The sequence below is a fragment of the Streptomyces sp. NPDC042371 genome (assembly GCF_056437465.1).
The window spans coordinates 227987-285657 of sequence record NZ_JBWKAP010000001.1 but is presented as its reverse complement, the minus strand read 5'-3'; the positions used below and the strand labels follow the sequence as shown (position 1 = coordinate 285657).

General features: G+C 72.1%; 48 protein-coding genes and 1 riboswitch (2 of these 49 running past the window's edge). Of the genes, 19 read left to right on the top strand and 29 right to left on the bottom strand.

The features are described from left to right. Positions 1 to 2863, top strand: partial view of a bifunctional [glutamine synthetase] adenylyltransferase/[glutamine synthetase]-adenylyl-L-tyrosine phosphorylase gene (locus AC068B_RS01270; protein WP_478668193.1) — the 3' portion only. 131 nt of this gene lie to the left of the window's left edge; only the last 2863 of its 2994 coding nucleotides appear in the window; its start codon lies beyond the left edge, outside the window; it ends in the stop codon at positions 2861 to 2863. A gap of 118 nt (positions 2864 to 2981) precedes the next feature. Next, positions 2982 to 4172, top strand: a complete 1191-nt coding sequence (locus AC068B_RS01265) for an eCIS core domain-containing protein (protein WP_478668192.1) — start codon at positions 2982 to 2984, stop codon at positions 4170 to 4172. Here the strand turns inward: AC068B_RS01265 and AC068B_RS01260 are convergent. The 3 genes from AC068B_RS01260 to AC068B_RS01250 all read right to left on the bottom strand — a co-directional run bounded on the left by AC068B_RS01260 (position 4165) and on the right by AC068B_RS01250 (position 7838). Then, on the bottom strand, positions 4165 to 5031 hold the full coding sequence (locus AC068B_RS01260; protein WP_478668191.1) for a phosphatase PAP2 family protein: 867 nt from the start codon (positions 5029 to 5031) through the stop codon (positions 4165 to 4167). The genes AC068B_RS01265 and AC068B_RS01260 overlap by 8 nt on opposite strands. A 106-nt stretch (positions 5032 to 5137) precedes the next feature. After that, the gene (locus AC068B_RS01255; RefSeq protein WP_478668190.1) at positions 5138 to 6163 is read right to left on the bottom strand and encodes a LacI family DNA-binding transcriptional regulator; all 1026 of its coding nucleotides are present in this window, start codon (positions 6161 to 6163) and stop codon (positions 5138 to 5140) included. A 25-nt stretch (positions 6164 to 6188) separates the two neighbouring features. After that, complete coding sequence (locus AC068B_RS01250) at positions 6189 to 7838, bottom strand: glycoside hydrolase family 13 protein (protein ID WP_478668188.1); 1650 nt, start codon at positions 7836 to 7838, stop codon at positions 6189 to 6191. Positions 7839 to 8110: 272 nt separating this feature from the next. On the opposite strand from AC068B_RS01250, the gene AC068B_RS01245 reads away from it, so the two are divergent. Beyond that, positions 8111 to 9769 carry a SpoIIE family protein phosphatase gene (locus AC068B_RS01245; RefSeq protein WP_478668187.1) on the top strand — a complete coding sequence of 553 codons (1659 nt, stop codon included), beginning with the start codon at positions 8111 to 8113 and terminating at the stop codon, positions 9767 to 9769. On the opposite strand, the gene AC068B_RS01240 is transcribed toward AC068B_RS01245, so the two are convergent. From AC068B_RS01240 to AC068B_RS01210, 7 genes are all read right to left on the bottom strand, one after another. Next, positions 9766 to 10281 (bottom strand): GNAT family N-acetyltransferase, encoded by a 516-nt coding sequence (locus AC068B_RS01240; RefSeq protein ID WP_478668185.1) that lies wholly within the window; start codon positions 10279 to 10281, stop codon positions 9766 to 9768. The genes AC068B_RS01245 and AC068B_RS01240 overlap by 4 nt on opposite strands. Next, a complete protein-coding gene (locus AC068B_RS01235) occupies positions 10278 to 10967 on the bottom strand; it encodes a TetR/AcrR family transcriptional regulator (protein ID WP_468559883.1) in 690 nt (229 codons plus the stop codon). The genes AC068B_RS01240 and AC068B_RS01235 overlap by 4 nt, the downstream gene beginning before the upstream one ends. Before the next feature lie 67 nt (positions 10968 to 11034). After that, positions 11035 to 12105 carry a PDR/VanB family oxidoreductase gene (locus tag AC068B_RS01230; protein WP_478668183.1) on the bottom strand — a complete coding sequence of 357 codons (1071 nt, stop codon included), beginning with the start codon at positions 12103 to 12105 and terminating at the stop codon, positions 11035 to 11037. Between the two features lies 1 nt (position 12106). Next, on the bottom strand, positions 12107 to 13021 hold the full coding sequence (locus AC068B_RS01225; protein WP_356266512.1) for a metal-dependent hydrolase: 915 nt from the start codon (positions 13019 to 13021) through the stop codon (positions 12107 to 12109). Positions 13022 to 13079: 58 nt separating this feature from the next. Continuing rightward, positions 13080 to 15005: a hypothetical protein gene (locus AC068B_RS01220; RefSeq protein WP_478668182.1), complete on the bottom strand. Its 1926-nt coding sequence runs from the start codon at positions 15003 to 15005 to the stop codon at positions 13080 to 13082. Positions 15006 to 15052: 47 nt separating this feature from the next. Beyond that, positions 15053 to 15556 (bottom strand): tetratricopeptide repeat protein, encoded by a 504-nt coding sequence (locus AC068B_RS01215; RefSeq protein ID WP_478668181.1) that lies wholly within the window; start codon positions 15554 to 15556, stop codon positions 15053 to 15055. A gap of 60 nt (positions 15557 to 15616) precedes the next feature. After that, the gene (locus AC068B_RS01210; protein WP_478668179.1) at positions 15617 to 18754 is read right to left on the bottom strand and encodes an alpha-N-acetylglucosaminidase; all 3138 of its coding nucleotides are present in this window, start codon (positions 18752 to 18754) and stop codon (positions 15617 to 15619) included. A 151-nt stretch (positions 18755 to 18905) separates the two neighbouring features. Between AC068B_RS01210 and AC068B_RS01205 the strand changes: the two genes are divergently transcribed. Then, on the top strand, positions 18906 to 19292 hold the full coding sequence (locus tag AC068B_RS01205) for a hypothetical protein (RefSeq protein ID WP_478668178.1): 387 nt from the start codon (positions 18906 to 18908) through the stop codon (positions 19290 to 19292). 20 nt (positions 19293 to 19312) lie between these two features. Here the strand turns inward: AC068B_RS01205 and AC068B_RS01200 are convergent, their stop codons facing one another. The 3 genes from AC068B_RS01200 to AC068B_RS01190 all read right to left on the bottom strand — a co-directional run bounded on the left by AC068B_RS01200 (position 19313) and on the right by AC068B_RS01190 (position 22697). Then, positions 19313 to 20698: a DUF1996 domain-containing protein gene (locus tag AC068B_RS01200; RefSeq protein WP_478668176.1), complete on the bottom strand. Its 1386-nt coding sequence runs from the start codon at positions 20696 to 20698 to the stop codon at positions 19313 to 19315. A 74-nt stretch (positions 20699 to 20772) separates the two neighbouring features. Further along, the gene (locus AC068B_RS01195) at positions 20773 to 21435 is read right to left on the bottom strand and encodes a LuxR C-terminal-related transcriptional regulator (protein ID WP_478668175.1); all 663 of its coding nucleotides are present in this window, start codon (positions 21433 to 21435) and stop codon (positions 20773 to 20775) included. Continuing rightward, positions 21420 to 22697 carry a sensor histidine kinase gene (locus AC068B_RS01190; RefSeq protein WP_478668173.1) on the bottom strand — a complete coding sequence of 426 codons (1278 nt, stop codon included), beginning with the start codon at positions 22695 to 22697 and terminating at the stop codon, positions 21420 to 21422. The genes AC068B_RS01195 and AC068B_RS01190 overlap by 16 nt, the downstream gene beginning before the upstream one ends. 231 nt (positions 22698 to 22928) lie before the next feature. Between AC068B_RS01190 and AC068B_RS01185 the strand changes: the two genes are divergently transcribed. Then, positions 22929 to 25142 carry an MMPL family transporter gene (locus AC068B_RS01185; protein WP_478668172.1) on the top strand — a complete coding sequence of 738 codons (2214 nt, stop codon included), beginning with the start codon at positions 22929 to 22931 and terminating at the stop codon, positions 25140 to 25142. A 95-nt stretch (positions 25143 to 25237) separates the two neighbouring features. On the opposite strand, the gene AC068B_RS01180 is transcribed toward AC068B_RS01185, so the two are convergent. From AC068B_RS01180 to AC068B_RS01160, 5 genes are all read right to left on the bottom strand, one after another. Continuing rightward, complete coding sequence (locus AC068B_RS01180) at positions 25238 to 26224, bottom strand: NAD-dependent epimerase/dehydratase family protein (protein WP_478668170.1); 987 nt, start codon at positions 26222 to 26224, stop codon at positions 25238 to 25240. A gap of 73 nt (positions 26225 to 26297) precedes the next feature. Further along, positions 26298 to 26882 (bottom strand): winged helix-turn-helix domain-containing protein, encoded by a 585-nt coding sequence (locus tag AC068B_RS01175; RefSeq protein WP_478668169.1) that lies wholly within the window; start codon positions 26880 to 26882, stop codon positions 26298 to 26300. A 283-nt stretch (positions 26883 to 27165) separates the two neighbouring features. Next, positions 27166 to 28194, bottom strand: a complete 1029-nt coding sequence (glnII, locus tag AC068B_RS01170) for a glutamine synthetase (protein WP_478668168.1) — start codon at positions 28192 to 28194, stop codon at positions 27166 to 27168. A 147-nt stretch (positions 28195 to 28341) separates the two neighbouring features. Continuing rightward, positions 28342 to 28812 carry a hypothetical protein gene (locus AC068B_RS01165; protein WP_478668166.1) on the bottom strand — a complete coding sequence of 157 codons (471 nt, stop codon included), beginning with the start codon at positions 28810 to 28812 and terminating at the stop codon, positions 28342 to 28344. Positions 28813 to 28935: 123 nt separating this feature from the next. Beyond that, complete coding sequence (locus AC068B_RS01160) at positions 28936 to 29304, bottom strand: arsenate reductase family protein (protein ID WP_478668165.1); 369 nt, start codon at positions 29302 to 29304, stop codon at positions 28936 to 28938. A gap of 167 nt (positions 29305 to 29471) precedes the next feature. Here AC068B_RS01160 and AC068B_RS01155 point away from each other — a divergent pair, with 167 nt between their 5' ends. The 3 genes from AC068B_RS01155 (at position 29472) to AC068B_RS01145 (ending at position 32436) form a co-directional block, all read left to right on the top strand. Continuing rightward, positions 29472 to 29780 (top strand): hypothetical protein, encoded by a 309-nt coding sequence (locus tag AC068B_RS01155; RefSeq protein WP_478668164.1) that lies wholly within the window; start codon positions 29472 to 29474, stop codon positions 29778 to 29780. 140 nt (positions 29781 to 29920) lie between these two features. Further along, entirely contained in the window at positions 29921 to 30916 is a 996-nt protein-coding gene (locus tag AC068B_RS01150; protein ID WP_478668162.1) for an alpha/beta hydrolase family protein, read from the top strand. 158 nt (positions 30917 to 31074) lie between these two features. Further along, positions 31075 to 32436 (top strand): DUF2252 domain-containing protein, encoded by a 1362-nt coding sequence (locus AC068B_RS01145; RefSeq protein ID WP_478668161.1) that lies wholly within the window; start codon positions 31075 to 31077, stop codon positions 32434 to 32436. A 5-nt stretch (positions 32437 to 32441) separates the two neighbouring features. Here AC068B_RS01145 and AC068B_RS01140 read toward each other — a convergent pair whose 3' ends face one another. Beyond that, positions 32442 to 33227: an alpha/beta hydrolase gene (locus AC068B_RS01140; RefSeq protein ID WP_478668159.1), complete on the bottom strand. Its 786-nt coding sequence runs from the start codon at positions 33225 to 33227 to the stop codon at positions 32442 to 32444. A 56-nt stretch (positions 33228 to 33283) separates the two neighbouring features. On the opposite strand from AC068B_RS01140, the gene AC068B_RS01135 reads away from it, so the two are divergent. Next, positions 33284 to 34255 carry an asparaginase gene (locus AC068B_RS01135; RefSeq protein ID WP_478669198.1) on the top strand — a complete coding sequence of 324 codons (972 nt, stop codon included), beginning with the start codon at positions 33284 to 33286 and terminating at the stop codon, positions 34253 to 34255. Positions 34256 to 34258: 3 nt separating this feature from the next. Here AC068B_RS01135 and AC068B_RS01130 read toward each other — a convergent pair whose 3' ends face one another. Then, positions 34259 to 35389 carry an HAD family hydrolase gene (locus AC068B_RS01130; RefSeq protein ID WP_478668158.1) on the bottom strand — a complete coding sequence of 377 codons (1131 nt, stop codon included), beginning with the start codon at positions 35387 to 35389 and terminating at the stop codon, positions 34259 to 34261. Positions 35390 to 35573: 184 nt separating this feature from the next. Here AC068B_RS01130 and AC068B_RS01125 point away from each other — a divergent pair, with 184 nt between their 5' ends. The 7 genes from AC068B_RS01125 (at position 35574) to AC068B_RS01095 (ending at position 41934) form a co-directional block, all read left to right on the top strand. Beyond that, entirely contained in the window at positions 35574 to 36434 is an 861-nt protein-coding gene (locus AC068B_RS01125) for an AraC family transcriptional regulator (protein ID WP_478668157.1), read from the top strand. A 4-nt stretch (positions 36435 to 36438) separates the two neighbouring features. After that, a complete protein-coding gene (locus AC068B_RS01120; RefSeq protein ID WP_478668155.1) occupies positions 36439 to 36927 on the top strand; it encodes a VOC family protein in 489 nt (162 codons plus the stop codon). A 7-nt stretch (positions 36928 to 36934) separates the two neighbouring features. Then, positions 36935 to 37120, top strand: a riboswitch (cobalamin riboswitch). Positions 37121 to 37185: 65 nt separating this feature from the next. Beyond that, on the top strand, positions 37186 to 38235 hold the full coding sequence (locus AC068B_RS01115) for an ABC transporter substrate-binding protein (protein WP_478668154.1): 1050 nt from the start codon (positions 37186 to 37188) through the stop codon (positions 38233 to 38235). Beyond that, positions 38232 to 39311, top strand: a complete 1080-nt coding sequence (locus AC068B_RS01110; protein ID WP_478668152.1) for a FecCD family ABC transporter permease — start codon at positions 38232 to 38234, stop codon at positions 39309 to 39311. Before AC068B_RS01115 ends, AC068B_RS01110 begins: the two co-directional genes overlap by 4 nt. After that, entirely contained in the window at positions 39308 to 40123 is an 816-nt protein-coding gene (locus tag AC068B_RS01105) for an ABC transporter ATP-binding protein (RefSeq protein WP_478668151.1), read from the top strand. The genes AC068B_RS01110 and AC068B_RS01105 overlap by 4 nt, the downstream gene beginning before the upstream one ends. A gap of 138 nt (positions 40124 to 40261) precedes the next feature. Then, on the top strand, positions 40262 to 41062 hold the full coding sequence (locus tag AC068B_RS01100) for a metallophosphoesterase (RefSeq protein ID WP_478668150.1): 801 nt from the start codon (positions 40262 to 40264) through the stop codon (positions 41060 to 41062). Positions 41063 to 41169: 107 nt separating this feature from the next. After that, positions 41170 to 41934, top strand: a complete 765-nt coding sequence (locus tag AC068B_RS01095; protein WP_478669197.1) for a hypothetical protein — start codon at positions 41170 to 41172, stop codon at positions 41932 to 41934. A gap of 36 nt (positions 41935 to 41970) precedes the next feature. Here AC068B_RS01095 and AC068B_RS01090 read toward each other — a convergent pair whose 3' ends face one another. The 6 genes from AC068B_RS01090 to AC068B_RS01065 form a co-directional block, all read right to left on the bottom strand. Beyond that, positions 41971 to 43026: a hypothetical protein gene (locus tag AC068B_RS01090; RefSeq protein ID WP_478668149.1), complete on the bottom strand. Its 1056-nt coding sequence runs from the start codon at positions 43024 to 43026 to the stop codon at positions 41971 to 41973. Next, positions 43023 to 44306, bottom strand: a complete 1284-nt coding sequence (locus AC068B_RS01085) for a CHAT domain-containing protein (RefSeq protein ID WP_478668147.1) — start codon at positions 44304 to 44306, stop codon at positions 43023 to 43025. The genes AC068B_RS01090 and AC068B_RS01085 overlap by 4 nt, the downstream gene beginning before the upstream one ends. A gap of 4 nt (positions 44307 to 44310) precedes the next feature. Then, positions 44311 to 50088, bottom strand: coding sequence for an FxSxx-COOH system tetratricopeptide repeat protein (gene fxsT / locus AC068B_RS01080; protein ID WP_478668145.1), 5778 nt, complete (start codon positions 50086 to 50088; stop codon positions 44311 to 44313). Positions 50089 to 50259: 171 nt separating this feature from the next. Continuing rightward, positions 50260 to 50769 carry a hypothetical protein gene (locus AC068B_RS01075; protein WP_478668144.1) on the bottom strand — a complete coding sequence of 170 codons (510 nt, stop codon included), beginning with the start codon at positions 50767 to 50769 and terminating at the stop codon, positions 50260 to 50262. 113 nt (positions 50770 to 50882) lie between these two features. Continuing rightward, positions 50883 to 51266 (bottom strand): PaaI family thioesterase, encoded by a 384-nt coding sequence (locus tag AC068B_RS01070; RefSeq protein WP_478669195.1) that lies wholly within the window; start codon positions 51264 to 51266, stop codon positions 50883 to 50885. A 160-nt stretch (positions 51267 to 51426) separates the two neighbouring features. After that, positions 51427 to 52029, bottom strand: a complete 603-nt coding sequence (locus AC068B_RS01065; protein WP_478668143.1) for a TetR/AcrR family transcriptional regulator — start codon at positions 52027 to 52029, stop codon at positions 51427 to 51429. 112 nt (positions 52030 to 52141) lie between these two features. On the opposite strand from AC068B_RS01065, the gene AC068B_RS01060 reads away from it, so the two are divergent. Continuing rightward, entirely contained in the window at positions 52142 to 53311 is a 1170-nt protein-coding gene (locus AC068B_RS01060; RefSeq protein ID WP_478668141.1) for an alpha/beta hydrolase family protein, read from the top strand. A 47-nt stretch (positions 53312 to 53358) separates the two neighbouring features. Beyond that, a complete protein-coding gene (locus AC068B_RS01055; protein WP_356266565.1) occupies positions 53359 to 53766 on the top strand; it encodes a TOBE domain-containing protein in 408 nt (135 codons plus the stop codon). A 205-nt stretch (positions 53767 to 53971) separates the two neighbouring features. Here AC068B_RS01055 and glnA read toward each other — a convergent pair whose 3' ends face one another. Next, complete coding sequence (glnA, locus tag AC068B_RS01050; RefSeq protein WP_356266637.1) at positions 53972 to 55381, bottom strand: type I glutamate--ammonia ligase; 1410 nt, start codon at positions 55379 to 55381, stop codon at positions 53972 to 53974. Between the two features lie 214 nt (positions 55382 to 55595). On the opposite strand from glnA, the gene AC068B_RS01045 reads away from it, so the two are divergent. After that, the gene (locus AC068B_RS01045; RefSeq protein WP_468559964.1) at positions 55596 to 56063 is read left to right on the top strand and encodes an RDD family protein; all 468 of its coding nucleotides are present in this window, start codon (positions 55596 to 55598) and stop codon (positions 56061 to 56063) included. Positions 56064 to 56245: 182 nt separating this feature from the next. Here AC068B_RS01045 and AC068B_RS01040 read toward each other — a convergent pair whose 3' ends face one another. Both AC068B_RS01040 and AC068B_RS01035 read right to left on the bottom strand, forming a co-directional pair. Further along, entirely contained in the window at positions 56246 to 56797 is a 552-nt protein-coding gene (locus AC068B_RS01040; RefSeq protein WP_478668139.1) for a GNAT family N-acetyltransferase, read from the bottom strand. Continuing rightward, positions 56794 to 57671, bottom strand: partial view of a hypothetical protein gene (locus AC068B_RS01035; protein ID WP_478668138.1) — the 3' portion only. The gene runs 391 nt beyond the window's last position; only the last 878 of its 1269 coding nucleotides appear in the window; its start codon lies beyond the right edge, outside the window; it ends in the stop codon at positions 56794 to 56796. The genes AC068B_RS01040 and AC068B_RS01035 overlap by 4 nt, the downstream gene beginning before the upstream one ends.

Genomic DNA, 57671 nt, shown 5'->3' with positions numbered 1-57671 from the left:
CCTGGACGCGCTCGGCGCCACCGCCGACCCCGACCTCGCGCTGCTGGGCCTCGTCCGGCTCGTGGAGGGGCAGGACGACGACCTCGGCCGACGGGAGCTGCTCGACACCCTCGTCACCGCGAAGCCCCTGCGCGACCGCCTCCTCGGCGTGCTCGGCGCCTCCGAGGCCCTCGCCGACCACCTGGCCAGGCACCCGCTGGACTGGCGGGCCCTCGTCACCTACGAATCGGCCGACCTGCACCCCGGCGTGGAGGAGTTCGAGCGGGGCCTCGCCGACGCCACCGACCCGGTGTCGCTGCGCGTCGCCTACCGCCGCTGCCTGCTCTCCATCGCGGCACGCGACGTGTGCGGCACGACCGACGTCGCCGAGGCGGCGGCCGAGCTCGCGGACCTCGCCACGGCGACGCTGCGGGCGGCCCTCGCCATGGCCCGCGCCGCGGCGCCCGGCGACGCCGCGCAGTGCAGGCTCGCGGTGATCGCCATGGGCAAGTGCGGCGGCCACGAGCTCAACTACGTGTCCGACGTCGACGTCATCTTCGTCGGCGAGGCCGTCGACGGCGCCGACGAGGACAAGGCGATGCGGGCCGCGACCCGGCTCGCCTCGCACATGATGCGGATCTGCTCCGAGACGAACGTCGAGGGCACCATCTGGCCCGTCGACGCGAACCTCCGCCCCGAGGGCCGCAACGGCCCCCTGGTCCGCACGCTCTCCAGCCACCTCGCGTACTACCAGCGCTGGGCCAAGACCTGGGAGTTCCAGGCGCTGCTCAAGGCCCGCCCGGTCGCGGGCGACCTCGCGCTCGGCGAGGAGTACGTCACCACGCTCGCGCCCCTCGTCTGGCAGGCCGCAGAGCGCGAGAACTTCGTGCCCGACGTGCAGAAGATGCGCCGCAGGGTCGTCGAGAACATCCCGGTGGGCGAGGTCGACCGGGAGCTGAAGCTCGGCCCCGGCGGGCTGCGCGACGTCGAGTTCGCCGTCCAGATGCTGCAGTTGGTGCACGGCCGCGGCGACCGGTCGATCCGCAGCGGGTCGACGCTCGTCGCGCTCCAGGCGCTGGGCGCGGGCGGCTACGTGGGACGCGTGGACGCCGCCCAGCTCGACGACGCGTACCGCTTCCTGCGCGCCCTCGAACACCGCATCCAGCTCTACAAGCTGCGCCGCACCCACCTCGTGCCCGAGGGCGACGCGGACCTGCGGCGCATCGGCCGCTCCCTGGGCATGCGCACCGAGCCGATCACCGACCTGGGCCGTGCCTGGAAGCGGCACACCTCCGTCGTGCGCCGCCTGCACGAGAAGCTCTTCTACCGCCCCCTGCTCGACGCCGTCGCCCAGCTCGCCCCCGGCGAGACCCGGCTGAGCACCGAGGCGGCCCGCGAACGCCTGGTCGCGCTCGGCTACGCGGACCCCAGCGCCGCGCTCAGGCACCTGGAGGCGCTGGCGTCCGGCGTCACCCGCAAGGCGGCCATCCAGCGCACCCTGCTGCCGGTCCTGCTCGGCTGGTTCGCGGACTCCGCCGACCCGGACGCGGGCCTCCTCGGCTTCCGCAAGGTGTCCGACGCGCTCGGCAAGACCCCGTGGTACCTGCGGCTGCTGCGGGACGAGGGCGCGGCGGCGGAGAACCTCGCCCGCGTCCTTTCCGCCGGACGCCTCGCCCCCGACCTGCTGCTGCGCGCCCCCGAGGCCGTCGCCCTGCTCGGCGACCAGCGGGGCCTCGAACCGCGCGGCCGCGGCCACCTGGAGCAGGAGATCCTGGCGGCGGTGCGCCGCGCGGACGGCGCCGAACAGGCCGTGGCGGTGGCGCGCGGGGTGCGGCGCCGTGAAATGTTCCGCACCGCGGCGGGTGACCTCGTCCGCTCGTACGGTACGGAGGACAGCCCCGCGGAGGAAGACCCCGGCACGCTCGTGGACCGGGTGGGCGACGCGGTGTCCGACCTGACGGCCGCCACGATCGCGGGCACGCTGCGTGCGGTCGTCCGCGAGGGCTGGGGCGACACGCTCCCCACCCGCTTCGCCGTCATCGGCATGGGCCGCTTCGGCGGCCACGAGCTGAGCTACGGCTCGGACGCGGACGTCCTCTTCGTGCACGAGCCGCGCGAGGGCGCCGACGAGCAGGAGGCGGCGAAGGCGGCGGCCAAGGTCGTCGCCGAGATGCGCCGGCTGCTCCAACTGCCGTCGGCCGACCCGCCGTTGCTCATCGACGCCGACCTGCGCCCGGAGGGCAGGAGCGGCCCGCTGGTGCGCACCCTGCGCTCGTACGAGGCGTACTACCGCCGCTGGTCCCTGGTCTGGGAGTCCCAGGCGCTGCTGCGGGCCGAGCCCGTCGCGGGGGACGAGGAGCTGGGGCGCGCCTTCATCGGCCTCGTCGACCCCCTGCGCTATCCGGCGGAGGGCCTCGGCGAGGACGCGGTCCGCGAGATCCGCCGCCTCAAGGCCCGCATGGAGGCGGAGCGGATGCCGCGCGGCGCCGACCCGACGCTGAACGCGAAGCTGGGCCGCGGCGGCCTCTCCGACGTCGAGTGGACCGTCCAGCTCCTCCAGCTGGAGCACGGCTGGGCCGAGCCGGGGCTGCGCACGACCCGCACCCGGGAGGCCCTGGCCGCGGCCTGCGCGGCGGAGCTGATCCCGACGCAGGACGCGGCGACCCTCGACGAGGCGTGGGTCCTCGCGGCCCGGGTCCGCAACGCGGTCATGCTGGTGCGCGGCCGGGCGGGCGACACGTTCCCCTCCGACGGCCGGGAACTGGCGGCCGTCGCCCGCTACCTGGGATACGACCCGGGCCACGTGGGCGACATGCTGGACGACTACCGGCGCATCACGCGCAGAGCGCGGGCCGTGATGGAGGAGCGCTTCTACGGGGCGTGAGGCCGGAGCGCCGCGCGCACTGCCCCAACAGACACCGGACGCTGCCCTTGCGCACCTGGTCCGGCGGCCGCTCCATGGCGTATTCAGGAAGCGTACGATCCGTCTGCCTGGAGGCCCCATGCGTGCCCGTGAAACCGCCCGACCCGCCGACGGTGAGCGAGCAGGCCGCGCACCGGCCCGTCCCGCCGCGTCGCCGTCGAGCGCGGGCGGCGGCATGACCGCTCAGGAGATCACTGCGCTGCAGCGCACCGCGGGCAACGCGGCCGTCGTCCAGGCGGTGCAGCGGTCCGCCGTCCACGACGTGCTCCGCGGCGGCGGGCGGCCGCTCGACACGGGCACCCGCACCGACATGGAGGCCCGCCTCGGCGCGGACTTCTCCGACGTCCGCGTCCACGACGACAGCGCGGCGAAGGCCTCCGCGGCCGAGGTCGGCGCCCGCGCCTACACCTCGGGCAGCCACGTCGTCATCGGCGACGGCGGCGCGGACCGCCACACGCTCGCCCACGAGCTGACACACGTCATCCAGCAGCGGCAGGGCCCGGTCGCGGGCACCGACCACGGCAACGGGCTCAAGGTGTCGGACCCGTCCGACCGGTTCGAGCGCGAGGCCGAGGCGAACGCCCACCGGGTCCTTTCGGGTCCGGCGCCCGAGGCCCACACGGAGGCGGCCCCGGACGGGCGCGCGGCCACCGAAGGCACCGAGGTGCAGCGCGCCCCGAGCACCCAGACGGCCCCGCGCGTGGACTGGAATCAGCTCCTGAACACCATCGTCGGCCAGGACCGTTCGCTCGCCGGGTTCCAGTTCGGGTCCGAGTGCCGGAACAACGGCGGCAACAACCTCATCTCCCGGCCCGTGGAGGTGACCGTCAGCGCCGGCGGCACCACCGCCAAGCTGGCCGTCCACCTCAATGTGATGCTCACCAGCGGCGGCGAGGTGCGGGACCGCAAGAGCGGCGATTCCACCGCGGCGATCAGGGGCTCCCTCTTCCACCTGACGGCACGCCCGATGGCGGGCCAGAACCTGATCCACGAAGCGGGCGCGTCCAGCCTCACGGCGATGGAATCCATCCACGTGGGCCGCAACAACGCCGGAGGCTGGGACAACCGCTCCGACAACACCCTGGCCCTCGCCAGCGCCGTGAACGTGCCGCGCGAGGCGCTCCTCGACGCGCTGAACGCGAAGTACCCGCACAGCGGTATCGAAGACCTGATCGAACGCTTCAAGAAGGACGTCGGCCGCGCCGTGATCCACGGCCTCGCCCCGGACGTCGTCCACGTGAACTGGGACGGCGACGAGTCCTTCAAGTAGGGCCGGGACCGCCCCGCACCGCCACCTCGCGCGGCAGCGCATAGGGCATCGAGCCGTACCAGAGACGGGCCACCGCGAAGCCGAAGGCCAGGCAGATCATGCCGCCGACCGCGTCGAGCCAGAAGTGGTTGGCGGTGGCCACGATGACCACGAGCGTCGCGACGGGGTAGAGCAGGCCGAGCACCTTGGCCCACGGCACCGAAGCCAGGGCGAAGATCGTCAGGCCGCACCACAGGGACCAGCCGATGTGCATCGACGGCATCGCCGCGTACTGGTTCGACATGTTCTTCAGGTCGCCGGAGGCCATCGAGCCCCACGTCTGGTGCACGACCACCGTGTCGATGAAGTGGGTGCCGTTCATCAGGCGCGGCGGGGCCAGCGGGTAGAAGTAGTAGCCGAGCAGGGCCACCGCCGTCGTCGCGAAGAGGACGAGGCGCGTGGCCGCGTACCGCCCGGGATGCTTGCGGAAGAGCCACACCAGGACACCGAGCGTGACGATGAAATGCAGGGTGGCGTAGTAGTAGTTCATGCCGACGATGAGCCATGTCACCGAGTCGACGGCGTGGTTGACGCTCTTCTCGAAGGCGACCCCCAGATCGCCCTCGACGCGCCAGATCCAGTCCGCGTTGCTCAGCGCCTGCGCCTTCTGTTCCGGCACGGCGTTGCGGATCAGTGAGTACGTCCAGTAGCTGACCGCGATCAGCAGGATCTCGAACCACAGACGGGGGCGGCGGGGGGTTCTGAGCCGACGGAAATGACGCAGCACATTCTGCCCATTGCGGCCGTTCTTCTCGTCCGCGATGGGTGATGCAGCGGGCCTTTCCTGGCCCTCAAGTGTCGTCACGGTGGTCTCACCCATAGGGACAGAGTCTGCCAGATCCCCACCCTTCGACCGATCATCCCTTGGTCGCGTTCGGACCGCATTCTCTACGACGCAGGAAGGAGACAGCGTCCCTGAGGTGACCCTAGGGGCGCCTGGGGCCCGATGCCGTTGAACCCCGAACCACCAGTTCGGGCATGAAGACGAATTCGCCGGGCGGCGCAGGGGTGCCGCCGATCTCCTCCAGGAGCGTGCGCACCGCGGCCTGGCCCATCGCGGGCACCGGCTTGCGCACGGTGGTCAGCGGCGGGTCCGTGAAGGCGATCAGCGGCGAGTCGTCGAAGCCGACCACCGAGACGTCGTCCGGCACCTCCAGGCCGCGCTGGCGCGCCGCCCGTATCGCCCCGAGCGCCATCATGTCGCTGGCGCACGCGATGGCCGTGCAGCCGCGGTCAAGGAGCGCGGAGGCTGCGGCCTGGCCGCCCTCCAGCGTGTACAGGGAGTGCTGGACCAGCTCCGTCCCGACGGCGTCGGGGGACAGGCCCAGCTGGTCCGTCATCGCGCGGACGAACCCCTCGATCTTCCGCTGGACGGGCACGAAGCGCTTCGGCCCCAGGGCCAGCCCGATGCGGGTGTGCCCCAGGGAGACGAGGTGGGTCACCGCGAGCCGCATCGCCGCGCGGTCGTCCGGCGAGACGGCCGGTGCCTGCACCTTCGGCGAGAAGCCGTCCACCAGGACGAACGGGACGCCCTGGGCCCGCAGCTGTTCGTAGCGGTGCATGTCGGCCGAGGTGTCCGCGTGCAGCCCCGAGACGAAGATGATCCCCGCGACCCCGCGGTCGACCAGCATCTCGGTGAGCTCGTCCTCCGTGGAGCCGCCGGGGGTCTGCGTGGCGAGCACCGGCGTATACCCCTGCCGGGTGAGGGCCTGCCCGACGACCTGCGCGAGCGCGGGGAATATCGGGTTCTCCAGCTCCGGCGTGATCAGCCCGATCAGGCCCTCGCTGCGGCGGCGCAGCCGCACCGGGCGTTCGTAGCCGAGCACGTCGAGCGCGGCGAGCACGGACTGGCGGGTGCCCGCGGCGACGCCCGGCTTGCCGTTGAGCACGCGGCTTACTGTCGCTTCGCTGACCCCCGCCTGGGCTGCGATGTCGGCTAGCCGTGCGGTCACAGGATTGGACTGTACCGGTCGGGTCTCAGGCTGCCCACCAGACCGCCGAATCCGCCGGAAGCACGGTCCGCCCGGCGCCGGGCACGACCTCCGTGCTCGCGAGGAGCGGCGTGCCGGGCGTCGGCAGCGCGACGGGCGACGCCGAGAGGTTCACCGTGCACACGAAGGAACCGGCGGGGGTGACGCGGCGGAAGGCCAGGACGCCGTCCGGCGAAGGCAGCCACGCGATGTCGCGGCCCGCGCCGAGCGCCGGATGCGCGCGGCGCACGGCCAGCGCGCGGCGGTAGAACTCCAGCGTCGACGCCGGATCGCCCGACTGCGCGGCCACCGAAAGGTCCTTCCAGGAGTCCGGCTGCGGCAGCCAGCTCGGGCCGCCCTCGCGGGGCCCGAAGCCGAACGGCGCGCGCTCCCCGGACCACGGCAGCGGCACCCGGCACCCGTCGCGCGTGCCGTCCTGCCCCGCGCTGCGGAAGAACGCCGGGTCCTGGCGCACCTCGTCCGGCAGCTCCGTCACCTCGGGCAGGCCGAGCTCCTCGCCCTGGTACAGGTACGCGGAGCCGGGCAGCGCCAGCATCAGCAGCGTCGCCGCCCGCGCCCGGCGCAGACCGCGGGCCTCGCTGCCGTCGGCGAAGCGCGTCGCGTGGCGTACGACGTCGTGGTTGGAGAGCACCCAGGTGGCGGGCGCGTCCACGGCGTTCATCGCGGTGAGGGAGCGGTCGATGACCTCGCGCAGCGAGACGGCGTCCCAGCCGGTCGTCAGATACTCGAAGTTGAAGGCCTGGTGCAGCTCGCCGCGGCGCAGGTACCGGGCGCTGCGCTCGACCGTCGGCGTCCACGCCTCGGCGACGGCGATCCGCCGCCCCCCGGCCCCCTCCCCGTACGCGTCGAGGATCCCGCGCCAGTCGCGGTAGATCTCGTGCACGCCGTCCTGGTCGAAGTACGGCACGGCCTGCTTGCCGAGCAGCTTGACCTGCTCCGCGTGGCCGATGTCCGGCAGGCCCGCCGCCTTCACCAGGCCGTGCGCGACGTCGATGCGGAAGCCGTCGACGCCGAGGTCGAGCCAGAAGCGCAGGACGGAGCGGAACTCGTCGTGGACGTCCGGATGCTCCCAGTTGAAGTCGGGCTGCTCCGGTGCGAAGAGGTGGAGGTACCACTGCCCGTCCTCGACCCGGGTCCAGGCGGGACCGCCGAAGACGGACTCCCAGTCGTTCGGGGGCAGTCCGCCGTCCGCGCCCCGGCCCGGCCGGAACAGGAAGCGGTCGCGGGCCGCGGAACCGGGGCCCTCGCGCACCGCGCGCTCGAACCACTCGTGCCGGTCGGAGCAGTGGTTGGGCACGATGTCGACGATGACGCGCAGGCCGAGCGCGTGCGCCTCGCCGATGAGGCCGTCGGCGTCGGTGAGGGTGCCGAACATCGGGTCGACGGCGCGGTAGTCCGCCACGTCGTACCCGGCGTCGGCCTGCGGCGACGCGTAGAAGGGGGAGAGCCAGACGGCGTCCACGCCCAGGTCGCGCAGGTACGGCAGGCGGGCCGTGATGCCGGGCAGATCGCCCATGCCGTCGCCGTTCCCGTCGGCGAAGCTGCGCGGGTAGACCTGGTAGATGACGGCGTCGCGCCACCACTCTCCTGCGGACGAGGAATCGGTGGCGGGCGCGGCGGTGACGTGCTGGGTCATGTGGTCCCTCAGGACGGGCGGGGCGGTCGGAGTCTCCGGTAGAACGCCCGGCGGAACGCGAAGGTCACGAGCGTGTCCCCCGCACCGGTGGCGTCACGGGCCGGGCGGGCCGCAGATTCTACCGCCAAGTACCCCTCGTACCACGGAAGTTCTTTCAGCTTCACCGATCCCGGTCGGAGCCGCACATCGTCTCCCGCCGGGTGCGCCGGAGCGCTAACTTGGTCGGGCAGGCCCGCGGGAGGTCTGCCCCACCAGCCCCAAAGGGGCCCCGTGTGAGCGCGAAAGCCAGAGCAGGCACCACGATCCTGGTGGTGGACGACGTCGCCGCCAGTCGATATGCGCTGGGCGCGGTCCTGCGCAGGGACGGCCACCGCGTCGTCCTCGCCGCCAGCGCGGGCGACGCCCTCATCGAGCTCGACGTGCGCCGCCGCGCGGGACGGCTGCCCGACGTGGCGCTCGTCGACGTCGGCCTGCCCGACATGAGCGGCTTCGACCTGTGCCGCCGCCTCAAGGAGACACCGCCGTTCGCCGCCCTGCCCGTCGTGCACTTCTCGGCCGCCCGGATAGCCCCCGCCGACCGGTGCCTCGGCCTGGACGCGGGCGGCGAGGCCTATCTGACGGTGCCCGCCGAACCCGAGGAGATCCAGGCCGTCGTGCGCGCCGCGGCCCGCGGCGCACGCCACCGCAGCGACGCCGAGGCGCAGGCCGGGCACCTGACCCGGCTCGCCGAGACGATCCTCGCCGTCCAGTCGGCCCGCTGCCCGCGCGAGCTCGCCGAGGCCGCCGCGGTCGGCACGGCCCGCCTCACCCACGGCCCCGCCGCGGCCTTCGTCATAGGCGACGACGGCGAGCTCCACCGCAGCCTGTCCCGGCGCAGGGCGCACGCCGCACTGCCCGACGAGGGCGCGCACGACGCGGTGGTGCGCCTGATCCAGCGCCGCATGACGGGCCACGTCGGCGTGCACGACACCGTCGTGCCCGCACCCCTGTGGCCTGCGGGCTTCTTCCACGCCGAGCCGTCCGACGGCTCCGCGCGCCCCGTCGGGGCCCGCCTCGCCATGGCCCGCGCCCACGAAGGTGCCGCGCCCGTCTGCCTCGCCACACCCGTGTACGACCAAGGACCCGCACCCGGCACCGGGCGGTTCGTGGGACGGCTCGCCCACGCCACCGCGGTCGCCGCCGAACGACTGCTGATGTACGAGATGGAACGCCACATCGCCCTCACCCTCCAGCGCAGCTTCCTGCCCGCGCACGTGACGCAGACCCCCGGCACCGAAGTCGTCGTCCGCTACGAACCCGCCACCCGCGACACGGAGATCGGCGGCGACTTCTACGCCTCGCTGGACACCTCGCAGGGCCTCCTCACCGGCATCGGCGACGTCGTCGGCCACTCGCTGGAAGCCGCCACCGTCATGGTCGAGATCCGGCACGCGCTGCGCGCCTACTGCATAGAGGATCCCGACCCCAGGACGCTCGCCCAGCGCCTCGACAGCATGCTGCAGCGCTACCACCCCGAAGTGACGGCCACCCTCTGCCTGGCCCTCGTCGACCCCGCCACCGGCCGCACCCGCGTCGCCAACGCCGGGCATATCCCGCCCCTCGTCGTCGCCGACGACGGCACCGCCCACTACCTCAGGGCGTGCGGCCCGCTGCTCGGCCTCGGCCTGGACAGGCCGCCGCCCACCGAGACGGTCCTGCGCCCCACGGACCGGCTCCTCCTGGTCACCGACGGGCTCATCGAGACCCGCGGCACCGACCTCGCCGAATCCATGGAGCACCTGCGCACGGTCGCGGCCGAAGCGCCCCTGGGCGTCGCGGCCCTCTGCGACACCCTGCTCGCCTGCCTGGGCCACGGCCGCGACGACGACATCGCGCTCCTCGCCATGCGGCTGCGCGCCGATGGCCAGGGCCCTTCCGGCGACCGGTCCTAGCCGACCGGCCGCTCCATGAGCAGCACGCCGTACGGGGCGCCGTCCGCGGCGGCCTTGTCCGGCAGCTCACCGACGAGCGCGTATCCGGCCTCTTCGTAGTACGTGCGCAGGCGGGGGTTGGTCACCACGACGTCCAGGCGGCTCAACTCGCGGCCCGCCGCCGCTATCCGGCGCTCGGCGTCCCTGAGCAGCGAGCGGCCCGTGCCCGCGGGTGCCCCGCGCCGCGTCATCAGCCGGTGCACGTACCCGGCGACCGGCGGCTGCGCGCCCCACGCCTGCTCGTCGGTCCACCACAGCTCGTACGCGCCGAGGGCCCCCGACCCGTCGTACGCGAGCCACACCTCCGCCGTCGAGGAGCCGATCACCCGCTCGAAGTGCCGCTCGTCCTTGGCGCCCGGCTTCCACTGGTCGATGCCGTGGTCCAGCATCCAGCGGGCCGCACCCTCGTAGAGGCCGGTCAGGAGGGCCGCGTCGCCGATGTCCGCGCCGCGGAAGGTCAGTTGTGCTGTCATGGGGCCAGTGTGGCAAGCCGTTCGAGGAGTTCCGCGAAGGGGCCGTCGGCCGGTTCCGAGGCGAGGACCTCGCGCAGCAGATCCGCCATCCCCTTGTCGTAGGCGGCGCTCACCGCGGCCAGCGCCGCGAAGTCGTGCACCAGCTGCAGCTCGAGCTCCGCGCGCGGGATGCGCCGGCCGTCCAGCCAGATCAGCGCCGTCGACTCGGCGAGGGAGATCCAGGACCGCACGACGAGTTCGAGCCTTGCGGACGGCTCGGTGACGTCGAGCTGGACGAGGACCTGCTCGTACGCCGCCTGGCGCACCGAGTCGACCAGTGCGTTCGTCGTCGAGGAGCCGACCGCGGGGCCGCCCCGCATCAGCGCGGAGAAGCCGGGCCCGTGCTCGTCGACGAAGGAGAAGAAGCGGCCCATCACCCGCAGCAGCCGGGCCCCGGGCGGCCCTTCGCGCGGCTCCACGAACCGCCCGGCCAGGTCGTCCGCCGCGCGGCGCAACGCCGCCTCGTACAGGCTGAGTTTGCCGGGGAAGTAGTGGTAGACCAGCGGGCGCGAGATGCCCGCGGCCGCTGCTATCTCGTCGATGGACACGTCGTCGGGGGAGCGGTGGCTGAACAGTTCGAGCGCGACCCCGATCAACTGCTGCCGCCGCTCCTCGACACCCATCCTGCGGCGCACCCCGGTTGTCATGCGAACACCTTACCGAGCAGAACCGGCCCCACCACCGGCCGGTCCCCGTCCGCCCCGGACGCCCGCCTCACATGTCCAGGACGAGCCGCTCGCCGCGCGCCCGCGAGACGCAGATGAGCATCGAGTCCGCCCGCTCGCCGTCCGTGAGCAGCTCGTCGCGGTGGTCTATCTCCCCTTCCACGACGCGCTGTTGGCACGTTCCGCAGAATCCCTGCTCGCAGCTGTACGCGGTGTTGGGCAGCTCGGCGCGGACGGCGGCGAGCACCGTGGTGTCCGCGGCGACCGCCACCGTGCGTCCGCTGCGCCGCAGTTCGACCTCGAACGCGGCGTTGCCGTCGGTCGAAGTGCGTGGCGTGAACCTTTCGAGGTGCAGCGAGCATCCGTCGGGCAGGACGGCGTCGACGGCGTCCATCAGGGCCTCGGGACCGCACACATGGACGGCCGCGCCCCGCGGGGTTCCGGCGAGGAAGGCGGCCAGGTCCGGCCGTCCCGACTCGTCCTCGGCGACCACGGAGACGCGCCCGCGCCCGGCGCCGCCGAGCTTCTCCACCTCTTCGAGGAACGGCATCGACGCACGGGAACGCCCCCCGTACAGCAGCCGCCACTGCGCCCCGGCCGCCTCGACGGCCCGCAGCATCGGCAGGATCGGGGTGATCCCGATGCCGCCCGCCACGAACACGTACGACGCCGCGTCGGCCAGCGGGAAGCGGTTGCGCGGCCCGCGCACCTCGACCTCGACGCCCTCCCCGAGCTGCTCGTGCACCTCGCGCGAGCCGCCCCTGCCGCCCTGGTCCGCGGTGATCAGACGGGTCGCGACGGTGTACGAGGAGGTGTCCTCGGGGTCGCCGCAGAGCGAGTACTGCCGCACGAGCCCCGACGGCAGCACGACGTCGAGGTGGGCTCCGGGCTGCCATGCGGGCAAGTCCCGTCCTTCCAGGCGCAGTTGCACGACTCCTTCGGCGACGGTCTCGTGCCGGGCGACGCGCAGCCGCAGGGCCCGGGAGCGCGGCTGCCCGGAGATCGGCTCCTCCAGGGCGGGCAGCGGCCACAGCGGGGAGGCCCCGATGCGGCGGCGCATGGCCCGCCTGGTGAGCAGGGCGACGCCCGCGACGAGGGCGACGGTGCGGATGCGGGGCATGTCAGGCGGTCCCCTTCTCGGCGGCGAGCGCCGCGACGGCGGCGGGCGAGGACGCGAGGTAGGCGGCGGCCTGCTCCGTGCTGCCCTCCTGCGAGGGGTGGTAGGCCCGGCTGAGGTAGCGGGGGATGGAGCGGATCATGTCGCCGGTGGAGGGCAGGGTCCCCGCCTGTCCGCTGCGGTAGAACTCCTTGAAGCTCGCCCTGCCGTCGACGAGCGTCGGGTCGTTCTCCATGAAGAACCGCGCCCCGCGCTGCCAGAGGAAGACCAGGGCGCTGAACGCCGTCGCCCAGGTCCTGGCCCGGCGCCGGTAGCCGCCGTCGACGTGCATGAACAGCTCGAAGGCGACGGACCGGTGCTCGACCTCCTCCGCGCCGTGCCAGCGCAGCAGGTCCAGCATCGTGGGGTCGGCGCCCCTGCGGTCCAGCTCATCGGCGTTGAGCACCCAGTTGCCGAGGAACGCGGTGTAGTGCTCGATGGCCGCGATGATCGCGACGCGCTCCATCAGCCACCACTGGCGCGGCTTGCCGGGCGGCAGCGTCCGGTCGCCGAGCAGCTTCTCGAAGAGCCAGTCCACCTGGGCGGTGTACGGCGTCGGGTCGAGCCCCTGCTCCTTGAGGTGCGGAAGCACCTCGTCATGGGCCTGCGAGTGCATGGCCTCCTGCCCGATGAACCCGATGACGTCCTCGCGCAGTCTGTCGTCGCGGATCAGCGGCAGGACCTGCTTGTAGACGTGCACGAACCAGCGCTCACCGGCGGGCAGCAGCAGGTGCAGCACGTTGATGGTGTGTGTGGCGAACGGGTCGTTCGGGAGCCAGTGGAGCGGGGTGTTCTCCCAGGAGAAGGAGACGTTGCGTGCCTTGAGCGCGATGTGCTCGGACGCGACGGGCTCGGGCGCCCGGCTCTGCGTATTAGACATGGCGTCAATGTACTGATGGGTAGTTCAGCGGTACAGGGGTCTGCGCGGGTAACTTCCGTCAGCGGAGCGTCGTGACCTTCGTTCCGTCGGCCAGTCGGCCGGTGAGCCGGGCCTTCGTGGACCGCTCGGTCCGCGCCGCAAGGACGTTGCCCACCGCGCGCTCGCCGCCGGACGCGGTGACGGACGTGACGTTCTTGCTGCCCGCGCCCAGGAGGTACCAGGAGCCCGCCCGGGACTTCCACAGCACGCCCGCGAGGACCTTCGGATCGCGGCTGCCGCAGGCGGGGGAGTCCTCGGCCTTGGCGGCGACGGCGCCCGCGGGCCCGTCGGAGGTCTGGAACTGGGCGAGGATCCGGCTGCCCTCGCCCCGCCAGGTGTCGGCGCGGGTGCAGACCCAGTCGGCGGCGCCGTTGGCCTCGGGCAGGACCTGCCGGGCGTACGTCCACGAGTTCACGGAGCGGACGCCGTGCGAGCGCACCGTGGCGAGGGAGCACGCGGACTTCGACCACTCGGCGGGCGTGGCCTCGCGAGGGGCCTGCGGGCGGCCCGCGGTCAGATGGGCGGGGACGAGCTCGCCGAGGTCGGTCGACATGCGCACCGCGCCCGAGTCGTCGCGCAGCCGCAGCGCGTTCCACGTGGTGCAGGCGCCGGACTGCACGGGACCTGAGAAGGGGGCGGTGACGCCGTCCGCGGAGCGGCGCAGCGCGACGGCCTTCGCGGCGGGCTTCAGCAGGTCCTGCACCCCCGCGGCCTTGATCCACGGAGCGGTCAGATAGCGGATGTTCCCGTCGGCGCGGTCGACGACGACGGCGTTCGCCTCGGTGCCGGTCGCGCCGTCCACGCGTGCGAAGTCGAGGGCCGCGCCGCCCGTGCCCTCCTTCGGCTCGGCGTACCGCACGATGCGCAGGCCGTCGTAGAGCAGCACCACGCGCGCGGAGTCGACCTCGCCCGCGTAGAGCAGCCGGGCGGGTCCGGGCGGCGCCCCGGCCGCGGTGCCCGGCGTCGCCGAGACCTGCACGGACTCGCCGGGGCGGGCCCAGACGGCGAGGGCGCGGCGGAGCAGCCCCTTGTCGCCGATCAGGTCTCCGCGCGCGGGCCACACGGAGAAGTCGGTACGAGCGGAACGTTTCCACGCCCCCGCGGATGCCGTCGTCAGCTGCCCCGGATCGAGGGCTGCCTGACCGGCGGGGTTCTGCGCGTAGGGCGGGGCGGCGGCGCCGTCCGGTCCCCAGCCGTCGCCCGGCAGCCCGAGCAGCGCCCCGCAGACCAGCACGGCGACGGCCGCGATGCCCGCGGCCTTCATGTGCTGCCTGCGCCGCATCAGGTCGGTCGGCCTCGCCTGCAGCGAGCAGGGGTCGAACTCGGGGGACCCGAGCAGGTCGTACCGGGCCTCGACGCCGTCGGCCTCGTCCAGCGCGTCCTCGGGGTCGTCGCAGCCCGCGGCGGCGAGCACGGCACACACGCCGTCGTCGTCGAGCCCTTCGAGGCCCCGCAGGACGTAGGCGGCGCGGGCGTCGCCCGACAGGGCGGACAGGCGCTGGTCCAGGGCGAGTTCGTCGGCGCCTCCCGAGCGCGGGAAGAGCCGCAGCCCCCGGACGTGCGGCAGCAGCGGCGGCAGCTGGGCCCGCTTGGGCCAGGAGTTCCAGCGCAGGGGGAGTCCGGCGTCGAGGGCGCCGCAGAGCACCTGGAGCCGGATGTACGCGTAGGCGGGATCGCCGAGCGCCCGCGCTCTGTCGCCCTCGCCGCCCCCTCCCTGCTGGCCGGGGACGGCCGCTTCCCCCGTCCTGCGGCTGCGCGGCAGGGCGCGCTGGGTCAGGGCGTGGGCGGTCAGGACCCGGCGGTTGCGGCCGAGGCTCGGTGGCAGCACGAGATACGCGAGCCGGACGAGCCGCGGGTAGTGCTCGACGAGGGCGGCCTCGGCCTGCTCCACGTCGACCACCGGGGTGGGGCGGCTGGACTTGGGGGACTTCGATGGAGACTGCACATTCGACGACACGTTCAGCAAAACGAGCGAATCGTCGGATGGTCACCTCATGACGGGACGTCCGCCACGAGCTCGCGGGCGTAATTGGCCATCGACCTCTGGTAGCGCGGCAGATGAGGGGCGAGGGCGCCGAGCACGAGGGCGAGGCCTTCGCGCTCGCGGCCGAGGTTCGCGAGGCACAGGGCGAGGCAGGCCCGCAGCGCGTCCTCCAACTCGCCCTCACCCCTCTCCAGTTCGGCGGTGAGCAGGGCGGCGCCCTCTTCGGCCCGCCCGGTGTTCCGCAGCGAACTCGCGAGCTGAACGGCCGTGCGGCGCCTGCGGTATCCGTCGAGTCCGCGCTCCAGGGCCTCCTGGTAGAGCGGCACGGCCCGGTCCGAGTGCCCCGTGGAGTCAAAGGCACTGGCCCGCTCGAAGAGCCCGACGGGGTGCCCTTCCGGCAACTCACCCGCGAGCCCGTCGATCACTGCCCGGAACTCCCCGGCCCTGTCCTCCTCATAGGAGTCCAGCGTCCCCCAGGCAGCCTCGACCCGCTTCTCCCAATCCGCATCCATCCCCCCACCCTGGCACCCCCTTCCCCCCACGTCACGCCCTTTTCCGGTGGTCAGGCGCCGCTACCCCAGCCGCCACCCGCTGAACTCCACCGTCCCGCGCCCCCCGTCACCCCCGTTCGTCGCACTCATGAAGAACCCCACGTCCTGCGCCGCCGCCACCCCCGGCACCGGCACCGTCGCCACCGTCCGCCACGTCGCGCCCTCGTCCGTCGAGCACGCGCCCGTGAAGGTGTTCCCTGCGCGGGAGAGCCGGAGCAGCACGGGGGCCGAGATGCCCGTGATGCGCTTGTACGTGTCCAGGGTGCCGTCGCCGTTCGTGTCGTACGAGAGGACGACCCCGTTGCCGGGCGTCACGGCCAGGTCCAGGAAGCCCGGGGAGAGCGGCTTCGCGAGGGAGTTGCGGGCGATCAGGCCCGCTCGGGCCCAGGGGCCCGTCACCTCCTGCTTGTCGACCCGTACCGTGACCGACACCCCGTCCCGCAGGGCGCCCTCCCGGTACAGCGTCCCGAACTCGGCCGTGCCCTTCCACAGGTCGGCGCCGCCCCCGTCGATCGCGTACCGGTCCGCCAACTGCCCGAAGACCGCCGCGTTGTTCGTGTAGGACTTCCAGGCGTCGTCCACCGGGCCCGCCTCGAACAGCACGCCCTCGTGGACGGAGCGCACCCGCCGCTCGCCCGCGGGCCCGTACCGCACGGCGATCTCGTACGGGAGCGGGCGCAGCGGCCGGTCCAGGGGAGTGTCCGGTGCCGAGGCCCGCCAGGTGACCTTCCCCGTGCCCGCGGGGGCGACCCGCGGCAGGGAGACGGGCCCCGTCGGCTCCGCCTCGATGCCGGTCAACTCGAAGTCGACGCGCCCCGTGGCGCGCAGCCCGTTGACGTTGCGGAAGGAGGCCGTCAGGCGGGCGTGACCGGCGGGCGGGAAGGCGGGCGGGTCCGCGGTGACCTCCAGGGTGCCCTGGTAGGGCGCGCGCGCCAGGGCGTCCCTGACCCGGGAGGCGATCCGGTGCGGGGAGCCGGTGGGCGGGCGCAGCGGGTAGTCCTTGCGTTCCCGCGTCCACTTCTCTTCGAGCGCGAACCAGTCCACGGGCTTCGGTGCCCGCCCGGCCGCCAGCGCGTCGGCAAGCTCGTCCAGCCACGTCTGCCAGCGCGGGACGTACAGGTCGCCGATGAGGCCGTGCCATTCGCGGTTGCCGTAGTCGTGCAGCCGCCCCGCGTCGGCGGTGGCGCGCTCGCCCCACACGGTGATCAGGACCTTGGCGGTCCGCTCGAACTCGGCGCGTTCCGTGTCGCTCGTCCCCATGCGCCGGGCCGCCTCGATCCAGGGGCCGATGAGGAACGCCGAGTCGGTGCCCGTCACCTCGTCCGTGAGCCGCATCAGGCGCAGCCACAGCGCCGCGAGGGTGCCGAAGGTCTGCCGGTCCCCCCGCTCGTACGCGGCCCGCAGCTGCGGCAGGAGCTGACGGCTGCGGTGGGCGAGGGCCTGCCGGGCCACGTCGACCACGTCGTGGCGGTAGGCGGCGCTGCCCCGCAGCGGCCCGGCCACGCCGAGGAGCCCGGTGAGCGCCGCGTCGAAAAGACCGGGGTCGTAGGTGAGCGCGCGCGGCGCGTACTCCGCGGCGCGCGCCGCCGCGAGGTCGGGCCGTGCGGCGAAGAGCGAGTCGTGCGGGTCGCTGCGTTCGACGGCGGTGTGCTGGTAGGCGGTGTCGTTGAGGGCCCGCCAGGCGGCGCGCGCGGCGCGGTCGTGCCCGCCGTACCGGAAGTCGGCGTAGGAGGAGAACCAGTCGGCGCGGTCCACCGGCTCCTTCGTCCAGGCCAGCTCGGAGAAGAGCTCGAAGGCTGCGGGGTCCCGGTCCGTGGCCTCCGGCATGAACGCGGTGCCGGTCAGCGCGCTGCCCGCCTTGTCGCGCCAGGCGAAGAACCGCTCGTTCCAGAGGTGGGTGCGGGCCCCGATCGTCGTGCGCCCGCCGAAGTTGGGGATGGTCCCGAAGGCGTACGGGGTGCCGCCCCAGTCCTTCTCCCGGTCCGGCACCTTCGCGTACCGGTCGGAGACGCCGTCGACGATCAGCATCCGCTTCTTGTCGACGGCGTCGAGCAGCGCGGGCAGCGGGTTGGCCTCCCAGCCGAGGATCACCCAGGTGGCGCCGGGCCGCGCCTTGCGCAGGGCCGCCTCCACGCCGCGGGCGGCCGCGGGCACGGGCACGTCGCCCGCGGTGCCGCCCTCGTGGAGCAGGTCCATCTTGAAGAGGTCGGCGGGGCCGAAGAGCTGTTCCTGGTGGCGGTAGAAGGCGGCGGCGACCTTTGCGAACGTCGAGGTGCGGGGGTCGAGCCAGTCGGGTCTCGCGAACCCGTGCCACGAGCCCTGCGGGACGACGCGCGCGTCGCCGCCGTTGCGCTCGACGAACCCGTCCGGCACGTGGCCGTAGTAGCCGGGGAAGGCGGGCGCGATGCCGAGCTCGCGCAGCCGCCGCACGATGCGCTGCCCCAACTTCACCCGGTCGTCGATCAGCCGGTCCGAGAGCGGCCCGCCGTACCCGGAGAGGTTCTGCAGCAGCCACCAGGGCTGGTGCGAGGGGGCGGGCAGCCACGCCCTGGCCTCCGCGTCGGAGTAGCCGAACTCCGTCAGGACCCGCCGGTACACCGCTTCGGCGCCCGCGATCACCAGCACCTCGTTGCACCCGTGCAGGGCGAGCACGTCGATCATCCGCTCCCAGTACGCCCAGTCGGCGTACGGCGCGGTGTATCCGTCGTTGGTGTCGTTCAGGGCGAACCGGTGGGGGAGCGAGGTGGACCGCTCCAGCGGCCGGACCGGTGCGGGCAGCCTGCGCGGCAGGTCCAGCTGGCTGCCGTTCCAGGTGATGTGGGCCCCGCAGACGTACTTCAGGTACCAGTGGACGCCGGTGAGCAGTACGGCGGGCGTCGTGCCGGACACCTCGATCCGGCCGGTGCTCCCGGTGACCTTGAAGCGGTCCTCGCGGCCGCGGGCGGGGAGGAGTCTGAGCCGGAACTGTTCCGCGTGATGCGGCAGGAGTCTGTTGAGCGCGGAGCGCGCGGAATCCGTATCGAAGGCGGGGCCCGCGTCGGGCCCGGTGGGTCCTGCGGGCCCGTCGGCGGCGTGGGCCGACAGCGGTACGCCGACGGCGGCGCCGAGGCCGAGGGCCCCCGCGGTGCCGAGCACGGTACGTCGGGACGGTTCGGACATGTGTACCCCCTGGGGTGACGGCTGCGGCGCACGGTATCCGCGCGGCCGACCGTCCTCAACGGTGCATACGAGACAGGCGAGTTCGGCTCGTCGGAAGAGGCTGGTGGGACGGGTGAAGACGGTGCGGGCAGCGCGGTACGCGCTTTCGGGCATGGCTGTGGGAGCTTCGATGATGGTGGTGGGATGCGGCTCGGGGGGTGACGACACACCACGCACGGCGAGCGGCAGCCTTGAGCAGCTGGCGGCCGAGGCGGGATGCCGGCCGGACGTCCAGACGGACGCGGCCGACCTGCGCCAGGCCACCTGTCAGAACGGTGCCCGGCGCTACGTGCTCGTAACCTTTACAAACGCCCGTGGCCAGGCCGAATGGCTCGACGAGGCGAACGACTACGGGGGTACGTACCTCGTCGGCGGCAGCAAGTGGGTGGCGGTCGGCGGCGCCGACGACATCGCGGCGCTGCACGACCGCCTCGGCGGGACCGTGGTGGACGCCGCGGGGAGGCACGGCGGTGGCCACCACGGCCACCACGAGGGGTGAGAGCCGTCAGGCGCGCGCCGTCAGGTGCAGCGCTGACCGGAATTGACGCACTTCGCGACGCGCCGCATCAGCTGCTCGTCGAAGACGTTGATGAAGTCGCCGTGGTCGGTGACGGGCTTGTGCAGCTGCTCGGGGAACGAGTCGACGGCGAAGCCGGGGCCCGGCGGCACGTCGTACACGATGCGCTGCACCAGCTGGGGGACGGCCCGGAAGCCGCTCGGGCAGGCGCCGGACCGCGGGTCGGCGAAGGCGACGTGGGTGCGGTGGTTGGCGCTGTCGGTGTTCTGCCCGTCCCAGCAGCTCTGGAAGTTGAACGTCCGGACGACCTTGCTGCCCTCGGGGCAGATCGGATACTTGTCCTTCAGCTGCCGGTTCTCGAATCCGGTGCAGCTCCACGACGCGTTCGCGTTGGCGTCGCCGTTCGTGAACGCCTTGGCGTCACCGGTGATGATGCGCAGGAAGCGCGGCATCGCGACGACCTTGCTCCTCGGATTTCCGGCGAACTTCAGCGACACGGAAGCCGGTGTCTGGATCTCGCCGACGTTCTGGTCCTTGCCGCCGCCGTCGGCCTGGGCGTCGTCCTCGTTCTTCCCGTTCTGCAGCCGCAGGACGGGCCAGTAGTACGTCGACTTGTCGCCCTGGTTGCGGCAGCTGGTCCGACCGTTCGCGAGGTCGTCGTCACTGGAGAAGGCGTCCGTCGCCTGGTTTCCCACGTAGTCGTGCATGTGGTGGGCGCCGTTGCTCACGCCGGGCGCGACGATGACGTTGTCCGGATTGAACTTCCCGTTCGCGTTGCGCCCGCACTTCGTGGTGAAGGTTCCGCGCGAGGCGTTGCGGCCGTCGCGGGGGCGGTTGACGTTGGGCCGGACGGACTGGATCTTGACGAAGTCACCGGCTTCGGGCCCATTGCCGGACGGGGCCTGACCTTGCTCTTCGCCCTGTTCCTGACCTTGCTCCTGCCCCTGCTCCTGGTCATCGGCACGCAACGTACAAGGCGCCATGCTGTCGAGCCCCTCGGGCCGGGCGCCCGACCGGTCGAGCGTGTCCGTGATGCCGCCGAGGGTCTCCCGGCGCTTCTCCTCGAGGGGAGCCAGCAGGGACTCCTTGTCCTGTGTCTGCTCGAACTGCCCGTACGCCTCCGTGATCTGGCCGTCCAGGTCGGCGAGTTGCCGGTCCACTTCGCCGCGCGCGGCGTCCGGCACCTCGGGCAGCTGGTTGCCGACGTCCGGACAGCTGATGGTCGACGCCTGCTGTCCGGCGCTCTGCGGGGGAGGCTGGTCAGCGCCTTCTTCGGCATTCGCGTAGACGTTCACGGCGATCAGGCCGCCGCCGCCCATGATTACCGCTGCGGACGCGGCGACCATGCGCCGCGCCAGCCTTGATCGTTTTCGTGAGGTACGTCCCATGGGGCTACATACGCATCAGCGACCCGATGCGTTCAGACGCGCCCTGACGTGGGGCGGGTCGTGGCGGGTCGTCCTCAGCGCCCCTGGTCCAGATAGGCGAGGACCGCGAGGACCCGGCGGTTGTCGTCGTCGGAGACCGCCAGATCCAGCTTCCCGAAGATGTTGGACGTGTGCTTCGCGATGGCCCGCTCGGTGACGACGAGCTGCGCCGCGATGGCCGCGTTCGACCGGCCCTGCGCCATGAGTTCGAGCACCTCGCGCTCGCGCGGGGTCAGCGCGCCCAGCGGTTCGTCGGCGGCGGACCGCCGGGACAGGAGCTGCTGGATGACCTGCGGGTCCATCGCGGTGCCGCCGCCCGCGACCCGGTGCACGGCGTCGATGAACTGCGCCGCGTCGAAGACCCGGTCCTTGAGGAGATAGCCGACGCCGCCGTTCCCGTCGGCCAGGAGCTCGCGGGCGTAGAGCTGCTCCACGTGCTGCGAGAGGACGAGGACCGGCAGGCCCGGCCTGGCCCGGCGGGCGGCGAGTGCGCACTGGAGCCCCTCGTCGGTGTGGGACGGCGGAAGCCGTACATCGACAATGGCGACGGCATCTTCGTCCGGCTGCAACTCCGCGAGGGCCTTGGTGAGTTCGGGCCCGCTCTCCACCGCGGCCGCGATCTCGAAGTCGAACGCCTCCAGCATCCGCACCAGGCCGTCGCGCAGCAGGAAGAGGTCTTCGGCTAGGACAACTCGCAAGGGATCTCCATGGTCACCATGGTCGGGCCGCCAACCGGGCTGCTGACGGCCAGTACGCCGTCGAATGTACCGAGTCGGCGTTCGATCCCGCTCAGCCCGGACCCCGCACCGGCGACCGCGCCGCCCTTGCCGTTGTCGGTGACCGCGATGCGCAGCATGCCGTCGGCGTGGTGCATGTCGACCCAGATGCGCTCGGCGCCCGAGTGCTTGATCGCGTTCGTCAGGATCTCGCTGATCGCGAAGTACGCCGCCGACTCGACCGGCGCCTCGGCCCGGCCGCGCAGTTCCACGTCGACCTCGGTGGTGACGGGAAGCCGCAGCGCGAGGGCCTTGACCGCGTCGCCGAGGCCGCGTTCGGCGAGGACCGGCGGGTGGATGCCGCGGACCAGGTCGCGCAGCTCGGTCAGCGCCTCGCCGGAGTTCTGCCGGGCCTTGCCGATCAGCTCCTTGGCCTTGGCGGGGTTGCTCTCGATCATCGCCTCGATGGTGCCGAGGTCCATGCCCATGGCGACCAGACGGGCCTGCGCCCCGTCGTGCAGATCGCGCTCGATGCGGCGCAGCTCGGCGGCCGACGTGTCCACGGCGTCGTGCCGGGTCTCCGTCAAGTGGTCCACGCGCAGGGACAGTTCGCGCTCACGCATGCTCGTGGTGGGGGCGATGAGCGCCCGCGCCATGCGGAAGTGGGTGCGGATGAGGACGGGGTTCAGGAAGAGCCCCACGACGAACAGGCCCGTGCCGAGCGCGGCCGCGTAGTTCGCGTCGGTCTGCGAGGTGACGTGGATGAAGCCGTACCACTCGCCGCCGCCCGCGTTGTAGATGGGCTCCCACACGCCGAAGGCCAGCACCCAGCCGTACAGCATGTAGAGGAGCAGCGAGGGCGCCAGGATCGCGACGATGAAGCCCGCGGTCATGTCGACGAGCAGCCACTGCAGATCGCGCCAGGTCGCCGGGTCCTTCAGCATCAGCTGGCAGCGCTCGACCTGCCCCATGAGTCCGCGTCGCATGTTCGGCGGGAAGGGCCGGTACGGGATGGGGATGTGGACGTCCGACCATTCACCGGCCTGGACGCGGCGCAGGCTGGCGTGCTTGCGCAGGCCGGTCAGCACCACCGGGGTGGTGAGTACGCCGATGCCGAGCGGGATGAAGGCGATCGCGAGGACCGCGTTGACGAAGAAGATGATCCCGCCGGCCAGCGAGACGACCGCCAGATACAGGCCGCGTGCACCCGCTATCACGGCCCTGCCCACCCGTGATGTCCCCATGATGTCCCTCTCCTCAAGCTGCCTGTCAGAAGGACAGTCTCCCTGGTCACGGCGGTAGGGGTCACTGGGTCCTTCACCCGGGCGGGGGTGTACCTGACGACACCCCCGAGCCTCGCCCTGTGCTTCCGGCAGAGGGGGTCTCGGCGGCTGGGGCGCGAGGCCGCCGATTTCTAGCGTGAGTCACGTCTTATCCGACGCATACTCACGCAGACTTGATGGGGGCGAAGCGCCATGAGGCGGAACCTCGCGGCACGACTCGGTGTGTGGAGCGCACACCACCGGAAGGCGGCCGTCTTCGGCTGGCTGGTCTTCGTGGTCCTGGCCACGGTCATCGGCGGGGCCACCGGCACGGTCACCGCCTCCGACGACGAGATGGGGGTCGGCGACTCGGGCCGGGCCGCCGAGATCCTGAAGGACGCGGACATCGACGAGCCTGCGGGCGAGCTCGTCATGGTCACCGCACGGACCGCCGACGGCTGGCGGGACGCGGCCGCCGACCTCTCCAAGGCCCTGACCGCGACCGGTGACGTGCGCGGCCTCAAGGCGCCGCTGCCCTCCGAGGACGGCAAGGACGCGCTGCTGCGCTTTGAGATCAAGGGCCCGTCGGACGAGGCGGCCGACCGCGTCCAGCCGGTGCTCGACGCCGTGGCGAAGGCTCAGGAGGACGGCGCGGGGCGGGGCATCTCCGTCCACCAGTTCGGCGACGCGAGCTCCGAGAAGGAGCTGTCCGACCTGCTCGCGGACGACCTGAAGAAGGCCGAGTTCACCGCGGTGCCGCTGGCGCTCGGCATCCTCCTGATCGCCTTCGGGGCCGTGGTCGCCGCGCTGCTCCCGGTGGGGCTCGCGCTCACCGCGTGCGTGGCGGCGTTCGGGCTGCTCTCGCTGGCCAGCCACCAGTTGCACCTGTTCGAGACGACGTACTCCGTGATGTTCCTGATGGGCCTCGCGGTCGGTGTCGACTACTGCCTCTTCTACCTGCGCAGGGAACGGGACGAGCGGGCGGCGGGCCGGGACGCGGAGACGGCCCTGCGGATCGCGGCGGCCACCAGCGGACGGGCCGTCCTGGTCTCGGGCCTGACCGTGATGGTCGCGATGGCGGGCATGTTCCTGTCCGGTCTACTGCTCTTCAAGGGCTTCGCCGTCGCCACGATCCTCGTGGTGTGCGTGGCGATGCTCGGCTCGGTCACCGTCCTGCCCGCGCTGCTCGCCGGGCTCGGCGACCGCATCGACGCGGGCCGCATCCCGTTCCTGAACCGGCGCGCCAGGAAGGGCGCGTCCAGGAAGGGCGTGCACGCCAGTGGCGGCATGGCGGGCAAGGTGCTGCGGCCCGTCCTCGCTCGCCCGAAGTTCTTCGCCGTCGGCGCCGCGGTCCTGCTGCTCGCCCTCGCCGCGCCCGCGCTCGGCATGAAGACCGAACAGCTCGGCCTGGAGAAGCAGTTCGGCTCCGACGCGCCGCTGTCCGTCTCGTACGAGAAGATCACCGGGAAGTTCCCCGGCGGGCCCGCCCCGGCCCGTGTGGTCGTCAAGGCCGCCGACCCCGCCGACATCGCCGCGCAGCCCGTGCGGACCGCGCTCGACTCGCTGACGCGCAAGGCCGGTGACGGCGCCGAGCTCACCGTCCACAAGGCGGCGGGCGTCGCCGAGATCGGGATCCCGCTGCCGGGCAACGGCACCGACGCCGAGGCGAAGAAGGCCCTGCACGAACTGCGGGACGACACGGTTCCCGCGGCCTTCGACGGGCTGGACGTCCAGGCGTACGTGGGCGGGGACCTGGCCTCCTCCGAGGACTTCGGCGATCAGCTCGGCAAGGGCATCGTGCCGGTCTTCGCCTTCATCACCGGGGTGACGTTCCTCCTGATGCTCTTCAGCTTCCGCTCGACGGTGATCGCGGTGACGTCGATCGCGCTCAACCTGCTGTCGGTGGGCGCCGCCTACGGCATCATGACCGCCGTCTTCCAGCACGGCTGGGGCGCGGAGCTGATCGGCTCGGAGAAGGTCGGCGCGATCGAGAACTGGATGCCGCTGTTCGTCCTCGTCGTCCTCTTCGGCCTCTCCATGGACTACCACGTGTTCGTGGTCTCCCGGATCCGCGAGTCCCGCGACCGGGGCATGGACAACCGCGCGGCGATCCGCGAGGGCATCACGCGCACGGCGGGCGCCGTCACCGGCGCGGCCGTGATCATGGTGGCGGTCTTCGCGGTGTTCGGCACGCTGTCCATGCAGGACATGCAGCAGATGGGGGTGGGCCTGGGCGTGGCGGTCCTCCTGGACGCGACGGTGGTCCGCATGATCCTGCTGCCGTCCCTGATGACCCTCCTGGGCGAGCGCAACTGGCACACGCCGCGGTACCTGCGGTGGCTGCCGAAGATCTCCCACGAGGAGGAGGGGCCGGGCGTCCCGCCGCAGGGCGCCCCGTACAACACCCCGGTGTCGAGCGGGCGTTGAGGTAAGAGAGGCCCCCTGCGTACACCCGCACACATGACGTGGCCCCGGCGCGCAGTCAGCGCCGGGGCCACGTCGTCATGTCAGGTCACCTCACCTCACAGGCCGAGCGCCTTCGCCTCCTTCTCTGGGGCGAGCCCGACGACCGGCCGGTCCGGCCGCTGCGGCGCCGTGCCGCCGATGGACCGCAGCCACTCCCACGTGTCGCGCACCGTCTCGGCGGCGGACCGGGTCCTGAGCCCCGCCGCGACCGCCTTCTCCGACGACGTCCGGTGCATCGTGTCGTGCAGCTCGCCGGGGGGCAGCCACACCGGCAGCTCCATCCAGGGCTCGATGCCCGCGTCGAGCACCGCCTGCGGCTCGGTCCAGCGCAGCGTCGCGGTCGACTCCGTCACCTTCGCGCAGGCGTCGAGGAGTTCGCCCATGGTGATCCGCCCCATGGGGCTGACCAGGTTGTACGGGCCGTGCAGCCCGGCGGCCGCCGCGTCCAGGACCCACTCGGCGAGGTCCCGCACGTCGACGTACTGGATGCCGAGGTCCCGCGGCCCGGGGGCCAGCACGGTCCCGCCGCGCACCATTCGGTTCAGCCACCACGGCAGCCGCCCGATGTTCTCGCACGGTCCGAGGATCAGCCCGGCCCGCGCGAGCACCGTCCGCTCGGCCCCGAACCCGGCGATCGCGGCGAGCTCACCGCCCCGCTTGTCCTCCGCGTACGCCGACGCGTCCGCGTCCGGGTCGCCGTCCACCACGGGGAAGCTCTCGTCGGAACCTGCCTCGCCCGGGTAGCGGTACACGGAAGCGCTGGAGACGTACACGTACCGCGTCGCGCGCTCCGCGAGCAGCCGGGCCGAGTCCCGCACCACCCGCGGCGCCGCCGACCAGGTGTCGACCACCACGTCCCACTCGCCATCGGCGAGCCCGGCGAGGCCGCCGTCGGCGGTGCGGTCGCCGTGGACGACGCGTGCCCCCTCGGGCGCGGCGTGGTGACCGCGGTGGAAGACGGTCACCTCCCAGCCCCGGGCGAGCGCCGCCTCGGTGACCGCACGCCCCACGAACTCGGTACCACCCAGCATCAGAAGTCTCATGGCGGTGACTCTGCCCCGGGCACCCGTGTTCCGGGAAGCGGATTCTGCTCGGGGCAGAGAAGGGAACCGCAGGTCAGCGTTGGGCAGGCGGCGCGTACTTGTAGCCGACCCGGCGCACCGTCTGGATCGTCCTGCGGTGCTCGGCGCCCAGCTTGCGGCGCAGCCGCGCGACGTGGACGTCGACGGTGCGGCCGTCGCCCACGTGTCCGTACCCCCACACCGTGGTGACCAACTGGTCGCGGGTGTGCACCCGGTGGGGGTGTGCGACGAGGTGGGCGAGGAGCTCGAACTCCAGGTACGTGAGGTCGAGGAGCTGCCCGTCGACCTCGGCGGCGCGCTGCACGCCGTCGATCCTGATCGGTCCCTGGGCGGGCGCGGGCGGCGCCTCGGGCAGCACGGGCTCGGCGGCGGTCACGGGGGCCTGGCCCGCCGGTACGAGGACGAGGTAGCCGACCATCGGGGGCTGGCCCGGCAGGGTCGGCAGGGTGTGCTGCGGCGCGGGCAGCCAGGTGGCGCCCGGCGGCAGGAAGTCGGTGATGTGCACCGCCTCGTCGGGGTCGACGGCCCGCAGGCGGCCCCGGCCCGTGAGCGGGGGAGGGGTGAGGGTGGTGGGGCCGGAAGCGGAGGCAGAGGCGGTGAAGGAACGGGAATTCGCCATGGTGAGGTCAGCTCTTTCGCGCGAAGAAGGAATCGTCGAGAAAACGAGACGTACGTCGTGCGCGTCAGGCGAAGGCCGGGTGAACGGCTTTAGAGGGCCCGCGCGTTCGTCGCGCGGCAACACACCCGGTCGAAGTCGTGATGCTGACGGGAGGGCCAGAAAGGCTCGAGGTCATGACGACCTGTCGCGGTGTTCTGGTGGCTGCCCATGGGCCCATTGAATCAGATGAAGAGAGGGTCGCCCACCGTAATCGGCGGGCGACCCTTCGGTGACGGGCGGGGGATCAGACCTGACCGGCCTTCTCCAGCGCGGTGCAGCACGTGTCGACGAGCAGCCGCGTCACGACGTACGGGTCGACGTTGGCGTTCGGGCGGCGGTCCTCGATGTAGCCCTTCTGCTCCACCTCGACCTGCCACGGGATGCGGACCGATGCGCCGCGGTCGGAGACGCCGTACTTGTACTCGTCCCAGGGCGCGGTCTCGTGCAGACCGGTGAGGCGGTCGTCGATGCCCGCGCCGTAGTTCTTGACGTGGTCCAGCGGCTTCGAGCCCTCGCCGAGGGACTCGCAGGCGGTGATGATCGGGGCGTAGCCCTCGCGCATCGCCCTGGTGGAGAAGTTGGTGTGCGCGCCCGCGCCGTTCCAGTCGCCCTTGACCGGCTTGGGGTCGAGGGTCGCGGAGACCTTGAAGTCCTCGGCGGTGCGGTAGAGCAGCCAGCGGGCGATCCACAGCTGGTCGGAGACCTCCAGCGGGGCGAGCGGCCCGACCTGGAACTCCCACTGGCCGGGCATGACCTCGGCGTTGATGCCGGAGATGCCGAGACCGGCCTGCAGGCAGTTCTCCAAGTGCGCCTCGACGACGTCACGGCCGAAGATCTCGTCCGAGCCCACGCCGCAGTAGTAGCCGCCCTGCGCGGCGGGGAAGCCGCCGACGGGGAAGCCGAGCGGGCGGTCGCCCTCGAAGAACGTGTACTCCTGCTCGATGCCGAAGATCGGCTCCTGCGCGCCGAAGCGGGCCTCGACCTCGGCCAGTTCGGCGCGGGTGTTGGACTCGTGCGGCGTCATGTCCGTGTTGAGGACCTCGCACAGGACGAGGATGTCCGCGCCGCCGCGGATCGGGTCCGGGCAGGTGAAGACCGGCTTGAGCACGCGGTCCGAGGCGTGGCCCTTGGCCTGGTTCGTGCTGGATCCGTCGAAGCCCCAGAGCGGCAGCTCGGCGCCCTTCGCGTCGTCCGCAAGGATCTTCGTCTTGGAACGGAGCTTGGCGGTCGGCGCGGTGCCGTCGATCCAGATGTACTCAGCCTTGAAGGTCACGGGGCCTCATCCTCATAACGCTCGGTACGGCGCAGAACGTGCGGGTGCCGCGGTGCCGTGGTGATGAGCAGCAGAGTGGCAACCGGCGATTTCCCGACCGTTGCTCGTATGTGAACCCCGTGTTACCTGGGGCGGGTGTGGCTGACGTCACTTGATGACCGCGTTGGCGGCCGCTATCGCTAGCCCGATCGTCGCGTCGGCGCCGCCGATCAGCACGGCCGAGCGCCGCCGGTAGCCGACCCGCACCGCGGCCACCGTGCCCCAGGCGAAGAGGAGCGCGGCGTTCAGGAGCAGCCCGCCGTAGGTGACGCGGCTTTCGGGCCAGTCGAGGGCACCGGCCAGGATCAGCAGCAGCACGGTCGGCCAGCAGGCGATGATCACCGGCCACTCGTCCACGAGCGCCCAGGCCAACTGGCGCCAGCGGTGGGTGCCCCGCCCCGGCTGGTGCGTCGACATGTGGTGCGCGTAGCCGTGCGCGAGGGCGGCCGTGCCCGCGGTCACCATCACCCAGGCCGCGTCGTAGTAGGGCGTGTAGGTGTCGCCCTGCGACTGCAGCGCCGCGAGCAGCGCGCTCGCGAGGACCGTTCCGTATACGCCTCCGAACATCCAGTTCCGCACGGCGCGCTCCTCTCTGTGTCTGGAGCACCCCACGCTAGGCAGAGGTATGTAACGGTTTGCCGGACTTGGGCCATCGGTCGCCGGACAACCGGGGTCCTCGACCGGGGCCCTCGATCCGCGCCCTCAGCGCGACAGCGCGTCCCGCACCGCCTCCTCCGTGCGCGCCACCACCGCCGTGCCGTCGTCCGCCGTGATGATCGGGCGCTGGATCAGCCTGGGATGGTCGGCGAGGGCCTTGATCCAGCGGTCGCGGCCCGCGGCGTCGCGCGGCCAGGCCTCGCGGTCCTTCAGGTCCAGGTCCTTCGCGGCCTGCTCCTGGGTCCTCGTGATGTCCCAGGGTTCGAGGCCGAGGCGGTCGAGGACGGCGCGGATCTCGTCCTCGGTGGGGACGTCGTCGAGGTAGCGCCGCACGGTGTAGTCGGCGCCCTCCGCGTCGAGCAGCGTGAGCGCGCCGCGGCACTTCGAGCAGGCGGGGTTGATCCAGATCTCCATGCCCACACGCTACCTGCGAACCATCCGTCGCAGGCCTGTCGGCAGGCTTCTGTTCGATTACCTCAAAGGCGGTCTGGCCAGCGGCGATTGTCAGTGCCTGGCAGTAGAATCACAGTAGTGTTCGAGGGCGCCCGACGGGGGGTCCTGACCGCGACAGGAGGATGCCAGTGCCCGCTGCCGCACTCACATCGAAGCGTGTGTCCAAGACCGTTCCGAAGCCCGTCCTGATCGACCTGCCGTACGTACCGCTGGAGAAGAAGGCGCTGCCCGCCGGACGCCCGCGCGAGTGGTACATCAACCACAACCGCCGCCTCAAGGCCATGCGTCTGGCCATAGCGCTGCTCGACTCGGGCGTCTATCTCCCCAACCAGGCGAAGAACAGCACGATACGAGGGATGGCCGAGGAGGTCGGGATCCATCCGCCGTCCGACATCACCTGCCACATGGTGCGCGCCCTCATGCGGTACAGCCGCTGAGCCGTCGCCGGGTGGCCGACGAGTGGCCGCTGAGTGGCCGATGGGCAAGTGCGGGGCCCCAGGAGGGTTTTGGCCTCCTTGGGCCCCGTTTCGCGCGCGAGCCTGTGCGTTCATATGTGCGATGGGACATGCTGTGCCCCATGACCAAGCAGGACCCCGTCGGCGAACTGCCGCTCCTGACCACCGCCGAACTCCCGGACGGCACCCGCCTTCCCGTGCGCGCGCTCCGCGCCCCCGCACCCGAACGCTTCCTGCCGTCCGGCTCGGGACCGGCGCCGGGCCCGCCCCCGGCCCCCGCGGTGCTCATCCTGCCCGCCATGGGCACCCCCGCCCGTTTCTACCGCCGTTTCGCGCACCAACTCCACGGCGAGGGACTGACGGTGCTCACCGTCGACCTGCGCGGCCAGGGCGGGGCGACGCCGTCCACCGCCGGGCGCGGGGCGCCGGGCCACGGGTACCGCGCGATCGTCGAGGAGGACCTGCCCGCGGTCGTGGCGGCGATCCGCGACGAGCTCGGTACCGAACCGCCCCTGCACCTGCTCGGCCACAGCCTCGGCGGCCAGCTCGGTCTGGTGTACGCCGCGCTGTCGCGGCGCTCCGGAGGATCCGGCTGTTCCGGAGGTGCCAGCGGCTCCGGAGTCGACGGGGTGGCCGTCGTCGCCACGGGCTCGGTCTGGTTCCGCGCGTACGGGCCGCTGCACGGCTTCGGCCTGCTCCTGGTGCAGTTGCTGATCGCGGGCACGGCGACCGTGCTCGGCCGCTGGCCCGGCACCCGGCTCGGCTTCGGCGGCAACCAGCCCAAGGGCGTCATGCGCGACTGGGCACGGCAGGTGCGGACGGGCCGCTACAGCGCAAAGGGCTCCGCGCGCGACTACGAGAAGGCGCTCGGCACCCTGGACCTGCCCGTGCTCGCGGTCTCCGTCGACCACGACTCCTTCGCCCCCGCCTCCGCCCTGGACCACCTGCTCGGCAAGGTCCCCGGAGCCCGTCTCACCCGCTGCCACTACACGGCGCAGGAGGCCGGTGGCCGACTCGACCACTTCGCGTGGACCCGGGCGGGTGGCACGCTGGCCAAGTGGGTGGCGGCGTGGGCGGTGGACGAGGAACTGCCGGGCAGGACCGCCACCGGGCACTGACCCCGCCCCCGACTCCGACCACGTCCGACCAGGTCACCCGTTCGGCGTACCCGGCATGCGCACGGGGCCGTGGCCGCATTGGCTGCAGCTGAGGGCAGCGGCGACCGCGGCGCGCGGAGCGGCCGATGTCCGCCACGAGCGCGAGAGGGGGAGCGAGCATGACGGCCCCGGAGATGCGCGCGACGACCCCGGAAGCACGCGCGCGTGCGGGCAGGGCGGCCCGCAAACGCGCCTCGCGCTCCTCCCACGGCGCCTGGATCCCCTCCGCCGACCGCCCGGACCCGGTGTCGGTCCTCGAACGCCAGGGCGCCGACCGGCTCCAGGACCTGCTGCCCGTCCGGTACGGCCGGATGTCCGCGTCCCCCTTCGCCTTCCTGCGCGGCGCCGCGGCCGTCATGGCGGGCGACCTCGCCGCCCAGCGGCACACCGGCCTCGGCGTGCAGCTCTGCGGTGACGCCCACCTCTCGAACTTCGGTCTGTTCGCGTCGCCCGAGCGTTCCCTGCTCTTCGACCTCGACGACTTCGACGAGACCTGCCCCGGCCCCTTCGAATGGGACGTCAAGCGGCTCGCCGCGAGCGCCGCCGTCGCCGCCCGCGAGAACGGGGCCACCGAGAACGCCGCCCGCGCCACGGCGCAGGACGCCGTGACCGCGTACCGCACCGGCATGCGGCGCCTGGCCGGTCTCGGGGAGCTCGCCGTCTGGTACGAGCACGTCGACGCGCACGACCTGCTCCCTCTCGTACGTTCCGCGGGCTCCCGCAAGCGCGCGGCGGCGCGCCTCGACCACGCCCGCGGACGCACGAGCCTGCACGCGCTCGGCAAGCTCACCGAGGTCGTGGACGGCGAGCGCCGCATCATCCACGACCCGCCGCTGCTCGAACCGGTGGGCGCCCCCGACACGGCCGCCCTGCGCAAGATCTTCGGCGACTACCGCTCCACGCTCGCCGAGGAGCGCCGCCTCCTCCTGGACCGCTACCGCTTCGTCGACGCGGCCCGCAAGGTGGTCGGCGTCGGCAGCGTCGGCACCCGGTGCTACGTCGTGCTGCTCGCCGGGCGCGACGCGGGCGACCCGCTCTTCCTGCAGATCAAGGAGGCGGTCAGATCGGTGGTCGAGGAGCATCTGACGACCGGGCCCTATCTGCACCCCGGGCACCGCGTGGTGGCGGGCCAGCGGCTGCTGCAGGCCGCGGGCGACATCTTCCTCGGCTGGATGACAGGACCCCGGGGCCGCGCCTTCTACTGGCGCCAACTGCGCGACATGAAGGGCTCGGTGAACCCCGCCGCCCTCTCCCCGGCCGAACTCCGCGCCTACGCACGCCTCTGCGGCACGGTCCTGGCCCGCGCGCACGCCCGCTCCGGCGACCGCATAGCGATAGCCGCCTATCTGGGCGGCTCCGACACCTTCGACCGCGCCGTGGCCGACTTCGCGCTGCGCTATGCGGCGCAGAACACGCGGGACCACGCGACGCTGGTGGCGGCGGTCGACTCGGGCGTGATCGCGGCGACACCGGGCGTATGACCGTCTTACCGGAGCTCGCCCCCGCTCTGCCCGAGCAGCGCGTCCACCACCCGCCGCCTGTCCTCCGCGTGGTCCCGCAGCCAGGCTCCCAACGCGTGGTCGGCGTCGGGCAGTTCGAGCCGCGTGAACCGTGACCCGGTGGTGAGCGCCTCGGCGACGGCGGCCGTCACCGCGGGCGGGATCACCGCGTCGGTGCCGGGCACCACGAGCACCGCACGGCCGCCGAAGCCGCGGTAGACGTCGAGCGCGGCCGAGTCCCGCCACCGGTCCGGCGTACGGATGATCTCGGTGAAGCGGCCGTCGCCGTCGCCGAAGGGGAGCGGCCAGGCCTCCGTCGCGTACACCGCGGGCGCGCAGAGCCCGACGGCCGTGACCCGCGCGCCGAAGTGCGCCACCAGGTCCGCCACGGTCTGCCCGCTCATGCTGAAGCCGACGAAGATCAGCTCGTCGGAGGCGGGCACCCGTTCCTCGACCACCGCGACCGCCTGTGCGCACCGCCGCCGCAGGCTCAACTCCCTCAGTTCGCCCGTGCTCTCGCCGTGCCCGGAGAAGTCGAGCGCCAGCGCCCGGCAGCCGCGTGCCGCGAAGTCGGCCTGGAGCGCGGCCAGCCGCGTCTTGCTGCCCGAGCCCGCGCCGTGCAGCAGCACGACCGTGGTCGCCGGGGCCCGCGCGGCATCGGGCAGCGTCTCGGCGCAGCTGAGCGTCTCGCCGTCGCAGGGGAAGGTGAAGGCGGCGGAGTCCTGAGCGGTGGTGAGGGAGTTCTGAGCGGTGGTGAGGGAGTTCTGAGTCATGCCGCTCATCCTCGGCCGGGCCGGGTGCGTGGGGGAAGATGGGGCGTATGGCGACCATGGCGACGACCGTGTCCGTGTTCACCCTCGGCGGGACCATCTCCGCGCGGGGCGGCGGCAGTTCGCCGCGGCTGACCGGCGCCGAGATCCTCGCGGCGGCCGGTGCCGTCCCGCCCGACGTCGAGGTCGAGGTCCACGACGTCCGCAGGCTGCCCAGCTCCTCCCTGACCGTCGAGGACGTGGCCGACCTCGCCGAGCGGGTCGACGCGGCGACGGCCCAGGGGCACGGCGTCGTGGTGGTGCAGGGCACCGACACCCTGGAGGAGACCGCCTTCCTCCTCGACCTCGCCTGCGCGCCCCGCACCCCCGTCGTCGTGACCGGGGCGATGCGGCGGCCCGACCTGCCGGGCGCCGACGGCCCCGCGAACCTGGCAGCGGCCCTCGCCGTCGCCGCCGACCCCGGCTGCGCGGGCATCGGCGTCGTCGTGGTCCTCGCCGACGAGATCCACGCGGCGCGGCACGTGCGGAAGACCCACACCACATCTGTCGCGGCCTTCGCGTCGCCGGGCGCGGGCCCGCTCGGCCGCGTCGTGGAGGGCAGGCCGCGGATCCTGCTCCGTCCCGCGGGACCACCTGCCGACCGCCCCCTGAACCTGCGCGGCGCCGCCCGCGTAGCCCTGGTCACGCTCACCCTCGGGGACCGCGGCGAACTCCTCGAAGCGGTCGACGCGCGCTTCGACGGCCTGGTCGTGGCGGCGTTCGGCGCGGGCCACGTCCCCACCTGGCTCGTCGACCCGCTGGCCGCGCTCGGCGCCCGCATGCCGGTCGTCCTCGCCTCCCGCACGGGCGCGGGCCCGCTGCTGAGCGAGACCTACCGGGGGCCGGGCTCGGAGCACGACATGCTCGGCCGCGGGCTGCTCTCCGCGGGGCCGCTGGACGCGCCGAAGGCCAGACTCCTGCTGCACGCCCTGCTGGCGGACGGCGCCGACCACACCCGAGTGGCCGACGCCTTCCGCGCGTTGGGGAGCTAGGCCCTAGCCGATCTGGTCGGGCGTGACCGTCAGCCACCGCTTGTCGGCGGTCACCTTCTGGCCGAGCTTCCGCTGCCGCTCCGCGTTCTTCTTCTTCATCCCGTCGAGCTGCTTCATGTACGAGTCCTTGCGGTTGACCCAGACCCGCACGCCGCCGTGCGCCACGTCCGCGGAGTGGAACAGCATCGGGCCGTCGCTGGCCGGGGTGTCACCGGCGGCGAGGATCGGCTTCTGCCACTCGTCGATGTAGGTGTTGATCGCCGCGGGCTTGCCCTCGTACCAGGTCAGCGGCGCCCACAGGTTCGGCGTCAGCTCGCGCTTCGCGAGCTTCGCGCGGTCCTTCTCGCCGAAGCGGCCCTCGGCGATCTCCTTGCGGGAGCTGGTGACCTCACCCGTCTTGCGGTCCTTGAGCTGCATGGCGACGCCGATGACGTTCTGCGGCTTCACGCCGTAGCCGTACTTCGGGTCGGCGAGGACCATGCGCACCAGATCCTCGCTGGCCGCGCTGACGACGTACACCTCGATGCCGTGCGCCTGCAGCGTCTTGTAGAGCTGCTGCATGCCGCGCGAGAACTCCGGCGGCTTCACCTCGGTCTTCGTCGGCTTGCCGCCCTCGAAGTACTCGGCGGGGATCGGCTTCTTGTACGCCAGGAGCTCGTCGACGTACCCCTTGAGCTCCTTCAGCGTGAAGCCGGAGAAGATCTGCGCGGCCCAGGGGTAACAGACCTGGTCGTCCACCTCGCACAGCCGGTTGTAGTAGCTGTAGAGGCTCTCCTTGTGCCCGGCCTTGTCCTTGAAGGGGATGATCTTCAGGGACGGGTCCATGGTCTTGCGGGTCAGGACGCCCTTCATCTCCAGGAAGGGGAGCAGCGACTCCTCGAGGTCGTTGCGGTACGTCGTGTTGTCCGCGTCGAAGACGGCGTACGCGCCCTTGTGGTCGTTCTTCGCGATGACCTTGCCGAGCTTCTTGGCGACCGGCTTCGGCCAGTGCGACAGCTCACGGGCGGTGGCCGCCGAGGTGTCGGCGGCGTTCGCCTCGTCCGTCGGCCACAGGGCGCTGCCCGCGAGAACGGCGGCGGCCAGCGCGCCCGTGGTGCCGATGACGGCCAGCTTGCTCTTTGCCCGTACTGCCATGTCTCTACGTCCCTGCCGTTCCCTGCGAGCGATGTGCGGCCCCGACCGGAGCGGCGCGCAATGCTATGGGGCGGCAGGGACATTTCCCATGATCGAAGTCACCGTGGCGCGGTGGCATGGGGCGGGTGAACAGGGGTAGCGGAGGGGTTCCGCGCATACTGGGCCCTCCGCGCATACTGGGTCCATGGACTCCCGTGAGTTCGTCCGCGCCGCCCCACGGCTCGACGGCATGGTCGTCTCCGCGGTCGGCTACCGCACCGCGGGGCAGCGGCCAGGGCTGCACCGGGGGCTCCCTTCGCCGTATCTGACGGTGATCTTCTCCCTGGACGGGACCATCGCCACCGGCAGCACCCCGGACCGGGCGACGGGACCGGACGCGACGCGCACCGACATCATCGTGGGCGGCCTGCACCAGAGCCCCGCGTACGTCGTCCAGCCCGAGCACGAGGCGGGCATCCAGCTCGCCGTGCATCCCCTCGCGGCCCGCGCCCTCCTCGGCCTGCCCGCTGCCGGGCTCACCGGGCAGCTCGTCGTCGGCGGCACGGACGTGCTCGGCGACCCGGCCGCGGAGATCCGCGAGCGGCTGTGCGAGCTGGACCGCTGGGAGGACCGCTTCGCCCTCCTGTCGGCCTATCTGAGGCGGCGCGCGGCCACGGACCGCGCCGCCGCATCCGTCCGCCCCGAGGTGGCGGAAGCCTGGGCGTGGCTGGCCAGGCACCGGGGCGCGGGCACCCTCGGCGGCCTCTCCCGGCACGTCGCGCTCAGCGAGCGCAGGCTGACCGCGCTGTTCCGCGCCGAGACGGGGCTCACCCCCAAGCAGGCCGCCCGCCTGATGCGCTTCCAGCACGCCAAGGCCACCGTGGCCCGCGCCGTCGCGGCGGGCGCCCCGCCGGACCTGGCCGGGGTCGCGGCCGACACCGGGTACTACGACCACTCCCACCTCGTACGCGACTTCCGGCAGTACACCGGCGAGACCCCCACCCGCTGGCTGGCCGAAGAGTGCCGGAATATCCAAGCCGGGGCGCACGGCCGGGGCGAAGAGTAGGGGCATGGACATCACCACGAACACCACGAACACCACGAACACCACGCAAGAACAGCAGCTCAGCACGCCCGCCCCGGCCGTCTGGCCGGGCCTCCAGGCCCAGGACGCCCCCGCCCTGATCGACTTCCTCGTCGGCACCGTCGGCTTCCTGCGCACCGCCGTCTACGAGGACGAGGGCCGTGTCGCCCACGCCCAGCTCGACTGGCCCGAGGGCGGTGGGGTCATGCTCGGCTCGTACGGCCCGGCCAACGAAGCGACCTGCGGCAGGCCCGGCACCGCGGGCGCCTATGTCGTCACCGACCACGTGGACGACCTGTACCGCAGGCTCGCCGAGGCAGGCGTGAAGGTCATCAGCGAGATCGAGGACAAGCCCTACGGAAGCCGTGAATTCGGCATCGAGGATCCGGAGGGCAACCGCTGGTCCTTCGGCACGTACCGGGGCGAGCCCAGGCCCGCGCCGACCACCGCGACGACGCCCGGGCCGACCGCGTGAAGTCGCGTGATAACTTGCGCAAGCCAGTCAAACCCACACCTGGGCCAGGGAATCCGGTGCGAATCCGGAGCTGACGCGCAGCGGTGAGGGGGACGGGCGGGGCCACGGCCACTGGGCGTCACAGGACGCCCGGGAAGGCGCCCCGCCCGGCCGATCCCCGAGTCCGAAGACCTGCTGGCGCCCTCCCCGCTCACCCGGCGGCGGAGGTCACGACGCAGGCCAGGCTCCGCGTATGAGCCGTGACACTCAAGGGATCACGTGTCCTCGACAGCCCGTATATCCGCCCTCCTCTGTGCCTGCCTGTTCGCGCTCACCGCGTGCGGCGGCTCCGCGCAGAAGACATCGCAGTCCGGGCAGAAGAGCACCGAGGGCTACCCGGTCACGGTCACCTCCTGCGGCAAGGACGCGAAGGTCGGGGCGCCCCCGCAGCGGGCCGTCTCCCTCGACCAGGGCTCCACGGAGATCCTGCTCTCCCTCGGCCTCGCCGACCGCATGGTGGGCACCGGCACCTGGACCGACCCGGTCCTGAAGAACCTGGCGAAGGACAACGCGAAGGTGGAGCGGCTCGCCGACCGCTACCCGTCCCTGGAGAAGGTCCTCTCCAAGGAGCCGGACTTCGTCAGCGCCTCCTTCCTCTACACGGTGGGCAAGGGCGGCGTCGCCGACCGCGCGAAGTTCGACGAGCTCGGCGTGCCCGTCTACGTCTCGCCCACCGACTGCGCGGGCAAGGACAACGACGGCGGTGGCGACGGCAAGCGCGTCAAGACCCTCACCATGGACACCGTCTACGGCGAGGTGCGCGACCTGGCGAAGGTCTTCCACGTCGAGAAGCGCGGCGAGAAGCTGATCGCCGACATGAAGCGGCGGGTCGGCAAGGCCACGAAGGACATCAATGCCGCCACCTCCGCCGCCTCCGGCACCAAGCTCATGTACTGGTTCGCCAACTCCGACGCCCCGTACATGGCGGGCTGCTGCGGCGCCCCCGGCATCATCACCCGCGAACTCGGCGCGAAGAACGTCTTCGACGACACCCACGAGGAATGGCCCCAGATCAACTGGGAGACCGTCGCCGACCGCGACCCCGACGTCCTCGTCATCGGCGACCTCACCCGCAAGTCGCAGTCCGCGGAGAGCGCCGCGGCGAAGATCAAGTTCCTGGAGTCCAACCCGGCGACCAAGAACCTCACGGCCGTGAAGAAGAAGCGGTACGTCCTGCTCAGCGGCCAGGCCATGAACCCCACGATCCGCACGGTCGACGGCATCGAGCAAGTGGCCGCCGGGCTGCGGAAGTTCGGACTCGTCAAGTGACGGAGGCCGCGCCGGACACGGGCACGGTCCCCGGCGCCGCCCCCGCCCCCGGCGCCGCCCCCGCCCGCGTGCGGCAGGGGCTGCTGTGGCTCGCCGGGGTCGCCGCGCTCCTCCTCTCCGTCTCCGTGGCCGTCACCATCGGCCCCGCGGAGATCTCCGTGTCCGACGTGTGGTCGACCGTCGCCGCCCACCTCGGCTGGGGCGAGAGCCCGCTCACCCCGATCAGGGACGGCATCGTCTGGAACCTGCGGATGCCACGCACCGTGCTCGCCGCCGTCTGCGGCGCGGGCCTCGCGGTCTGCGGTGCGGTCATGCAGTCCCTGCTCCGCAACCCCCTCGCCGACCCCTTCGTGCTCGGGGTGTCGTCCGGGGCTTCCACGGGAGCGGTCGCGGTCGTCGTCCTAGGGGTCGGCGGGGGAGTGGTGTCGGTCTCTGCGGGCGCCTTCGCGGGCGCCCTCTGCTCCTTCGCCCTCGTGCTGCTCCTGAGCCACACCCTCGGCGACACCACGGACCGGGTCGTGCTGTCCGGCGTCGCGGCCATGCAGCTCTTCTCCGCGCTGACGTCGTTCGTCGTCCTCACGGCGGGCGACGCGGAGACGACGCGCGGCGTGCTGTTCTGGCTCCTGGGCTCGCTCAGCGGGGTCGGCTGGACGGACGTGTGGCTGTGCGGCGCGGTGCTCGTGGCGGCGCTGGTCATCTGCCTCGGCCACGCCCGCACGCTGGACGCCTTCGCGTTCGGCCCGGAGGCCGCGGCGGCGCTCGGCGTCCGGGTGGCCCGCACCCGCCTCGTCCTGCTCTGCACGACGGCGCTGCTCACGGCGGCCCTGGTCAGCTCGGCGGGCGCCATCGGCTTCGTCGGCCTGGTCCTGCCGCACGCGGCCCGCGCGGTCGTCGGCTCCGGCCACGCCAGACTGCTCCCGGTCACGGCGCTCGCCGGGGCGGTCTTCCTGGTCTGGGTGGACACGCTGGCCCGCACGGCCCTAGACCCGCAGGAGGTCCCAGTCGGCGTGGTGACCTCACTCATCGGCGTACCGGCGTTCGTGGCGGTGCTGTACCGGACGCGGAGGACGACGTGACGACCTCTCCGAGCAACGCTCCGGGCCTGCGCGCCGACCGCGTCAGCAGGGAGGCGGGCGGTCGGCTCGTCGTCGACGGCGTGAGCCTCGCCCCGCCCGGCGGCGCCACCGTGGGGCTCCTCGGCCCCAACGGATCCGGCAAGTCCACGCTCCTGCGCATCCTCGCGGGCGTCCTCGCCCCGGCCTCCGGCGTGGTCACCCTGGACGGCCGCACCCTCCCCGACACGGGCCGCCGCGCGGTGGCCCGCCGGATCGCCGTGGTCGAGCAGCACGCCGCGACGCAGGTCGAACTCTCCGTACGGGACGTCGTACGCCTCGGCCGCATCCCGTACCGCCGCGCCTGGTCGACCCCCACGCCCCACGACGAGCGAGCCGTGCGCGAGGCCCTCGCGCGCACCGGCCTCGCCGAACGCGCCGCCCAGGCCTGGCACACCCTCTCCGGCGGCGAGCGCCAGCGCGTCCAGATCGCCCGCGCCCTGGCACAGGAACCCCGCGAGCTCCTCCTGGACGAGCCCACCAACCACCTGGACATCCAGCACCAGTTGGACCTGCTGTCCCTGGTGGCGGAGCTCCCCGTCACCAGCGTGATCGCCCTGCACGACCTCAACCTGGCAGCGATGTTCTGCGACCATCTGCTGATCCTCAAGGAGGGCGTGGCGTACGCGTCGGGCACCCCTGCCGAGGTCATCACGGAGAAGCTGATCGCGGAGGTGTACGGGGTGCGGGCGGTGGTGACACCGGGGGAAGGCGGCGACGGGCCGGGGAGCGGCCCGGTGGGCGGGCGGCCGTCGGTGCGGTTCCTGCGGGGCTGAGCGGCGGGACCAGGCCAGACGCGTACGAATGGCCCTTAACGGGGGCCTGCCGACGCCCATAGGTTCACCGAAGGACCCCAATACCTGGCCCTTGAGGAACCGCAAGCAGGAAGGCCCGCAGCGATGCCAGAGACACCGATGCCAGAGACACCGGCCGTGCCGACGACGTCACCGATATCGGTGATCGCGCACCTGAGCGACACCCACATCGACACTGGCACGGCGGACGGCGGCCGCAGCGTCGACCGCACCCGGGCCGTCATGGAGTACCTGAACGGCCTCCCGTACGACCTGGACGCCGTCATCGCCACCGGTGACATCGCCAACCACGCCACCCCGTCCGAGTACGAGGCGGCCCGCAAGCTTCTGACGACCCGTCACCCGCTGCTGACCTGCCCCGGCAACCACGACGAGCGCGCCGCGTTCCGCGAGCACCTGCTCGGCGAACCCCCGAACACGGCCCCGGTCAACACCGCACACGTCACGGACCGCTTCACCCTGGCCCTGTGCGACACCTCGGTGCCCGGCGAGGACCACGGGAGGCTGGCGGACGAGACCCTGGAGTGGCTGTCCGCCCTCCTCGCCGACACCCCGCCCGCACGCCCGGTCCTGATCGGCTTCCACCACCCGCCGGTCCCGCTGCACACGCCCTACGTGGACGGCATCCGCCAGCTCGACGAGCACCGCCTGGCCGACCTGACGGCACGCCACCCGAACGTCACGGCGTTCCTCGCGGGCCACGCCCACACCCCCGCGGCGACGACGTTCGCGGACCGCCCCCTCCTGGTGGCCCCCGGCGTGGTCTCCACGCTCCGCCTCCCCTGGGAAGCCCAGGCCCACCCGTCCCACCACGTCCACCACGACCTGCCCCCGGCCGTCGCCTTCCACGTCCTGGACGGCACGGGCCGCCTGACGACGCACTACCGCCCTGTCCCCTGATGCCCGATCGTGATCCACGGGTGCGCAACCCCGTATGGACTCCGGCTGTCTGAAAGGCGCCGGAGGAGGGCTCTCCGGTGCCTTTCAGTACAGAGATCGGAGATCAGGTGGGCAAGAAGGTCTGGAGAGCCGTCGTGGCCGGTGGCGCGGCGGCGGTGTTCACGGGCATGGCCGCGGTGCCGGCCGGGGCGGCCGAGGGCGGGGTCTCCTTCACCCGCGTCAAGGTGAACAGCGGCAAGCCGATCGTGATCGGGGTGTCCAAAGAGGTCGCGGTGCCCACCTCCTTCCGGATGACGACCACCCACAAGTGGAAGTGGCCTGCGGTGTTCCTGTACCGCGGCAATACGGGGGAGCGGCTGTGGCACGCCGTCGAGACGAGCGACTGCCACGAGGCGGGCCCGGGCGTCTGTGACTTCAACGAGACGATGTACTTCGACCCCAGCGTGTGGGACATGCGCAACAGCGAGGCCGGAGCCTGGAAGGTCGCGGCCGAGGTGTCCTTCAAGGGCGGCGGCGGTGACACGGACGACAAGGGCCTGACCGCCTACGTCAAGCGCAACTCCCGCCTGAGTGTGAACGCCGCGCCCGAGCCGGTGGCCAAGGGCAAGACCCTCACCGTGACCGGCAAGGTGACGCGGGCCAACTGGGAGACGAGGAAGTACGCCGCCTACGGAAGCCGCCTGGTGAGCCTGCAGTTCAAGCCCAGTGGAGCCACCTCGTACACCACGGTGAAGAAGGTGCACGCCAACGGCTCGGGCAGTCTCAGGACGACCGTGAAGGCGTCCAAGACGGGCGCGTGGCGCTGGGCGTACTACGGCAACACCACCACCGGACCGTCGACTTCGGCCGCGGACAACGTCGTGGTGCGGTGAGAACCCGCCCTGCCTTCTGAGGCGGGCCCGAGCCGGTCACCGCGAGAGGGCGGAGAGGCTGAGCAGGAGGTGCGCGGACTCGGGATGGTGGAAGTCCGAATGCGCCCCGGCAGGAAGCAGCCGACCCGCCCGCCCGCCGCGGAACCGCCACCCCGCGTCCACGTTGACGATGCGATGGTCGAGGACGTCCAGGGCGTACGGCTCCTCGACCGTGAGCAGGCGGGTGGAGTACTGCGGCACGGGCGCGGTGCCCACCCCGGAGTGGCCGATGCCGGGAGCCGCCTCCGCCCGCAGATGCCAGAAGCCGGTGGCGCGGTCCCAGCGGGAGTGGGTCAGGGTCAGCGGCCCGCGCAGCGGAGCGGCGGGGCGGCCGTCGCGCGGGAACAGCGCGGGAAACAGCTCGTCGAAGCTGTTGCGCGGCGCGGCCATCTGGAAGACGAGGGCGCTGTCCACCGTGAAGGGCCGCAGCGGGTCCGCGGCGCCGCTCCAGCCGAGCACCCGCGGCCCGCGGGGCGGCGAGGCGGCCCACTGCACCGCCTCGCACAGGAACCGCCCGCCGAAGGAGTGCCCGACCAGATGCAGGTACTGGCCGTGGCGGTTGGCCAGCACCTCGGGGTCGGCGGGATCGGCCCGCTTCTCGTCCAGATAGCCGAGCAGATGGCCGAGGACATGAGCGGCATGGCCGGTGCCCGGCGCGCTCATCGCGTGGGCACGGTCGCGGATGCGGCGGTAACCGGCCAGCGTCGGCAGGCTGGAGGACGGCCAGCAGACGACGACCACCCAGGGCCGGTATCCGTCGGCCAGTCCCGCGTACGCCTCGGGCCGGGCCGCGGCCAGCTCCTTGGCCTGCCGGAGCAGTCGGCCCGCGCTGCGGACGGCGCTGCCCGGCTCGGTCTGCCAGCCGTGCACGTAGACGTAGATGTCGGTCGCCCGGTCAGGGATGCGGAGCAGCCGGGCGAGGTGCTCGGAGAGCCGGTCCGGACGGACGGGGGCGTCGGAACCGGGCGCGCACAGCCGCCCCTTGTCGTCGAGGCGGACGACGGTCGTGGACACGGGTGCGCCCGCACGGGCCGCGGACCTCTTGGCCCTCACAGAGCCGTCTCCAGCCTGCTGTCGATGCCGCAGTACAGCGAGTAGGCCAGCGCCAGCGGATTGTGGAAGTCGTCGGCGTACTCGCGGGCGAGCGCCATCGCGATCTCTCCCGCCGTGCTGTCGCCGCCGAGATAGCGGTCCAGGAAGGCGAAGGCGTACTCGGAGGCGAAGAGCTGGGGTATTTCTATCTGCGGGCCGAGCACCCCGTCCGCCCCGAGGTTCACCAGGACCCCGCCGAGGTGCTTGAGTCCGGGCTCCGGCGCCGTCTGCCCGGTGTGGCAGGCGTTGAGCAGGACGAAGGGGTGGAAGACCGCGTCGGCGGAGCCCCGGTGCCGACGGCGTTTGCGCATGACCAGGTCGGCGTCTATGGGCCGGTCGTCGGAGAGCCGGACCGCCAGATGGGGATGGGGCGAACCGTTCTCGACGAACGCGCCGTGGCACCAGAAGTACATGACGTCGTCGTTCAGCAGGGGAGCGGCGAGATCGTCGAGCAGGGTCTCCGACTCGGTGCGCACGGTGAGTTGGGAACGCTCCTCCAGCAGCTTGCGGACGTCCGCGGCCCGGCCGACGTTGTCGAGCGTGGAGTCGGTGTTGAGGCTGGTCACGGGGAAGTGCTGGCCGACGGCGGAGGCGGGGGCTGCGGCCGGGTAGGCCGATGCGCCGGTCTGCTCGACCTGGTGCCGGTAGCCGAGGAAGCCGTGCCGCGGCTCGGCGTCGCCGGGCAGTTCCACGGCGAGCATCGGCCAGGGCAGGTGCAGGTCCGAGTCGAAGGTGATGCGCAGCCCTTCCTCGCCCGCGAGCACGTCCGTGAGGAAGGCCCGGAACGAGGAGATCTGCTCGTCCGTACCCGCGAGCAGCTCCTCCAGGAGGTGCTGCCCCTCGTCGGCGAGATCGTCCGTCAGCCGCCGCGAGGGCGCTGCGTGCGCGGACAGATTGACCACGTCGCTGAAGGGGTGGCCGTTCAGCGGCATGCCCTCCGCGTCGCACGGCTGGTGGTGCACCAGCCGGTCGCGCCAGACCGTGCGCAGCCGCGCCGCCTTCTGCAGCATGTCGCCCGCGGTGACGGTGAGGTACGCGTGCGGTGTCCCGTTCTTCGGGGTGCGTTGCCCGGGGGCGATGGCGGCGATGTGCAGGCGGTCGCCGTGCTGGCGGAGCATCACCACCAGGTCGAGGGGTTCCTTCGTACGGGCCGGGCTCTGAGGACGACGCTGACGCGGCGGAAGCGCAGTGAAGTCGAGCGAGGGATTCTGGATGACGTCCGCCACGAGCTCTTTGGACACCTGCTCAGTTCCTCCTGGGACCGGGGGCCTCACTGACAAGAGAAGGGGTGCCTGCCACGACGTCGATGCTGGTCTCCACGTCCTGGAGGACCACGCCGACATCGCGGTCGTACACGGTGAACCGCAGGCGGTGCGTGCCCGGTTCCGGCGCCGTGAACGCGAAGACCGCGGGTTCGTCCCCGGCCGAGTACTCCGCGAGGGGCGGCTCGACCGTGGCGCCCGAGCGGGCCGCGACGACCAGGAGGAGCGGGGGGAGCTCCGGTGCGTCGAGGGGGAGTTCGGGGTCGTCCAGGGGCAACTCCGAGGCGGTGGGCGTGCCGTGCCCGGACTGCTCGATGCGGACCTCGATGTGCACCGTCTCGCCCGCCCGCACCTCGTCGTCGAGGAGCCGCAGCCGCAGCGCCCACGTGGGCAGCAGCCCCGTCATGCGCCGACGCAGGTCGTGGGCCCGCGGATGGTCGGGCCCGAGCAGCCGCTCCACGTCGGCGAGGAGCCGCGCGCCGTCGGCGGAGGCACCCTGCACGTCGCCCGCCGCGGCCCGCGCGAAGACCGCTCCGGTGCGGCTGTCGAGGGTGGCGGGGTGCGCCTCGCCGAGGACCTGCTCCCGCCCGTGGGCCACCGCTTCGTACAGCGCCGCCGAACGATCGTGGTCCCCCGCCTCGCCGTACGCCTGCGCGAGCGCGTCGATGGCGGTGGGGTGCGTGCGGTCCTGCAGCCGCTTCCAGTACGTCGCCATGGTCGGCAGGGCGTCCCTGCCCCGCTCGTGGGCGGCGGCGACACCGGCCGCGGTGTCCGGGTGGCCGAGGCCCAGGATCCGGGAGCGGTCGGCGATGACGGCCTCGAAGAGGTCGATCGCACGGCGGCTGTCACCGGCCCGAAGCCAGGCGTAGGCCAGACGGTCGCGACAGGCGAGGGTCGTCGTGTGGTCGGCCCCGAACAGCCGGACGTGATCGGCGAGGAGCGCCTCGCTGAGGGCGATCACGTGTTCGGCGGAACGGACGGGCAGCGATGCCAGGGCGAGCGAGACGCGGGCGAACAGGGTGTGGCCGTGATCCGGACCCTGTACGCGTGACCGGTCGGCGGCGAGCTCCTGGTAGAGCCGCACGGCGCGGACATGGTCGCCCGCGCCGCGGCAGGTGTGGGCCAGTTCTGCCCGGCTGTTCAGGACCGCGGGGTGGTCGGGGCCCTGGATGCGGGTGCGGTCGGCGACCAGCGCCTCCAGATCCCGCAGCGCCGCGGTGTGCTGTCCGGCCAGTTGCCGTGCGTAGGCGAGGTCGTCGCGGCAGGACAACGTGTCGATGTGGTCCGGTCCCTGCACACGGGTGAGGTCCGCGAGCGCTGCCTCGTACACGGAGACGGCCCGTGAGTAGTACCCGGCCTGGCCGCAGGACCAGGCGAGCCACCGCCTGGTGCCGAGGGTGTCCGGATGATCGGGGCCGAGCACCCTGGCACGGTCCGCGGTCAGGGCTTCGTGCTGGGCGATGGCGGAGTCGTGGGCACCGGCGAAGCTGTGCGTATAGGCGAGGTTCTCGCGCCTGCCGAAGACGACGGGATCATCCGGACCGCGCAACCGGACGCTGTCGGTGACGAGCTCTTCGTAGAGGCGGACGGCGCGGGCGTGGTCGCCCGTGTCCCGGCAGGCGTAGGCCAGGTTGGCCCGGCTCGTCAGGGTCGCGGTGTGGTCGGGGCCCTGGATGCGGGTGCGGTCGGCGACGAGCGCCTCCATCTCCCGCAGCGCCACGAGGCGTTGCCCGGCCAGCTGGCGCGCGTAGCCGAGTTCGTTGCGGCAGGCCAGGGTGTCGAGGTGGTCCGGTCCGCAGACGCGTACGTAGTCGTCGAGGAGCGCCTCGTACAGGGGGATCGCACGCCGGTGGTCCCCGGCCGCGCGGACGGCGTCGGCCAGGTCCCCGCGTGTGTCGAGCACCACCGGATGTTCCTGACCGTGGATCACGGTGCGGTCGGCGACGAGCTCTTCGTAGAGGGACACCGCACGGTGGTGTTCCCCCGCGCACAGACAGATGTAAGCGGCGTTGGACCGGCTGATCAGCGTGGTCCTGTGGGACGGGCCGTAGATCCGGGTGCGGTCCGCTACGAGGGCGTCGATCTCCCGCAGGGCGTCGTGGTGCAGCCGCTCGGCCAGCCGGAGGCCCACCAGGAGTTCCCGGGTGAGGAGCGTGGCCGCGTGCTCCGGACCGTGCACGCGGTGCTGGTCGTCCCGTAGTTCTTCGTAGAGCCGCACGCCACGGGCGTGCTGCCGCGCCGCGCCGCAGGCACGGGCGAGCTCCCGGCGCCGGGTGAAGGTGGCGGGGTGGTCCGGGCCGTGCACCCGGACGCTGTCGGTGACGAGCTCTTCGCAGAGGCGGAGGGCGCGGGTGTGGTCGCCCGTGTCGCGGCAGGCGTGGGCCAGGTTGGCCCGGCTCGTCAGGGTCGCGGGGTGGTCGGGGCCCTGGATGCGGGTGCGGTCGGCGACCAGCGCCTCCATCTCCCGCACCGCCGCCGCGCCCCGCCCGGCCGACAAGTGCGCGAAGCCGAGGTCGTTGCGGCAGATCAGGGTGTTGAGGTGGTCCGGTCCGCAGACGCGTACGTAGTCGTCGAGGAGCTGCTCGTACAGGGCGATCGCACGCTGGTGGTCCCCGGTTCCCTTGACGGCGTCGGCCAGACTGCCGCGCGTGGCGAGCACGTCGTCGTGGTCCGCGCCCAGCACCGCGGTACGCTCCGCGACCACCTCCCCGAGCAGTTCGGCCGCCCGGCGGTGATCGCCCTCGACGTCCCAGGCGAGGGCGAGGGAGTAACGGGCCGTGAGGACCTCGGGGTGGTGCGGGCCGTGGATGCGGACGCGGTCCTCGACGAGTTCCTCGTACAGCTCGATGGCCCGCCGGTGCGCTTCCGCGTGGCGGCAGGTGAGGGCCAGCCAGCTCCGGATGTTCAGCACGTCGAGGTGGTCGGGACCGTACAGGCGGACGTGGTCCGCGAGCAGCTCCTCGAAGCCGCGCACAGCGCTCTCCCTGTCACCCGCGAGGTCGTGGGCGTAGGCGAGGTCGATGCGGGCGCCCAGGGTGTCGGGATGATCGGGCCCCTGGATGCGGGTGCGGTCCTGGAGGAGGGAGGCGAACTCCGCGACGGCGACGGGGTACTGCTGCGCCAGCCGCCGGACGATCGCCAGCTGCTCGCGGCTCGACAGGGTGGCGGGGTGCTCGGGGCCCAGCAGCTCGGTGGAGTCCGCGACGACGGGCTCGCACCAGGCGATGGCCCGTGCGTGGTCGCCCGCGGCGCGGTAGGCGTAGGCCACGTTCTCACGCGCCTTGAGCGTGGCCGGGTGCCGGGGACCCCGGGTCCGGGTGTGCCGCGACACCAGGGCCTGGAAGAGCCGGACGGCGCGGGCGTGCTCCCCGGCCGACGAACAGGTGAAGGCGAGGTCGTCCCGGCAGTCCAGGGTCGCCGGGTGGGACGGGCCCTGGACACGGACCCGGTCCGCCAGCACGGACTCGTAGAGGTCGATCGCCCGCCGGTGGTCCCCCATGGCCCGGCAGGCGAGCGCCAGGTCCTCGCGGCCGTCGAGCGTCGCGGGGTGGTCGGCGCCCTGGACGCGCGAGCGGTCCGTGACGAGGAGGCTCAGTTCCCGTACGGCGGCGGCCGGATCACCGGCGCTCTGGCGTGCGTACGCGAGATCGCCCCGGCTGTCGAAGGTGTCGGGGTGGTCGCTCCCCTGCAGCCGCGTGCGGTCCGCCACGATGGCCCCGAAACCGTCCACGGCCGCGCGGTGGTCCCTGGCCACCCGCTGGGCATGGGCCAGCCAGCCGCGGCTGGTCAGCGTGTCCGGGTGGTCGGGTCCCAGCACGCGGGTGCGGTCCGCGATCGCCGCCTCGTAGAGGGCTAGGGCGCGCCGGTGGTCGCCCGCGGCACGGCAGGCGTAGGCGAGGCTGTTGCGGCTGGTGAGCGTGGAGGGATCGTCGGCGCCGAAGAGCCGTGTCCGGTCGGCGACCACGGCCTCGTACTCCTGGACGGCGGCCTGGTGGGCTCCGGCCGTCTGGTGCGCGTAGGCGAGGCCGTCGCGGCTGCCGAGCGTGTCCCGGTGCTCCGGACCGAGGGCCCGGGCCCGGTCCGCCGCGACCGCCTCGAACTCCTGGACCGCCGACTGATGGTCACCCGCCTTCCGCAGCGCGTGCGCGTACGTGTGGCGGCTGGCCAGCGTGGTCGGGTGGTCGGGGCCGAACACCCGGCCGCGGTCGGCGATGAGCTCGCGGCAGAGCGCCACCGCCCGGTGCGGGTCGCCGTCCCTGCTCTGCGCGTCGGCGAGGGCGTCACGGCTGTCGAGGGTGTCCGGGTGGTCGTTCCCGTGCAGCAGGACGAGCCCGTCGACCACGGCCTCCAGCAGGGGGACGGCGAGGACCTTCTGGTCGCGCTCGACCAGTTCCCGCGCCGCCCGCTCGTACAGCCGGACGGTGGCTTCTTCGGGCTGTACGCCGACGGGGCGGGTGGCGGCCAACGCCTGGATGTGGGGCAGCAGTTCCTGCCAGCGGGCCTGCACCTCCCGCTCGGCGCGCGGTCCTTCGGGCAGCGCACGGGCCATGACGGCCTCGGCCCAAGCGCGGCCCGTCCGCGCGGCGGAACCCGCCGTCAGGTCGGGGGTGCGCAGCACGGTCTGCACGAGCCGGTGCACCGTGACGGTGTCCTCGGTGAGCGTGATCATGTTGTAGTCGGCGAGCAGCCGCAGCGCGGCGTCGACGCGGACGTCCGCGAGCGCGGCGAGCGCGTGGCGCGGCACCGCCTCGGGCGCGTACCAGGCCAGGGTGTGCAGCAGCGTGGCGGCCGACGGGTCGGTCCGGTCGACGGCGCGCAGGGTGGCCCGCCAGATGCGGGCGATCGTACGGGTGGCGTCGCCGGTCTCCGCGGTGGTGTCGAGCACCGTGGCGGGATCTTCCCGCAGGAGGGCGCGGTAGGCGGCGAAGGACGTACCGGTCTGTCGCAGATAGGCACCGGCCTGCGCCAGCGCCAGCGGTAAGTGCCCCAGCTCGACGGCCAGTTCGGCTGCCTGCCGCCGCTCTTCGGGCGTCGGCTCCCGCCGGTCGGCCTGGGACAGGGCAAGTCCGCACAGCAGGTTCACCGACGACTCGGAGGCCAGGACGTCGAGGGGGAGCGGCTGGGCGCTGGTGTGCCAGCCGTCGGCGCGGCGGCTGGTCACGAGCTGGTGCCCGTGGCCGTGCAGCCGTCCGAGGTAGGGATTCAGATCGGCGGGCGCCTCGGCGTTGTCGAAGACCAGGAGCCAGCCGCTGTGCGCCTGCAGCCACAGCAGGGCCCATTCCGTCTGCTGCTTCGGCAGGGCGGTGAGCGCCCAGCCGGGGTGGAGGAAGACGGCGAGGTCGGCGAGGGCGGCGTCCACCTGCTCGCGGCTGTCGGCGACGATCCACCAGATGACGGTGTAGTCGTGACGGTGCGTCAGTGCGTACCGCAGTGCGAGCGCGGTCTTTCCGACGCCGCCGAGCCCGTGCAGGGTCTGCGGCTGGGTGATGACGCCCTCGCCCGCGCCGAGCGCCCGCCGGATGCTCACCAGGTCGTCGGAGCGGCCGACGAAGACCTCGGTCGCACTCTGCGGCAGATTGTCCATCTCGTCCTGCGGCGCGATCGAGAGGGCGGCGGCCACGGCGTGGGGCGGGACTCCGGCGCGCTCCTCGGTGTGCGGGTTGCCGCTGACGTCGGTGGGCGCATGCGCGCGGCGCAGCTCCAGGACTTCCGACTCGGACTGCCCGGTGGCTTCCGAACGGTGTAGCCGCTCCGTGATCACCTCGGCCTCCCACCTGCGTTCACGCCCGCACTCGCGTGGGGGTGCGAATTCTGGGAGCCCCCCAACTGCCCTGCTCGGAATGGTAGTTCAGGTCACGGTGCACTGTCATGCGGACGGGGGCGGGCGCCGCATCACTGCCCGTACCCCGCCGTCACCACCCGCACTCCGCTGTCACTTGAACTCGGCCGTCCAGGTGCCGTTCTCGGCGGCGGGCGGGGTGAGGTCCATCTCGCCGTCCGCGCTGTCATAGGCGCCGGTGCCTCCGGTGACCACGCCCGTGACCAGGGCGTGGTCGTCCTTGGGGTCGCCCGACACCGCACGGGACGCCTGGAAGGCGACTTTCCCTTTGCCCTCGACCTCGATGATCCCGGAGCAGTACGCGGTGACCGCGCTGCCCCCGACCATCTCTTTGGCGCACGTCTCGAAGGCGCCGCCGACCTTCGTACCGGCGCGGTCCGTGACGGTGAACCGGGAGGCGATGACGGTGCCGTCCTTGCTGGCCGGGGGAGTGGAGGACGGATGCGGCAGTTCCTGCTTCAGATAGAGCGTAGGGATCGGCTCTTCCCCCTGCTTCTGCCCCTGCCTCTGCCCCTGCGTCGCCACGGCGGGCCCCATGGCGACGTAGGTGCAGGTGGTAGCAACGAGAGCGAGCCCTCCGGCCGCCGCCCAGACTCGAACCACCGACTCCTCCAAGGAACGCAACGGAACGTGAACTGATTCAGGAGGAATCAAAGTAACAACAGGGAGGTCAATGCCCGTAATTCGCGGCGCTTACCTTGCGTCGAATTCGATAATCAAGATGATACGACTTTGGCCGAAACTCGAATAAGCGTCTGCTGTCCATTAGCGACGAGTTTCCGCGTGCCGTCCTCCTGGACCCCGTGGACCTCCAACTGGCAGACGGTCAGGGTGCGTCCGGACTTCAGGACGGTGCCGACCGCCTCGATGTGGTCGCCGACGGCGGGTGCGAGAAGGTTGATCTTGTACTCGACGGTGAGGACGTCGCTGTCCTCGGGAAACAGCGTGTACGCCGCGTAGCCGCCCGCGCTGTCCGCGATGGCGCTGGTGGCACCGGCGTGGAAGTAGCCGTGCTGCTGGGTGACTTCGGGGCGGCCGGGGAGCGTGACGTGCACGCGGCCCGGGGCGATGTGGGATATGCGGGCGCCGAGGTGGCGCATCAGCCCCTGCCGGTCGAAGCTCGCCTGGATCCGCTTCCGCACCTCGGGATCGGCGTGCCCGCCCGGATTCCGACCGCCTTGATCCTGCCCGCCCTGATTCTGCTCTTCCACGTGCTCTCTCCCTCTCGGTGGACCGGCGCGGGCTCGTCGGTGAAACTCCCTAGCGGGCGGCGGCTTTCAGTGCTGCCTCGATCACGCGGGCGAGTCGGTCCAGGTACTCGTCGCCGCTGTCCCCCTCCGTGATGAGCAGGCGGAAGCCCAGTGGTGCCATCAGGAGGTCCGCGGCCATTTCCTGGTCCAGGAGGGCGGGGAGTTCGCCCCGGTCGATCGCGGCCTGCAGCATGGTGCGCGCCACCGCCCGGCGCGGTGCCGCCACGCCCGTGTGGATCACATCCGCGAGCGCGCTCGTGTGGCGGCTCTGCGCGAGCAGTCCGGGGCCGATGCCGCGCACCACCGGGTTGGTGAGCTGACTGCGGATGGTGCCGAGGAACTCGCGCAGATCGGTGTGCAGGGCTCCGGTGTCCGGAGTCGGCGGCAGCGCGCCCTTCACCGCCTCCCTGACCAGTTCGGCGAGCATCTCCTGCTTCGATGCCCAGCGTCGGTACAGCGCGGCCTTGCCCACGCCCGCGCGCCGGGCGACCGCCTCCATGGACATCCGCTCGTACCCGCTCTCCGCGAGTTCGGCGAAGGCCGCCTCGGTGATCGCCTCGGTCACCCGCTCCCGCAGGGCCGCGCCGCCGGTTGCCCTGCGTTCTGCTGCCATCCGCACAGCATAGATGAACGGAACGGGTGCGTTCCGTTCCACGGTGGGCTAGCATCGCCTCAGCGAATGGAACGGCACCGTTCCGTTCCGCTTCAAATGGGAGGCACTGACGATGAAATTCCTCTATGACAACGAGTCCTTCTCCTTCGAGGCGTTGAGGGCTGCCGGTTACGCCACGTACGGCGGCGCCGAGCTCGGCGAAGTCCTGGTGACCTGCCGCCTGATTCCGGACGGGGACGAAGAGGCATGGTCGGCCCAGTGGGCCGCGACGGCGGCGCGGGTCGAGCGCATCGGCCGGGACGCGCTGGCCGCAGGACATCGGGTGAGTGCGCGGGAGGCGCTGCTGCGGGCCTCGAACTACTACCGGACCGCCGACTTCTACCGGCGCGCGGACCCGGCGAACGACACCGAGTCCGCGCGACTGGCGAAGGCGTCCCGGCTGGCCTTCGCGGACGCCGCCGCCCTGCTCGACACCCCTGCCCGTGCCGTGCGCATCCCTTACGAGGACACCACCTTGCCGGGCTATCTGTTCCTCGCGGACGACTCGGGCGAGCCGCGCCCGACCGTGCTCTACCACGGCGGTTACGACTCCACCCTGGAAGAGGCCTACGTCGCGCTGGCCGCGGGAGCCCTGCGGCGGGGCTTCCACGTCCTGGCCTTCGACGGTCCCGGCCAGGGCAGCGCCGTGCGCGAGCAGGGCCTGCACTTCCGGCCGGACTGGGAGGCCGTGGTCACCCCGGTCGTCGATTTCGCGCTCGCCCTGCCCGAGGTGGACACGGACCGGCTCACGCTCATCGGCACCAGCCTCGGCGGGTACCTCGCCGCACGGGCGGTCGCCTTCGAGCACCGCATCGCGGCATGCGTACTGCACGACGGCGTGTACGACGTCCACCCCACGTTCGAGGCGGTCGCCCGGACCGCGGCCGGGACCCCCGGCGGCTGGGAAGCCGTGATGGCGCGGAGCGTCTCGGCGCGCTGGCTGGTCCGCAACGGCCTGTGGACCCTCGGGGTCTCCGACGCAGACGGACTCGTCGAGGCGTCCAAGGCCTACACCTTGGAGGGGCTCGCGGAGCGGATCACCTGCCCGATGCTCGTTCTTGAGGCGGAGAACGACCAGTTCTTCACCGGCCAGCCGCAGCGCGTCTTCGACGCGCTGACCTGCCCGAAGGAACTGATCGCCTTCCCCGAGGCGGAGGGCGGCGGCGAGCACTGCCACGAAGGCGCGGTCGCCCTGTGGCACCAGCGCACCTTCGACTGGCTGGACACGGTGTTCGCCACGTGAGCGGCCCTGTCCGCGTCTCGCCCGCGCCGACCGCCTAAGGTGCCCGTGTGCCCACATTCAGCATCGGTCAGGCCGCGCGGCTGCTCGGCGTGAGTTCGGAGACCGTCCGGCGGTGGGGTGACGGCGGGCAGCTGCGGACGGAGCGGGACGACTCCGGGAACCGGCTGGTCGACGGGGTGAGCCTGGCCGAGCTCGCCAAGGAGCGGGCGCGGGGGATGCACCCGGTCTCCGGCGAGGTGCTGACCTCGGTGCGCAACTCCTTCGCGGGAATCGTCACTTCGGTGCGCACCGACGACGTGGCGGCTCAGGTCGAGATCCAGTCGGGGCCCCACCGGCTGGTGTCCGTGGTCAGCCGTGAGGCCGTCGAGGAGCTGGAGATCGAGGTCGGGGTCACGGTCACCGCGCGGGTGAAGTCGACGAACGTACACATCGACCGGCCCGGCTCCCGGGGATGACGGCGGCGGGGATGCCCTGACCGCTCTCCAGACGCACCTTGACGGTGGCCATCACCTCGCCGGAGGTGACGGAGGTGAATGCCGCGTTTACCCGGCATCCTCCCCGCGCTGTAGCCACCCACCGGCCAACGGTCACGACAAAGGCCGCCACCATGCCGGTGACGGCCTTCGTTGCTGATCTGTTCTAGCTGTCCTACTCCGCGATTTAGATGTCGAAGTACAGCTCGAACTCGTGCGGGTGCGGCCGCAGCTGGATCGGGGCGATCTCGTTCGTGCGCTTGTAGTCGATCCACGTCTCGATCAGGTCGGACGTGAAGACGCCGCCCGCCTGCAGGTACTCGTTGTCCGCCTCCAGGGCGTCGAGGACCGCGGGGAGGGAGGTCGGGACCTGGGCGACGCCCGCGTGCTCCTCGGGGGCGAGCTCGTAGAGGTCCTTGTCGATCGGCTCCGGCGGCTCGATCTTGTTCTTGACGCCGTCCAGGCCCGCGAGGAGCAGCGCCGAGAAGGCGAGGTACGGGTTCGAGGACGGGTCGGGCGCGCGGAACTCGACGCGCTTGGCCTTCGGGTTCGAGCCCGTGATCGGGATGCGCATCGCGGCGGAGCGGTTGCGCTGCGAGTAGACCATGTTGACCGGGGCCTCGAAGCCGGGGACCAGGCGGTGGTACGAGTTGACCGTCGGGTTGGTGAACGCGAGCAGCGACGGGGCGTGCTTGAGGATGCCGCCGATGTAGTAGCGCGCGGTGTCCGAGAGGCCCGCGTAGCCCTGCTCGTCGTAGAAGAGCGGGTCGCCACCGGCCCACAGGGACTGGTGGACGTGCATGCCCGAGCCGTTGTCGCCGAAGATCGGCTTCGGCATGAAGGTCGCGGTCTTCTCGTTGCGCCACGCGACGTTCTTCACGATGTACTTGAAGAGCATCAGGTCGTCGGCCGCGGCGAGCAGCGTGTTGAACTTGTAGTTGATCTCCGCCTGACCGGCGGTGCCGACCTCGTGGTGCTGGCGCTCGACCTGGAGGCCGTTCTTGTCCAGCTCCAGGGAGATCTCGGCGCGGAGGTCGGCGAAGTGGTCGACCGGCGGGGCCGGGAAGTAACCGCCCTTGTAGCGGACCTTGTAGCCACGGTTGTTCTCGACCGCACCGGTGTTCCAGGCGCCAGCCTCGGAGTCGATGTGGTAGAAGCTCTCGTTCGCCGACGTCTGGAAGCGGACGTTGTCGAAGACGTAGAACTCGGCCTCGGGGCCGAAGTAGGCCGTGTCGGCGATGCCGGTGGAGGCCAGGTACGCCTCGGCCTTCTTCGCGACGTTCCGCGGGTCACGGCTGTACTGCTCGCCCGTGATCGGGTCGTGGATGAAGAAGTTGATGTTGACGGTCTTGTCGCGGCGGAAGGGGTCCACACGCGCCGTCGACAGGTCGGCGCGGAGCGCCATGTCGGACTCGTGGATGGCCTGGAAGCCGCGGATCGACGAACCGTCGAAGGCCAGCTCCTCCTCCGGGTCGAACGCCGCCGCCGGGATCGTGAAGTGCTGCATCACACCGGGCAGGTCGCAGAAGCGGACGTCGATGAACTTGACGTCCTCGTCCGCGATGTACTTCTTTGCGTCGTCGGCGTTCTGGAACAACATCCAACTCCTCCTACTCCCGCCCGAGGCGGGACGGGGTTGCAGCTCGTTGTGCGGCCAGTGCGGTGGCACACGCTGGGACCCGACCATAAGGACGGGGGATTTCTCAAGCATGACCCATTTGTTTCGTCGAAGTTAACCGAGCCGGGTGCCGTGTGCACCGTTACGACCACCCCGTACCCGGCTCCACGGCGCTCCGCAGTACCGTGGACGGGTGGACAAGAGGCAAGCAATCGGATCGTGGCTGTCCGGGCCCCGCGCGGCCGCGGAGGACGCCGGTGTCGACTTCGGGTACCGGGGCGAGCAGCTCGGACTGCCCGAGGAGGGGCCGGGAGCGATCGCGCGCCCCGGCCGCCGCATCGGCGCCATCGCCGTGGACTGGGGCCTGTGCATGGTGATCGCATACGGCCTGTTCGCGGGCGGTGACCAGCAGGCGATGGGCAACTGGGCCCTCGGCATCTTCTTCGTCATGAGCGTCCTGACCGTCGGCACGGTCGGCTGCACCCCGGGCAAGGCCCTCTTCCGGCTGCGCGTCATCGCCGAGGGCGGTGGCAGGCTCGCCCCCGGCTGGGTCCTGGTCCGCAGCATCCTGCTGTGCCTGGTCATCCCGGCCCTGATCTGGGACCGCGACGGCCGCGGCCTCCACGACCGCCTCGCCCGCGCGGTGCAGGTCCGGATCTAGCTCTTCCAGGACGGTTCCGCGCGCAGGAAGACGTCAAAGGCGTCAAAGAGGTCACTACGACGGCACGAAGACTCCACTACGACGATGAGGGCCCCTTCGGAAGTATTCAGCGGTGTTGCTCTTCCGTTCACTCTGCGGAGTGGGGGATAGGCCACGTGGGGTGCTCGATTCCTCCGTCCCGATCACCTCTCGGGCCGAAGCAGTATGAGGGCGTCATACAGCGGTGAGTCAGGGAACGGCAGCACCTCACCAAACCACCCATACCCCCAGGTTTTGTACAAACTGCACACTTTGGGGTGCTCGCGCTCGACTAGGAGTGTCACGCGTTCTTCTTGCCTGCCGCGGAGCAACTCATCATGGATGATCTTCGCCGCGCCTGTGCCTCGTACCTCACTCAAGACCATGAGCTCGGACAAGGCGAACGTCCGGCGGCCATCCTCGACGGTTGCACCCTCCGGCACCGGGGTGCGCAGCCGGTTCCACCACCTGGTGCCTTCCTGAAGGGTGCAGCCGTAGGCATAGCCGATCGGGACTTCGTTGAGGTAGCCGACGACTGCGGTGAAGCCGGGCACCTCCGCATTCCAGCCGAGCCGTTCGTCGAACCTGGCCACGCTGTGGAATTCCTCGTCGATTCGGTCGGCGTAGATCTCCGCGTAGACGTCGAGGAGCTGGCGCCGGATCTCGGAGAGCCCTTCTGCGTCCCGGCGCTCCAACCTCATGCCGTCCACGGTCACGCTCCTGTCCGTCGCGTCCGTTCAAGGAAGTCTGCAACCGCGGGCACCTGAGCGTGGCGGTGCATCTGAGTACGCAGTCCGTGCAATTTGTCCTGCACGCGCTGGCTCTGGAGGCGCTGTCCCATTGCCGCCGCATGACTGGCCTCGGCGGCGGCGTGCTCCACCTCCCCGCCATCGAGGAGGGCCTGCGCGCTCTGGACCGTGTAGTAGACCCGGTTGCGTTCGAAGCGGTCGTCCAACATGCCCAACGCGGAGGCGGTGAGTTCCTGGGCTCGTCTGTGCTGCCCCAGGGCTTGGTGCGCGGCTCCGGCAAGGCCGGTGAGCTCGGCAGGCGTGAGGAAGGTGAGCCAAGCTGTGGGATCGCCCTTGCCACGGTCGTAGGCACTCTCTGCGCGGGCGAGGGACCGTTGGGCGTGCACGCGGTCGCCGGTTCGTGCGTAGCCGACGGCTTGGCGGCAGTGGAGCAAGGCCATGAGCCACGGGTCCGCTTTCGCCTGCCTGGTCTCAACCGCTGCTCGCCCTACCCGCAGAGCTTCCGTATCGCGACCGAGTAGGCGGGCCTGCATGGCGAGGTTGGACCAGACTCGGGCCTGAAGCATGCCGTCCCGGGCGAGCATCCCGGCTTGCAGTGCTTCGTTGTACAGGCCTGTTGCGCTTTCCTGCCGACCGGCGTCGTACGCGAACCATCCTGCCGAGGCAGCCAAGTCGCCAGTTGCTGCATACAACTGCCGTTCGACTCGATCACCGTAGATGCAGTGGTTCAGGGCGAAATGCACACGCTGCAACGCCTCGTGGGCAACTGCGTGCAGGGCGCCCCCACCTAGCGCATGGTCGTGTTGATACAGGGCGGGCACGATGGAGTGGATGCGCTCGG

Bases quoted from the DNA above. Each gene is read 5' to 3' on its own strand.
- AC068B_RS01265 (WP_478668192.1), top strand. From the start codon at position 2,982: ATGCGTGCCCGTGAAACCGCCCGACCCGCCGACGGTGAGCGAGCAGGC.
- AC068B_RS01260 (WP_478668191.1), bottom strand. From the start codon at position 5,031: ATGGGTGAGACCACCGTGACGACACTTGAGGGCCAGGAAAGGCCCGCT.
- AC068B_RS01250 (WP_478668188.1), bottom strand. From the start codon at position 7,838: ATGACCCAGCACGTCACCGCCGCGCCCGCCACCGATTCCTCGTCCGCA.
- AC068B_RS01240 (WP_478668185.1), bottom strand. From the start codon at position 10,281: ATGACAGCACAACTGACCTTCCGCGGCGCGGACATCGGCGACGCGGCC.
- AC068B_RS01235 (WP_468559883.1), bottom strand. From the start codon at position 10,967: ATGACAACCGGGGTGCGCCGCAGGATGGGTGTCGAGGAGCGGCGGCAG.
- AC068B_RS01230 (WP_478668183.1), bottom strand. From the start codon at position 12,105: ATGCCCCGCATCCGCACCGTCGCCCTCGTCGCGGGCGTCGCCCTGCTC.
- AC068B_RS01225 (WP_356266512.1), bottom strand. From the start codon at position 13,021: ATGTCTAATACGCAGAGCCGGGCGCCCGAGCCCGTCGCGTCCGAGCAC.
- AC068B_RS01215 (WP_478668181.1), bottom strand. From the start codon at position 15,556: ATGGATGCGGATTGGGAGAAGCGGGTCGAGGCTGCCTGGGGGACGCTG.
- AC068B_RS01210 (WP_478668179.1), bottom strand. From the start codon at position 18,754: ATGTCCGAACCGTCCCGACGTACCGTGCTCGGCACCGCGGGGGCCCTC.
- AC068B_RS01205 (WP_478668178.1), top strand. From the start codon at position 18,906: ATGGCTGTGGGAGCTTCGATGATGGTGGTGGGATGCGGCTCGGGGGGT.
- AC068B_RS01200 (WP_478668176.1), bottom strand. From the start codon at position 20,698: ATGGGACGTACCTCACGAAAACGATCAAGGCTGGCGCGGCGCATGGTC.
- AC068B_RS01190 (WP_478668173.1), bottom strand. From the start codon at position 22,697: ATGGGGACATCACGGGTGGGCAGGGCCGTGATAGCGGGTGCACGCGGC.
- AC068B_RS01185 (WP_478668172.1), top strand. From the start codon at position 22,929: ATGAGGCGGAACCTCGCGGCACGACTCGGTGTGTGGAGCGCACACCAC.
- AC068B_RS01180 (WP_478668170.1), bottom strand. From the start codon at position 26,224: ATGAGACTTCTGATGCTGGGTGGTACCGAGTTCGTGGGGCGTGCGGTC.
- AC068B_RS01175 (WP_478668169.1), bottom strand. From the start codon at position 26,882: ATGGCGAATTCCCGTTCCTTCACCGCCTCTGCCTCCGCTTCCGGCCCC.
- AC068B_RS01160 (WP_478668165.1), bottom strand. From the start codon at position 29,304: ATGGAGATCTGGATCAACCCCGCCTGCTCGAAGTGCCGCGGCGCGCTC.
- AC068B_RS01150 (WP_478668162.1), top strand. From the start codon at position 29,921: ATGACCAAGCAGGACCCCGTCGGCGAACTGCCGCTCCTGACCACCGCC.
- AC068B_RS01145 (WP_478668161.1), top strand. From the start codon at position 31,075: ATGACGGCCCCGGAGATGCGCGCGACGACCCCGGAAGCACGCGCGCGT.
- AC068B_RS01140 (WP_478668159.1), bottom strand. From the start codon at position 33,227: ATGACTCAGAACTCCCTCACCACCGCTCAGAACTCCCTCACCACCGCT.
- AC068B_RS01135 (WP_478669198.1), top strand. From the start codon at position 33,284: ATGGCGACGACCGTGTCCGTGTTCACCCTCGGCGGGACCATCTCCGCG.
- AC068B_RS01130 (WP_478668158.1), bottom strand. From the start codon at position 35,389: ATGGCAGTACGGGCAAAGAGCAAGCTGGCCGTCATCGGCACCACGGGC.
- AC068B_RS01125 (WP_478668157.1), top strand. From the start codon at position 35,574: ATGGACTCCCGTGAGTTCGTCCGCGCCGCCCCACGGCTCGACGGCATG.
- AC068B_RS01120 (WP_478668155.1), top strand. From the start codon at position 36,439: ATGGACATCACCACGAACACCACGAACACCACGAACACCACGCAAGAA.
- AC068B_RS01100 (WP_478668150.1), top strand. From the start codon at position 40,262: ATGCCAGAGACACCGGCCGTGCCGACGACGTCACCGATATCGGTGATC.
- AC068B_RS01070 (WP_478669195.1), bottom strand. From the start codon at position 51,266: ATGCGCCACCTCGGCGCCCGCATATCCCACATCGCCCCGGGCCGCGTG.
- AC068B_RS01065 (WP_478668143.1), bottom strand. From the start codon at position 52,029: ATGGCAGCAGAACGCAGGGCAACCGGCGGCGCGGCCCTGCGGGAGCGG.
- AC068B_RS01060 (WP_478668141.1), top strand. From the start codon at position 52,142: ATGAAATTCCTCTATGACAACGAGTCCTTCTCCTTCGAGGCGTTGAGG.